49 protein-coding genes and 2 pseudogenes (1 of these 51 running past the window's edge) are annotated in these 56,981 nt (G+C 68.4%); 21 read left to right on the forward strand and 30 right to left on the reverse strand.

The genetic code is table 11. From position 1 onward, the window contains the following. Window positions 1–164: 164 nt before the first annotated feature. Window positions 165–411 (reverse strand): annotated as a pseudogene (locus tag HWX62_RS17405) (NIPSNAP family protein); the annotation flags it as partial. A 106-nt stretch (window positions 412–517) separates the two neighbouring features. Between HWX62_RS17405 and HWX62_RS17410 the strand changes: the two are divergent. Continuing rightward, a complete protein-coding gene (locus HWX62_RS17410; RefSeq protein WP_175932794.1) occupies window positions 518–1,306 on the forward strand; it encodes a GNAT family N-acetyltransferase in 789 nt (262 codons plus the stop codon). Window positions 1,307–1,473: 167 nt separating this feature from the next. Here the strand turns inward: HWX62_RS17410 and HWX62_RS17415 are convergent, their stop codons facing one another. Further along, the gene (locus HWX62_RS17415; RefSeq protein WP_175932795.1) at window positions 1,474–2,832 is read right to left on the reverse strand and encodes a DUF3999 domain-containing protein; all 1,359 of its coding nucleotides are present in this window, start codon (window positions 2,830–2,832) and stop codon (window positions 1,474–1,476) included. Further along, a complete protein-coding gene (locus tag HWX62_RS17420) occupies window positions 2,829–5,750 on the reverse strand; it encodes a DUF2339 domain-containing protein (protein ID WP_175985198.1) in 2,922 nt (973 codons plus the stop codon). The genes HWX62_RS17415 and HWX62_RS17420 overlap by 4 nt, the downstream gene beginning before the upstream one ends. A 616-nt stretch (window positions 5,751–6,366) precedes the next feature. On the opposite strand from HWX62_RS17420, the gene HWX62_RS17425 reads away from it, so the two are divergent. The 6 genes and pseudogenes from HWX62_RS17425 to HWX62_RS17450 all read left to right on the forward strand — a co-directional run bounded on the left by HWX62_RS17425 (window position 6,367) and on the right by HWX62_RS17450 (window position 12,380). Beyond that, window positions 6,367–6,804 (forward strand): DUF1795 domain-containing protein, encoded by a 438-nt coding sequence (locus tag HWX62_RS17425; protein ID WP_175931574.1) that lies wholly within the window; start codon window positions 6,367–6,369, stop codon window positions 6,802–6,804. 311 nt (window positions 6,805–7,115) lie between these two features. Then, window positions 7,116–8,416, forward strand: a pseudogene (locus HWX62_RS17430) (glycine betaine/L-proline ABC transporter ATP-binding protein); the annotation flags it as partial. Continuing rightward, a complete protein-coding gene (gene choW / locus HWX62_RS17435) occupies window positions 8,409–9,305 on the forward strand; it encodes a choline ABC transporter permease subunit (RefSeq protein ID WP_125331573.1) in 897 nt (298 codons plus the stop codon). The pseudogene HWX62_RS17430 and the gene choW, both read left to right, overlap by 8 nt. 107 nt (window positions 9,306–9,412) lie before the next feature. Continuing rightward, window positions 9,413–10,411, forward strand: coding sequence for a GlxA family transcriptional regulator (locus HWX62_RS17440; protein WP_175931573.1), 999 nt, complete (start codon window positions 9,413–9,415; stop codon window positions 10,409–10,411). 103 nt (window positions 10,412–10,514) lie between these two features. Continuing rightward, complete coding sequence (locus HWX62_RS17445; RefSeq protein WP_175931572.1) at window positions 10,515–11,462, forward strand: choline ABC transporter substrate-binding protein; 948 nt, start codon at window positions 10,515–10,517, stop codon at window positions 11,460–11,462. Between the two features lie 291 nt (window positions 11,463–11,753). Next, window positions 11,754–12,380, forward strand: coding sequence for a trimeric intracellular cation channel family protein (locus tag HWX62_RS17450; protein WP_175931571.1), 627 nt, complete (start codon window positions 11,754–11,756; stop codon window positions 12,378–12,380). Between the two features lie 9 nt (window positions 12,381–12,389). Here the strand turns inward: HWX62_RS17450 and HWX62_RS17455 are convergent, their stop codons facing one another. After that, window positions 12,390–12,815 carry a PACE efflux transporter gene (locus tag HWX62_RS17455; protein ID WP_175931570.1) on the reverse strand — a complete coding sequence of 142 codons (426 nt, stop codon included), beginning with the start codon at window positions 12,813–12,815 and terminating at the stop codon, window positions 12,390–12,392. 138 nt (window positions 12,816–12,953) lie between these two features. Between HWX62_RS17455 and HWX62_RS17460 the strand changes: the two genes are divergently transcribed. Then, window positions 12,954–13,898, forward strand: a complete 945-nt coding sequence (locus HWX62_RS17460) for a LysR substrate-binding domain-containing protein (protein WP_175931569.1) — start codon at window positions 12,954–12,956, stop codon at window positions 13,896–13,898. On the opposite strand, the gene HWX62_RS17465 is transcribed toward HWX62_RS17460, so the two are convergent. The 3 genes from HWX62_RS17465 to HWX62_RS17475 form a co-directional block, all read right to left on the reverse strand. Continuing rightward, the gene (locus HWX62_RS17465) at window positions 13,885–15,033 is read right to left on the reverse strand and encodes an exo-alpha-sialidase (RefSeq protein ID WP_175931568.1); all 1,149 of its coding nucleotides are present in this window, start codon (window positions 15,031–15,033) and stop codon (window positions 13,885–13,887) included. The genes HWX62_RS17460 and HWX62_RS17465 overlap by 14 nt on opposite strands. 73 nt (window positions 15,034–15,106) lie before the next feature. Continuing rightward, window positions 15,107–15,376 (reverse strand): MoaD/ThiS family protein, encoded by a 270-nt coding sequence (locus tag HWX62_RS17470; RefSeq protein WP_175931582.1) that lies wholly within the window; start codon window positions 15,374–15,376, stop codon window positions 15,107–15,109. A gap of 101 nt (window positions 15,377–15,477) precedes the next feature. Further along, window positions 15,478–16,167 carry an aspartyl/asparaginyl beta-hydroxylase domain-containing protein gene (locus tag HWX62_RS17475; RefSeq protein WP_175931567.1) on the reverse strand — a complete coding sequence of 230 codons (690 nt, stop codon included), beginning with the start codon at window positions 16,165–16,167 and terminating at the stop codon, window positions 15,478–15,480. 211 nt (window positions 16,168–16,378) lie between these two features. Between HWX62_RS17475 and HWX62_RS17480 the strand changes: the two genes are divergently transcribed. Beyond that, on the forward strand, window positions 16,379–16,723 hold the full coding sequence (locus HWX62_RS17480) for a DUF4148 domain-containing protein (RefSeq protein WP_175931566.1): 345 nt from the start codon (window positions 16,379–16,381) through the stop codon (window positions 16,721–16,723). Between the two features lie 71 nt (window positions 16,724–16,794). After that, a complete protein-coding gene (locus HWX62_RS17485; protein ID WP_175931565.1) occupies window positions 16,795–17,070 on the forward strand; it encodes a DUF4148 domain-containing protein in 276 nt (91 codons plus the stop codon). 252 nt (window positions 17,071–17,322) lie between these two features. On the opposite strand, the gene denD is transcribed toward HWX62_RS17485, so the two are convergent. The 8 genes from denD to HWX62_RS17525 form a co-directional block, all read right to left on the reverse strand. After that, a complete protein-coding gene (gene denD / locus HWX62_RS17490) occupies window positions 17,323–18,294 on the reverse strand; it encodes a D-erythronate dehydrogenase (RefSeq protein WP_175931564.1) in 972 nt (323 codons plus the stop codon). 28 nt (window positions 18,295–18,322) lie between these two features. Beyond that, window positions 18,323–19,099 carry a 2-oxo-tetronate isomerase gene (gene otnI / locus HWX62_RS17495; protein ID WP_175931563.1) on the reverse strand — a complete coding sequence of 259 codons (777 nt, stop codon included), beginning with the start codon at window positions 19,097–19,099 and terminating at the stop codon, window positions 18,323–18,325. Between the two features lie 67 nt (window positions 19,100–19,166). Beyond that, the gene (locus HWX62_RS17500; RefSeq protein WP_175931562.1) at window positions 19,167–20,492 is read right to left on the reverse strand and encodes an MFS transporter; all 1,326 of its coding nucleotides are present in this window, start codon (window positions 20,490–20,492) and stop codon (window positions 19,167–19,169) included. A gap of 129 nt (window positions 20,493–20,621) precedes the next feature. Continuing rightward, entirely contained in the window at window positions 20,622–21,260 is a 639-nt protein-coding gene (locus HWX62_RS17505; RefSeq protein WP_175931561.1) for an aldolase, read from the reverse strand. After that, a complete protein-coding gene (otnK, locus tag HWX62_RS17510; protein ID WP_175931560.1) occupies window positions 21,257–22,558 on the reverse strand; it encodes a 3-oxo-tetronate kinase in 1,302 nt (433 codons plus the stop codon). The genes HWX62_RS17505 and otnK overlap by 4 nt, the downstream gene beginning before the upstream one ends. Window positions 22,559–22,577: 19 nt before the next feature. Beyond that, complete coding sequence (ltnD, locus tag HWX62_RS17515; protein WP_006489132.1) at window positions 22,578–23,468, reverse strand: L-threonate dehydrogenase; 891 nt, start codon at window positions 23,466–23,468, stop codon at window positions 22,578–22,580. 67 nt (window positions 23,469–23,535) lie between these two features. After that, on the reverse strand, window positions 23,536–24,240 hold the full coding sequence (locus tag HWX62_RS17520; protein ID WP_175931559.1) for an FCD domain-containing protein: 705 nt from the start codon (window positions 24,238–24,240) through the stop codon (window positions 23,536–23,538). A gap of 190 nt (window positions 24,241–24,430) precedes the next feature. Next, entirely contained in the window at window positions 24,431–25,492 is a 1,062-nt protein-coding gene (locus HWX62_RS17525; protein WP_175931558.1) for a GlxA family transcriptional regulator, read from the reverse strand. Between the two features lie 286 nt (window positions 25,493–25,778). On the opposite strand from HWX62_RS17525, the gene HWX62_RS17530 reads away from it, so the two are divergent. Genes HWX62_RS17530 through HWX62_RS17555 form a run of 6 tightly spaced genes read left to right on the forward strand, consistent with a single transcriptional unit; the run spans window position 25,779 to window position 32,811 of the window. Next, window positions 25,779–27,164, forward strand: coding sequence for an L-serine ammonia-lyase (locus tag HWX62_RS17530; protein ID WP_175931581.1), 1,386 nt, complete (start codon window positions 25,779–25,781; stop codon window positions 27,162–27,164). Window positions 27,165–27,178: 14 nt separating this feature from the next. Beyond that, complete coding sequence (locus HWX62_RS17535) at window positions 27,179–28,423, forward strand: sarcosine oxidase subunit beta family protein (protein ID WP_175931557.1); 1,245 nt, start codon at window positions 27,179–27,181, stop codon at window positions 28,421–28,423. Between the two features lie 21 nt (window positions 28,424–28,444). Further along, window positions 28,445–28,744, forward strand: a complete 300-nt coding sequence (locus tag HWX62_RS17540; RefSeq protein WP_011547035.1) for a sarcosine oxidase subunit delta — start codon at window positions 28,445–28,447, stop codon at window positions 28,742–28,744. Further along, window positions 28,741–31,752, forward strand: coding sequence for a sarcosine oxidase subunit alpha family protein (locus HWX62_RS17545; RefSeq protein WP_175931556.1), 3,012 nt, complete (start codon window positions 28,741–28,743; stop codon window positions 31,750–31,752). Before HWX62_RS17540 ends, HWX62_RS17545 begins: the two co-directional genes overlap by 4 nt. Then, window positions 31,742–32,374: a sarcosine oxidase subunit gamma gene (locus HWX62_RS17550; RefSeq protein ID WP_175931555.1), complete on the forward strand. Its 633-nt coding sequence runs from the start codon at window positions 31,742–31,744 to the stop codon at window positions 32,372–32,374. The genes HWX62_RS17545 and HWX62_RS17550 overlap by 11 nt, the downstream gene beginning before the upstream one ends. Beyond that, entirely contained in the window at window positions 32,371–32,811 is a 441-nt protein-coding gene (locus tag HWX62_RS17555; RefSeq protein ID WP_175931554.1) for a dihydroneopterin aldolase, read from the forward strand. Before HWX62_RS17550 ends, HWX62_RS17555 begins: the two co-directional genes overlap by 4 nt. Window positions 32,812–33,108: 297 nt before the next feature. Here the strand turns inward: HWX62_RS17555 and HWX62_RS17560 are convergent, their stop codons facing one another. The 6 genes from HWX62_RS17560 to HWX62_RS17585 all read right to left on the reverse strand — a co-directional run bounded on the left by HWX62_RS17560 (window position 33,109) and on the right by HWX62_RS17585 (window position 38,211). Then, on the reverse strand, window positions 33,109–33,813 hold the full coding sequence (locus HWX62_RS17560; RefSeq protein WP_175931553.1) for a lytic transglycosylase domain-containing protein: 705 nt from the start codon (window positions 33,811–33,813) through the stop codon (window positions 33,109–33,111). Between the two features lie 157 nt (window positions 33,814–33,970). Further along, on the reverse strand, window positions 33,971–34,366 hold the full coding sequence (arr, locus tag HWX62_RS17565) for an NAD(+)--rifampin ADP-ribosyltransferase (protein WP_175931552.1): 396 nt from the start codon (window positions 34,364–34,366) through the stop codon (window positions 33,971–33,973). A gap of 32 nt (window positions 34,367–34,398) precedes the next feature. Continuing rightward, window positions 34,399–35,166 (reverse strand): ABC transporter permease, encoded by a 768-nt coding sequence (locus HWX62_RS17570; protein ID WP_175931551.1) that lies wholly within the window; start codon window positions 35,164–35,166, stop codon window positions 34,399–34,401. Next, window positions 35,163–36,116 carry an ABC transporter ATP-binding protein gene (locus tag HWX62_RS17575; protein ID WP_175931550.1) on the reverse strand — a complete coding sequence of 318 codons (954 nt, stop codon included), beginning with the start codon at window positions 36,114–36,116 and terminating at the stop codon, window positions 35,163–35,165. The genes HWX62_RS17570 and HWX62_RS17575 overlap by 4 nt, the downstream gene beginning before the upstream one ends. Beyond that, window positions 36,113–37,291, reverse strand: a complete 1,179-nt coding sequence (locus HWX62_RS17580) for an ABC transporter permease (protein WP_175931549.1) — start codon at window positions 37,289–37,291, stop codon at window positions 36,113–36,115. Before HWX62_RS17580 ends, HWX62_RS17575 begins: the two co-directional genes overlap by 4 nt. Further along, entirely contained in the window at window positions 37,288–38,211 is a 924-nt protein-coding gene (locus HWX62_RS17585) for an ABC transporter substrate-binding protein (RefSeq protein ID WP_175931548.1), read from the reverse strand. The genes HWX62_RS17580 and HWX62_RS17585 overlap by 4 nt, the downstream gene beginning before the upstream one ends. A 166-nt stretch (window positions 38,212–38,377) precedes the next feature. On the opposite strand from HWX62_RS17585, the gene HWX62_RS17590 reads away from it, so the two are divergent. Further along, window positions 38,378–39,307, forward strand: coding sequence for a 2-hydroxyacid dehydrogenase (locus HWX62_RS17590; RefSeq protein WP_175931547.1), 930 nt, complete (start codon window positions 38,378–38,380; stop codon window positions 39,305–39,307). Window positions 39,308–39,543: 236 nt separating this feature from the next. On the opposite strand, the gene HWX62_RS17595 is transcribed toward HWX62_RS17590, so the two are convergent. From HWX62_RS17595 to HWX62_RS17625, 8 genes are all read right to left on the reverse strand, one after another. Continuing rightward, window positions 39,544–41,514: a Xaa-Pro dipeptidyl-peptidase gene (locus tag HWX62_RS17595; protein WP_175931546.1), complete on the reverse strand. Its 1,971-nt coding sequence runs from the start codon at window positions 41,512–41,514 to the stop codon at window positions 39,544–39,546. A 684-nt stretch (window positions 41,515–42,198) separates the two neighbouring features. Beyond that, entirely contained in the window at window positions 42,199–43,467 is a 1,269-nt protein-coding gene (locus tag HWX62_RS17600) for a lipoprotein-releasing ABC transporter permease subunit (RefSeq protein ID WP_175931545.1), read from the reverse strand. A gap of 333 nt (window positions 43,468–43,800) precedes the next feature. Then, window positions 43,801–45,207: a methyl-accepting chemotaxis protein gene (locus HWX62_RS17605; protein ID WP_175931544.1), complete on the reverse strand. Its 1,407-nt coding sequence runs from the start codon at window positions 45,205–45,207 to the stop codon at window positions 43,801–43,803. Window positions 45,208–45,377: 170 nt separating this feature from the next. Beyond that, window positions 45,378–46,448: a porin gene (locus HWX62_RS17610; RefSeq protein WP_175931543.1), complete on the reverse strand. Its 1,071-nt coding sequence runs from the start codon at window positions 46,446–46,448 to the stop codon at window positions 45,378–45,380. A gap of 120 nt (window positions 46,449–46,568) precedes the next feature. Beyond that, window positions 46,569–46,694: a hypothetical protein gene (locus tag HWX62_RS33220; protein ID WP_279610466.1), complete on the reverse strand. Its 126-nt coding sequence runs from the start codon at window positions 46,692–46,694 to the stop codon at window positions 46,569–46,571. Then, complete coding sequence (locus HWX62_RS17615) at window positions 46,678–46,992, reverse strand: high-potential iron-sulfur protein (RefSeq protein ID WP_175931542.1); 315 nt, start codon at window positions 46,990–46,992, stop codon at window positions 46,678–46,680. The genes HWX62_RS33220 and HWX62_RS17615 overlap by 17 nt, the downstream gene beginning before the upstream one ends. A 98-nt stretch (window positions 46,993–47,090) precedes the next feature. Beyond that, window positions 47,091–48,296, reverse strand: coding sequence for a c-type cytochrome (locus HWX62_RS17620; protein WP_175931541.1), 1,206 nt, complete (start codon window positions 48,294–48,296; stop codon window positions 47,091–47,093). Window positions 48,297–48,376: 80 nt separating this feature from the next. Beyond that, a complete protein-coding gene (locus HWX62_RS17625; RefSeq protein ID WP_175931540.1) occupies window positions 48,377–50,098 on the reverse strand; it encodes a methanol/ethanol family PQQ-dependent dehydrogenase in 1,722 nt (573 codons plus the stop codon). A gap of 434 nt (window positions 50,099–50,532) precedes the next feature. On the opposite strand from HWX62_RS17625, the gene HWX62_RS17630 reads away from it, so the two are divergent. Then, complete coding sequence (locus tag HWX62_RS17630) at window positions 50,533–52,863, forward strand: TonB-dependent receptor (protein ID WP_175931539.1); 2,331 nt, start codon at window positions 50,533–50,535, stop codon at window positions 52,861–52,863. A 54-nt stretch (window positions 52,864–52,917) separates the two neighbouring features. Here HWX62_RS17630 and HWX62_RS17635 read toward each other — a convergent pair whose 3' ends face one another. Further along, complete coding sequence (locus tag HWX62_RS17635; protein ID WP_175931538.1) at window positions 52,918–53,934, reverse strand: alpha/beta fold hydrolase; 1,017 nt, start codon at window positions 53,932–53,934, stop codon at window positions 52,918–52,920. 304 nt (window positions 53,935–54,238) lie between these two features. On the opposite strand from HWX62_RS17635, the gene HWX62_RS17640 reads away from it, so the two are divergent. The 3 genes from HWX62_RS17640 to pqqB form a co-directional block, all read left to right on the forward strand. After that, entirely contained in the window at window positions 54,239–56,278 is a 2,040-nt protein-coding gene (locus HWX62_RS17640) for a sigma-54-dependent Fis family transcriptional regulator (protein WP_175931537.1), read from the forward strand. 322 nt (window positions 56,279–56,600) lie between these two features. Then, window positions 56,601–56,675: a pyrroloquinoline quinone precursor peptide PqqA gene (gene pqqA, locus HWX62_RS17645; RefSeq protein ID WP_006485436.1), complete on the forward strand. Its 75-nt coding sequence runs from the start codon at window positions 56,601–56,603 to the stop codon at window positions 56,673–56,675. 61 nt (window positions 56,676–56,736) lie between these two features. Further along, a protein-coding gene (pqqB, locus tag HWX62_RS17650) for a pyrroloquinoline quinone biosynthesis protein PqqB (RefSeq protein WP_175931536.1) crosses the window boundary here: on the forward strand, window positions 56,737–56,981 show its beginning. It continues 679 nt past the right edge of the window; the window shows 245 of its 924 coding nt (coding positions 1–245); the start codon lies at window positions 56,737–56,739; its stop codon lies off the right edge, out of view.

The following is a 56,981-nucleotide window of genomic DNA, read 5'->3' on the forward strand; positions in this document are numbered from 1 at the left end:
CAGTGCCTGAAGTGCCTTGCGATCGAGCAATTGCCTCTCCTGACGTCCTTAAAGTCAGGCGTCAGGTTACGCAATTGCTCTCAAACCCTCCACGGTTTCCTGCGATGAACCTTTTTTTCGTCTTCGGCAGGGAAATGGGGCGCGATGCGCGGCGGCGCTGCCCGTTATTCGAACACCGGCCGGAAGAGGCTGCGCTCGTAGCTGACGATGCACCGCGTTTCTTCCGCATAGCGGAACGCGGCCTGGCAGGCCGGATCGTCCTTCGCGCGTTCGCGGTAGCGAGCGCTCGTATTCGGCGAGGCCCGGGAACGAGAACATCGCGAGCGCGATGTTGCTCGCGCCTTCCGACGGCAGGACGTAGCCGCGATGCATGCCGCCGAACTGCTCGACGAGCGGAATCCACATCTCGCCGCAGGTCCCGCCCGCCGCGCTACCCCGGCATTTTTACGACATTTTTTCTTGCGACGGCGACCGGCGCGCTCCTAGACTCCGTGCATCTTCACCACGGAGCATGGCCATGTCGATACCCCGGAACGCGATCGCCGACCGCACCCCTGCCGCGCCGCCTTCGGCGTGCGCCGATCGGGTGATCGTCCGGCGTTTCGATCCGGCAATCGACAGCTATGCAGAACTCACGCCGCTGCTGCACCGCGCGTTCGCGCGGCTCGGTGCGATGGGGCTCAACTGCACGTGCGTGGATCAGGACGAAGCCGTCACGCGCCGCCGCGCGGAAGCGGGCGAGTGCTATGTCGCCGTGTGCGGCGGGCGTGTCGTCGGCACGGCCACGCTGTATGCGACCGATCCGTCGTCGGCCTGCCCGCTGTACCGGCGCGAAGGCGTCGCGAGCGTGCGCCAGGTAGCGGTGGACCCGGCTTGCCAGAGTCGCGGGATCGGCGCGTTGCTGCTGTCGTTCGCCGAGCAGTGGGCCGCGTTGCGCGGCTATGCGTTGCTCGCGCTGGATACCCCGCGGCCTGCCGCGCATCTGCTCGCATTCTATGGCGCGCAGGGTTTCGAGGTGGTCGACGTGATGCGCTTCGCCGGCAAGCGCTACGACAGCGCGATTCTGTGCAAACGGCCCGTTGCACGTCCCGCGCGCCGCGTATCGCCGGCGTCGCGGCTGGCGGCCCGCGTGGCGGCCGTACGGCGTGCCATGCATGCATGGGCGCCGCGCATCGTCGCGATGGCCCGGCACGACATGGGCGTGCGTCGTGCCGGCCGTTTCGCGGCGCGTCGCGCGGCCGGCGCAGCCAGTTGCCGGTCGTCGCCGTGGCGGCCGCGTCAGCACGGCCGCTTCGCGGCCCGATAGCGACGGGCGGGTGCCGGCTCTCGTGCCGCTCGCGCGTCGCGTGGCCTGCGCGGCAGGCCGGGGCACGGACCATTCGATGACGCCGTGCGGTCGCGCATGGCGATGATCCAAAGAACGGCCGCGCTCGATGAATGGCGCGTCAGGCGGCGTGCAAAGGCGTGTGGGCGTCACTCGTCGCGGTGGCGCGTCTCGCCGCCGCCCCTCGCGAGGCGCCATGCGATCGTGCCGAGCACGCCGACGGCCACCACCAGCGCACCCCACAGCACGTAGCGGCGCCCGGCGTCCGCATCGGTGGCGGCCATCGGCGCGACCGCCGACACCGGCAGCGCCGCGCCGACGCGTGCGGGCCGCACTTCGGGCGCCATGCCGACCAGCAGTGCGTCGCGGCTCACGGCCGACGGCACGAGCGATGCGTCGCCCACGCCGAGCGTAAACGGCGGCATGCCGCGCGCGACGAAGGTCAGCGCGGCCGGATGCCAGCCGATCGCGACGCCCGGCTGGCAGCCGCCGAGCCCGCCGTTGCGCATGTCGACGACGATTCGCCACGCATGGTCCGTATTCGCCGAGAACCCGAGCGGCGGATTGCGCTGCTCGCCGCCCTTGGCTTGCAGCCGGAATAACACGGCGCTCGCGACGTCGCGCCACGGCGCTTGCTCATCGGCGCGGCTTTGCAGCATCGCGCGCGCGACGGTGTTCGGCTGCGGCAGGTCGATGCGCACGCGGTCGACGGGGTATGCGCCGTCGGTGTCGAACAGATACTCGCCCGGTGCGCCACCGGCACGTACCCGCACGGCGTCGCGCCACTGGCGCGGCACGGACGCCGTATCGGTGCCGCGTGCGTCGCGCGGATGCGTCTCGACGTCGATCGACGCGATCGACGGCGCGCCGTCGAGCCAGTCCAGCCGCAGGTAGCGCGGCGCCGCGCCGTCGAGCGCGATGCGTTCCTGCACGAGCACGTCGTTGCCGCGGCCGACCTTCAGCAACTGCGTGCTGCCGAGCGGCCGCCAACTGCGCAGGTCGTCGCTGGCTTCGACGGACACGCGCCCCTGGTAGCTGTCGTCGTCCACGTGCACGAGCAGCGCATCGATGCTGCCGTCGGTATGCGACAGGTCGACGAGGTCCGCGCCGCGCCGGGTGCGCGAAGGCGTCGCGACGGCCGCGCGCAGCGCGCCGTCCGGGTCGACCGTCACGCCGAGCGGCGCGCTGCCGTTCTCGGCCCGGGCGGGCGGCAGCGGGAACCAGTGCACCGGCGTGCGGGACGGCGGCACGGCGGGCCCGGCCGCGGCGGGCGCGTCGAGCGAGTATGGCACCGGCTCGCCCGAGCCGTTGAAGATGCGCACGTCGCCGAGATCGTCGCGTCGGCTCGCCGCATACACCGGCTGCGGCACGGTGAGCTGGTAATACGCGGCGCTGCCGTCGAGGTCGAGCGCGAAGCGCTGCGTGACGCGTCCGGCGTTCGGTGCGCCGTCGGCTGCGGCGAACGACGTGAGCAGGCTCAGCCCGAGCAGGGCGGCGAGTCGTTTCATGGCCGCTCGTCCCGTTGCACGGCGGCCCTCGGCGGCAGCGGCGAGAAATAGCCGATCAACAACAGCAGCACGCCGATGCCGATGAACGACACGATGCGCTCGATGCCGGTGACGTGCGACAGGTCGAACAGGAACAGCTTGACGACCGTGAGCGCGAGCAGCGCGGCGCCGACGAACCACAGCGGTCGCAGCCCGCGGCGCGTGGCCCAGATCGTGATCGCGAGCGCGCAGACCGTCCAGTACACGGATACCGACGCCTGCACGAGCGTCGATTCGGCCATCGCGTCGAATTCGTACGGCACGCCGGTCCAGTGATGCAGCGTGCGCAGCATCAGCGCGTTGAACCACAGGAACACGGTACCGATCGCCATATAGCCGACGACGCGCGGGTGCCATGCGATGCCGAGCGCTCTCAAGCGGCGCCGCCACGCGGCGAAGGCGACGAAGACGAGGCCCTGCGCGATGTCGAGCGGATTGAGCAGCGGCAGCCAGAAGAGCGGAGATGCGTCGCCGTCGCTCACCGTGCTGGCGAGGGTCCACAGCCACAGCAACGCGGCGAGCGGCGCGGCGCCCCACACCTGGTACGCGCGCGGGAACGCCGCGACGGGCCAGCGCAGGCGCGAGCCGGGGCCCGACACGACGAGGAGCAGCGCCCCGAAGCCGTACGCCCATGCGCTCCAGCTCCACGCGCCTTCCGGGACGAATGCGCGCAGGCGCCAGAAACCTTCGAGCGACAGCAGCCCGCACAGGGTCCAGAACGCCAGCGTATGCAGCGGCGCGAGGATGGCTGTCGAAACGGAGGGCACGGTTCCGTTCGCCGCAGCGGCGCCGGTCGTGCCGCGCGACTGGCGCCACAGCAGCGCAAGCCCCGCGCCGACGGCCACCGGCCACGCGAACGCGCCCATGCCCGACAGCGGCGCTTCGTGTGCCTCGAACGCGCGCAATGCGAGCAGCGCCAGTACCGGCGTGAGCGCGAGCGCGGGCCATTCGGCGAGCGGCCACGCGAGCCGGCGGCGTGCGACGTGCGCGAGCCACGCGGTGCCGGCCGCGAACAGCGCGGTCGTATCGATAACGAAGCGATCGGCATGCAGGTCGACGTGGCGGCTCGCATGGACGAGGATCTCGTGCAGCCCGCCGCTGATCCACCACAGCAGCCCCCACGCGGCAGCCGCGACACCGATCTCGGGCATCCATGCGTGCCATGCGCGCGCTTCGCCGCGCCCGTGCAGCCACCAGCCGGTGAACAGGCCGGCGAGCGCGATCAGCAGCATCGCGATAGTCGGGCCGTTGAGCACCGGCAGCGCAGCGGTGTCGGCCGGCCCCAGCAGGCTCGTGAAGAACGCGCCGGCCGCGGCGACCTGCATCACCAACCCGAAGCCGAACGCGAGCAGGCGTTTCTGCCGCACGCCAAGCCACACGACGGCCGCGCCTTCGATGGCCCACGCGGCGCTGGTCGTCGGCCCCGAGAACGCGAACGGCACCGCGAGCGTCGCGAAGATGACCGCGAGCGCGAGCATCGATTCGAACAGCAGCCCGAGGCGGTCGCGGCGCCGCGCGAGCCACGCGGCGACCGCGACGTAGAACGCCGACAGCGCGACCGCGCTCCACGCGAGCCCGAACGGCATGCCTTTCACGAGCGACGCCTGCAGCGCGGTCGCGACGATCGGCGTGCCGAACACGAGCGTGCCGTCCACATAGTGCCGCAGCGCGAGTTCGCGTTTCACCGCATACAGCAGCGCGATGCCGACATACATCAGGAAGAACAGGATCAGGAACGGCTCGGTGCTCGCGAACAGCGCGGGGCGATAGGCCGCCACGCCCCACGCGGAGCCGATCGTGAACGTGAACACGAAGCCGAGCAGGTTCAGCGGGCGCCAGGCCTTGAACCACGCGATCGCGAAAATGCCCGCGTTCAGCAGTGCGTAGTAGCTGAACAGCGCGACGTGATTGCCCCGGCCGGTCGACAGCAGGATCGGTGCGAGGAAGCCGCCCGCGCTGCCCATGAACGCGAGCGGCAGCGCGTTCTGCCGCACCGCGAGGAACGCGCTCAGCGCGCAGACCGCGACCATCAGCGGGAACGCGGCGCCGACGGGCAGCAGCGCATAGAGCTTGGTCGCGGCGAAGATCGTCAGGTACAGGATGCCGACGCCGCCGCCTTGCAGCACGAGGCCGTAGGCGGCGCGGCGCGCCCGCACGCGCCAGCCGATCGCGAGCAGCGCGGCCGCGGCGAGCGCCGTGCCCGCGAGGCGGAATTCGATCGGCAGCATGTCGTTGTCGGCCGCGTACTTGAGCAGGAACGCGACGCCGAAGAACAGCACGATGATCCCGACACGCACGACCGTGTTGCCGCCGAGCAGCCAGTCGCGTGCGGCGCGGAACAGGCGATCGGTGATGCCGGGTTCGCGTGGCGCCGGGGCTTCGTGCGTGTTGCGCGTGCCGGTTGTCGCCGAGGCCGCGGCGGCGGGCGGTGCGATCGGTCCGGCAGGCGGCGCGGATGCCGCCGCTCGGGGCATGGATGCGGGGACGGCGCTCGTTGGGGGGATCGCGTACGCATCGCGCGTGGCGACGGGTTGTGCCGGCTGCTGCTGCGGCTCGGGCTGCGGCTGCGCCGGGAATGCGGGTGGCGGGTTGGTTGTCGATACGTTCGCGGACTGGCCCCGCAGTCGGGCGACTTCCTGCGTGAGTGTTTCGACCGCCGCTTCGAGTCGCGCGACACGCTCGGCCAGCGTGCCGGGCGGCTCGTCGCGAAGGGCTGCGGGCGCCTGTGTCCCGGCAGGGCGCTTGCCGCGGTGCAGCCTGCGGCCGATCAGGAACCCGAGCGTCCAGCCCAGCAACGCGCCATACACGGGGGAAAAGTCATGCATCAGGCCGGCGATGCCGCCTGCGATGAAGCCGATCGCGCTCAAGACCCACATCATGGAGTGCGTTCCCTCTTCTTATGGATTTTCGGATCCCACGCGATTAAAAAAGCAGAGGCGCAGTTCATTCACTATGGCCCGTTTTGTCAGGCACATGTCTCGAGAATATCGCCGGCGCAGAGTAGCCGGGAATCTCATCCGTGAATCTAGCATAGCCGGTCGATCGCGCCGTTCGCTTCCCGGGTTTCGTCATCCGACAGGCCGATCCGGTGCGCTTCGTCGCGTCGTCTCGATGCACGGAGGCCAAGGTCGGTCGGCCGACGGACAGATCCGGGATGGGACCACGGAAACGTGGAAACGGGATCGTGTAGCCAGGCCGGTAGTCGACGATTAATTTCGGTATGCTGATTTGAAGTGCGAGTCATCGCGACGAGGGGATGATCGAGTTTTAAATGGAATGAAAAGAAGTGTAAAAGACAGGGCGATTTTACAGTCGGGTATTTATTGAGATGAATTTGGCGGATACCATTTGACGTCATGGGGTCGATTTTCTCGAGAACGACGCGGTCCCGCCGGAAGGGTGTGCAGATCGCCGCAATGGCATACGACGCCTGGGTGATGAGGGGCGCGCATCGCCGTTTGCACCTGACTCCGATAAACCACATTGGGAAATCACATGGATTCACGCTACACCATCGAGGAAGGCAGCGTTGCGCTGCCCAATGGATTCGAAGATCGCTCGACGACCGTTTTCGTGCTGAGCGATGCCAATCTGCCGCCAATCAACTTCAATATCACCCGCGACACGCTGTTGTCGAACGAGACGCTGACGGCATATCTCGATCGTCAGCTCGTGTTGCTCCGGAAGAACCTGCCGGGCTATACGCTGACGCGGCGCGAGCCTGTCACGCTGGGCGGTGAGATCGCCGGTGAACAGTTCAGTGCGATGCAGAAGCACGGTGCCCAGACGATTCACCAGCGACAAGCCGCGTTCATTCATCGGCCCGGCCGCGTGCTGGTTTTTTCCTGCACCGGCGTTCGCCCGTTCGGCGAGACGCAAGATGCGATGTGGCACGACTGGCTCGCGAGTTTCCGCGCGTCGTCGGCACGCTGACGCGAAGGGGCGAGCATGCGGTCATGGCGCGGATGCGGCATGCCCGCATGCTCGTACCCCCGAAGGCGCGCCTCTACACTCGCCATCCTCGCTTCGCGCCGCGCGCGTGTATGAGAGATTTCCCGAACGGACGCTGATTTGTCCGAAAGCGACGCACCCTCCACGCATTCTTCTGCCTTTTGCCGTACCGATGCGGCCACCTCGCACCGCACAACGATCGGCTGCAACCCTCTCCGCTGTTGGCCGCACGCCTGATGCACCGCCGCAAGCCGCGCGCATGGTGCGCACAGTCCCGCCCGCCGGAGCCACCGGCCGCCATCCGCCCATGTCGTATTTGCGCAAGCGTTTGTCGTAATTCGTCGGCAGGCCGGGGTTTTTTCTGGCAACTATGTAGGCACGCTATGACAAGCGCGAGTCCCCGCTACACGAGGAGAAGGTTTCGATGGATGCCCCCAAGGTTGTGGTCGAAGGTCTGTGCAAGGTGTTTGGAAGCAATCCGCAGCAGGCGCTCGACATGCTCGCCGCCGGTGCGACGAAGGACGAAGTGCTCAAGCGCACCGGTCAGGTCGTCGGCGTGCACAACGTCTCCTTCGATGTGCAGGAAGGCGAAATTTTCGTGCTGATGGGCCTGTCGGGTTCCGGCAAGTCCACGCTGATCCGCCTCGTGAACCGGCTGGTCGATCCGAGCGCCGGCAAGGTGCTGATCGACGGGCTCGACGTCGCGTCCGCACGCCGCTCGGCGCTGACCGCGCTGCGCCGCAAGGACATGAGCATGGTGTTCCAGTCGTTCGCGCTCATGCCGCATCGCACCGTCGTGTCGAATGCCGCGTTCGGACTCGAAGTCGCGGGCATGGGCAAGAAGGAGCGCGAGCGCCGTGCGATGGAAGTGCTCGAGCAGGTTGGCCTCGCGCCGTTCTCGCACAAGCTGCCGTCCGAGCTGTCGGGCGGCATGCAGCAGCGCGTCGGCCTCGCCCGCGCGCTCGCCGTCAACCCGTCGCTGATGATCATGGACGAGGCGTTCTCCGCGCTCGATCCGCTCAAGCGCCGCGAAATGCAGGATGTGCTGCTGCAACTGCAGAAGGAGCAGCGCCGCACGATCATGTTCGTGTCGCACGATCTGGAGGAAGCGCTGCGCATCGGCAACCGCATCGCGATCATGGAGGGCGGGCGCCTCGTGCAGGTCGGCACGCCGCAGGACATCATCGCGAATCCGGCCGACGATTACGTGCGCGCATTCTTCGACGGTATCGACACCAGCCGCTACCTCACCGCCGGCGACCTGATGCAGACGGGCGCCGTGCCGCTCGTCTCGAAGTGCGATGCCGCGAACGTCGCGGCTTCGCTGAACGGCAGCGCCGAATACGCGTTCGTGCTCGATGCCCAGCGCAAGATCCGCGGCTTCGTCACGCGCGACGCGATCGGTCAGGACACGCCGTCCGTGCGGCCGATCGAAAGCATCCGGCGCGATGCGTCGCTCGAACATGTCGTCGCGCGCGTCGTCGCGAGCCCGAATGCACTGCCCGTCGTCGACGACGACGGCTGCTACTGCGGCTCGGTCGATCGTGCGCTCATCCTGAAGGCCATCACGCGTTCGCGAGGCTCCCATGTCTGAAATGATTCCGCTCGGCAGCTGGGTCGACCAGTCCGTTCACTACCTGCTCGACCACGACGCGAAGACGTTCGACGCGATCGGTCAAGCGATCGAAGGGCTCGCGGCATTCGTCGAGCACGGCCTGCAGGCGATCCCGATGTGGCTGATGATGGCGATCTTCATCGGCGTCGGGCTGTGGCGGGTGGGCTGGCGCTTCGCGCTGTTCACCGCCGCGTCGCTGCTGCTGATCTTCGCGACCGGCTTCTGGGATCAAACGGTCATCACGCTCGGCCTCACGCTGTCGTCGACGATCATCAGCCTCGTGCTCGGCATTCCGCTCGGCATCTGGGCCGCGAAGAGCAAGTGGGTCGCCGCGATCGTACGCCCGATCCTCGACCTGATGCAGACGATGCCGGCCTTCGTCTACCTGATTCCGGCCGCGATGCTGTTCGGTCTCGGCCGCGTGCCGGGGATCCTGTCGACGGTGATCTTCGCGATGCCGCCCGCGGTGCGCCTCACGAGCCTCGGCATCCGCCACGTGAACCGCGAGATCGTCGAAGCCGGCCAGGCATTCGGCTGCACGCCGTGGCAGTTGCTGTACAAGGTCCAGTTCCCGAACGCACTGCCGTCGATCATGCAGGGCGTGAACCAGACGATCATGATGGCGCTGTCGATGGTGATCATCGCGTCGATGGTCGGCGCGGGCGGTCTCGGCAACGACGTGCTCGCGAGTATCCAGCGCCTCGATATCGGCCTCGGTTTCGAAAGCGGTCTGTCGGTCGTGCTGCTCGCGATCATTCTCGACCGCATCACCGAAAGCTTCGGCCGCGCGCCCGGCACCGTGAAGGCGCCGCTGTTCTCGGGCCTCAAGCAGCTCTTTCGCGTGAAGGCCGCGCCCGCGCAGGCCTGATCTCCGGCGGCTGGCCATGCGCTGGCCGCTCACCCTGAATGGATAACGGCTCCTGCGGCTTCGGCCGCGGAGCTGACCTTCTGCAACCTCCTCGCCAGGAGACCGATGTGACGTCCGCCGTCGCTGTCGCGCCCGCCGCCTGCGTTTCACCGGTTTCGTCCCTCGCCCATTTCGGCTTCCTGACGCTGCCGAACTTCTCGATGATCGCGTTCTCGAGCGCGGTCGAAGTGCTTCGGATGGCGAACTACGTCGGACGGGCGGATCACTACCAGTGGTCGATCTACTCGCTCGACGGCGCGCCCGCGCATGCCAGCAACGGCATCGCGGTGCGGCCCACGCAGGCGCTCGACTACGACAACCTGCCCGACGTGATGATCGTGTGCGGCGGCATCCGCATCCGCGACGTGGTCGACGAGCGCGCGAGAGAGACGCTCGCGGCGCTCGCCGAACGCGGACTGCCGCTCGGCGGCATCTGCACGGGCGCCTATGCGCTGATGTCGAGCGGGCTGCTCGACGGCTATCGCTGCACCGTGCACTGGGAGAACCTGTCCGCGCTGCATTCCGAATTTCCGCAGGTGGGCTTCGCCGACGAGCTGTTCGTCGTCGATCGCGACCGGCTGACCTGCACCGGCGGCACCGCGCCGCTCGACCTGATGCTGAACCTCGTCGGCATGCGGTTCGGCCAGCAACTGGCCGCGCAGGTCTCCGAGCAGTTCATCCTGGAGCGCATCCGCAGTTCGACCGATACGCAGCCGATTCCGGTCGACGCGCGAGTCGGCTTCTCGCGCGCGGAGCTGATCGAGGTCGTGCGGCTGATGGAGGCGAACATCGAGGAGCCGCTGTCGCTCGAGGAACTCGCGCGGCTCGTGCGGCTGTCGCAGCGGCATCTGCAGCGCATGTTCAAGGTGTACCTGAACGTATCGCCGACCCACTACTACCTGACGCTGCGCCTGAAACGCGCGCGCGACCTGCTGCGCACGACCGACGCATCGATCGCGCGTGTCACGACGGTCTGCGGGTTTCATTCGCCGTGTCATTTCAGCAAGGCATACCGCGCGCAGTTCGGCCATGCGCCGAGCTACGAGCGCCGGCTGCCGGGGCGCTGACCGCGGCAATCATTCGGTCCGCGACGCCGCCGGGATCGCGGCGCGCGGCTTCAACAAGCGATCCCGCATTCAAGCAAACGACATCACTTTGAGGAGAAGCAAGATGAAGCGCCTATTGATCGCAGCGGTGTGCGGGATCGGGATGACCGCACCGATGTCGGCCGTGTATGCGGCCGACCCGCCCGTGTGCAAGAACGTGCGCTTCGCCGACGTCGGCTGGTCCGACATCGCCGCGACCACGGGCCTCGCGTCGACGATGCTGCAGGGCCTCGGCTACAACCCGACGAAGACGATCGCGTCGGTGCCGATCACGTTCGCGGGGATCAAGAGCAAGCAGATCGACGTGTTCCTCGGCTACTGGTCGCCGACGATGGACCCGATCATCCAGCCGTTCACGAAGGCCGGCACGATCAAGGTGCTCGCGACGCCGAACCTGACCGGCGCGAAATACACGCTCGCGGTGCCCGACTACGTGTACCAGGGCGGCCTGAAGTCGTTCGCGGACATCCAGAAATACGCGGACAAGCTCAACGGCAAGATCTACGGGATCGAGCCGGGCAACGACGGCAATGCGCTGATCAAGAAGATGATCGACGGCAACCAGTTCGGCCTCGGCAAGTTCAAGCTGGTCGAGTCGAGCGAGGCGGGGATGCTGGTCGAGGTGAATCGCGCGATCCGCGACAAGCAGTGGATCGTGTTCCTCGGCTGGGAACCGCATCCGATGAACGTGCAGATGAAGATCGACTACCTGACCGGCGGCGACGACGTGTTCGGCCCGAACTACGGCGAGGCGAAGGTGCTGACGGCGACGCCGCCCGACTATTCGCAGCGCTGCCCGAACGTCGCGAAGTTCGTGTCGAACCTGCAGTTCACGACGGCGATCGAGAACCACGTGATGGTGCCGATCATGAACAAGCAGGATCCGAACAAGGCCGCCGCCGAATGGCTGAAGGCGAACCCGCAAGCGCTCGACAAGTGGCTGGCCGGCGTGACGACGCTCGACGGCAAGCCGGGGCTGCCGGCGGTGAAGGCGTACCTCGGCGTGCATTGAGCGACGCGTCGGGCCGTGCGGCGGCGACCCGAAACCTGACGTGCATGACGAGCCGGCGCAAGCAGGGTGCCCTGCTGGCGCCGGCTTTTTGCTGCCCGCTTCGCGCTTGGCCCGACCGCCGGCCGGCGATGCGCTAGACTGCTCGATCCCGATCGAGGAGACGGCAATGACCCGCAGCACGCTCGATGCATCCGGATGGCAACCGGCAGCCGCCACGCGGCCGAATGGCGCGACCGTTTCGGCCGGCACCCGCTGCGACGGGGCGATGCCGCACCGCGGCCATCCACGCGCATGAAGCGCATCGACCAGGTCGTGCTCGCCGCCGATCTCGCGGGCACGGCGGTGTTCGCGATCGAGGGCGCCAATGCGGCGATCGGCGCCGGTCTCGACCTGTTCGGGGTGATGGTGCTGTCGCTCGTCGTCGCGCTCGGCGGCGGCGTGATTCGCGACCTGCTGATCGGCGCCCGCCCGCCGAGCGCCGTGAGCGACTGGCGTTATCCGGCGCTCGCGTTCGCGGCCGGGCTGTTCGCGTTCGTGTTCCATGCGCGGGTCGCCGCGTTCCCGCCGTCGCTGCTGACGGCGCTCGATGCGGCCGGCCTCGCGTTGTTCGCGGTCGCGGGGGCAGTGAAGGCGCTCGATTTTCGCGTCCACCCGTTCATTGCCACGCTGATGGGCGCCGTGACCGGCTGCGGGGGCGGCGTCGTGCGCGATGTGCTGCTCGCGCGGATACCGGTCGTGCTGGTCACGGACATCTATGCGAGTGCGGCGCTGCTCGGCGCGGTCGTCGTCGTGTCGTGCCGGCGTCTCGGGTGCCCGCCCGTCGTCGCGGCCGTGCTCGGCGGCGTCGCCTGTTTTGCGCTGCGGATGGCGGCGGTGCGCTTCGGGTGGCAGTTGCCGAAAATCGCCGTGGGGGCGTAAGGGCCCGACTCACGAGTGCTTCGTCGCCGCCGGCACGTCGAACACGCGATCGAATGCCCACTGGAACACGAACGCGTAGCAGAAGAAGAACACGAACAGCCCGATATCGACGACGAACGCGTCGAACCACGAGATGTCGAGCCACCACGACACGACCGGCACGAGGATGAAGATCAGGCCGCCCTCGAATCCGGTCGCATGCAGGATGCGCCGCCCGAGCGTACGCGTCGGCTGCCGGCGCGATGCTTCCCAACGCTCGAACAGCGCGTTGAAGATCATGTTCCACAGCATCGCGATCGCCGACATCGTCGCCGACAGCGCGCCCGAATAGACGAGGTCCTGCTTGAAGATCGCCGCGATTGCGGGCGAGATGCAGGAAATGGCGATCGCTTCGTAGAGCACCGCCTGCGTGATCCTGCGCGGTAGGCCTTGCACGGGGTTCCTCCGGTTCGACGGCGGCGTCATGCCGCGACGTCCCGCAAGGCTAGCCGCGTTGCGTAGCCGCTTCAATTCACCTAATCTCACCCGCATTGAATCGAATTCAACCCGGCCGCATCCGGCCTGCGAGGCTCCGTGTTCTCGAAAATTCCCCTGACCGCGTTGCGTGTATTCGAAGCGTCGGCGCGGCTTGGCACGTTCAAGGCCGCCGCGGACGAGCTGTCCGTGACGCCGGCCGCCGTGTCGCACCAGATCAAGTCGCTCGAAAGCCGCGTCGGCGTGCTGCTGTTCGAGCGCAGCGCGGGCGGCGCGAAGCTGACGGCCGAAGGCGAGCAACTGTTTCGCGCGAGTCACGATGCATTGCTGGCACTGAGCCGCGGGCTCGACGCGGTGCGTCCCGATGCGGCCGGCGAGCGCACGCTCGTGCTGACCACCACGCCCGCGTTTGCGGCGATGTGGCTGATTCCGCGTCTCGGTGCGTTTCGCCGGGTCGATCCGCATCTGCACATCAAGGTCGAAACGGGGAACGCGCTCGTCGATCTCGAACGCGATGCACGGATCGATCTCGCGATTCGCGCGACGGCGCGCAAGTTTCCCGCGTTGCACGAGATCGCGCTGATCGACGAGTATTTCGGTGCGTATGCGGCGGCCGGGTTCGACGCGCATCGCACCGACGCGCCGCTCGACCTGATCGAGACCGTGTGGGATACGCCGCTGCCCGTGTCGGTCGACTGGGCGTCGTGGTGTCGTGCGGCGGGCCGGCAAGCGTGGCTCGAACGCGCGGTGTTTCGCCATTACGACGACGAGCATTACGCATTGCAGGCCGTGCTGCACGGGCAGGGTATCGCGCTGCTCAGCTCCGTGCTGGCCGCCGAGCATGTCGAGCGCGGTGCATTGCTGCCGGTCGACCCCGCGGTGCGGCTCGACGGCGCGCGCTTCGTCGCGCTGTGCCGGCCGGGGCGCGAGCGCGAGCCGCAGGTCAGGCGGTTTCTCGACTGGCTCGAAGCGGAAATCGCGCACACGCGCGACGCGGTGGCGCGGATGGCGGCCGATGACCGCCGCGCCGCTACCCGAAGCTGACGCAATACACCGGCGGCAAGTGTGCCGATATCTGTTGCCAGTGCTCGCCGCCATCGGCGGACGTCCATAACCCGCCGGTCGTCGACGCCATCGCGAGGCGCGTGCCGGAATCGTCCACCGCGAGCCCGTGCCGGTACACGAGGTCGTACGCGGGCGCGGCCGGCAATCCGTTCGACAGGCTTTCGAAACTGCGGCCGCCGTCGCGTGTGCGTGTGACGACGAATCGGCCATTTACCGGGATCCGGCACGCATCCTTCACGGCCGGCACGAACCACGCGGTATCCGGTTCGTGCGGATGCACGGCCACCGCGAAGCCGAAGCTCGACGGTTGCGCTTCGATCCGCCGCCAGTGTTCGCCGCCGTCGGTCGAGCGGAAGATCGCGCAGTGATGCTGCGTCCACAGTACGTCGGGGTTGGCCGCGCACTGCACGACGCGGTGCGGATCCTGCATGTTCGGTTCGCCGCGCCGTTCGGGCGGCATATAGTCGGCTTCCATGCCTTCGGCGGTCACGCGCCATGTCGCGCCGCCGTCCGCGGTCTGCCAGACGCCGCCGCACGAGATGCCGACGGTGACGTGCCGGCTGTCGCGCGGATCGACCATCACCGAATGGATGCCCGGCGCGTCGTACCCGCCGCCGCCCCATTCGGCGCGTTCCGGGCGATCCCACAGCGGGCGGTTAAGGACCCACGAATCGCCGTGGTCGTCCGAGCGGAACAGGCCGCCGGGAATCGTGCCGGCCCACAGCACGCCCGGTTCGTCCGTGCCGCCGGCTTCGAGCGACCAGATTTGCTGAAGGGACCATGGCGGTTGCGGCGATCCGGCCGGCTCGTGGTCGGTGTCGCTGCCGCCTGCGCGCGTGTCGGCACGGACAGGCGACACATCGGCCGGCTGCGGCGGATAGACCGGAACGGCACATTCTTCCCAGTCGGTGGCGCCGGCGCGCAGACGATGCAGCTTCACGCCGAAATGGCCGAGGTTGAGCGCCGCATACAGCGTGCCGTCGCGCGGATCGGCGAGCGCCATGCTGACGGGCTCGCCGACGAAATGCGGTTCGCCGAGCGTCCAGCCGCCGTTACCGTCGGGTGACAGGACGAACAGGCCCTTGCGGGTGGCGACGAGCAGTCGATCGTTCATTTGCGATGTCTCCGGATGGTCCGCCTCGGTACGACGGCACTGGGTATGGGGATGCGCCCGTGCATCGGTCCCTTTATCCGCCGGTGAGCGCCTGCACGACATACACGCGGCTGGTGTCGCCAAGCGCGTCGGACAGGTGTTGCCGGTCGCGGATCGGCTGGCCGTCGATGAACACCGACAGGTGCTTTCGCAGTGCGCCCTGGTCGTCGACGATGTAGCCGCGCAGCCGCGGCTGTTCGCTGAAAATGGTGTCGAATGCTTCGCCGACCGTGTGCGCGTCGATGTCGCGCTCGGGTGTTTCGACATGCCGCTGGATCGACGCGGCGAAGAAGAGGTGCGCCATGGCGGTAGCTGGCAGGAGCCGCACGAAGGGACGGCTTGTAGTGTAGGCGATCCGGTGCATGCCGATAGGTGCATTGAAGGCGCCGTGCAGGGTGGCGGCGGCTACACCGGAATCGACCGCCCCCTGATCCGGATCCCGAGCCGCACGACGCCGATCACCGCATTGGACAGCCACATGAGCCAGCGCGGCATCCCGCGCCGGCGAATGTCGAGCAGCAGCACGATCCGCACTTCGTCGCTGTCGTTCCATACCTCGTGCGTGAACGTGTCGTCCCACAGCAGGAAGCGGCCTTCGTCGAGCCGGTATTCGTGGCCGTCGACCTTCAGCACGGCGGCCGGCGTGCCGTCCGCGCGCTTCGGCATCGACAGCACGAGATAGCCGCGCAGGATGCCGCGAAACGGCCCGCGATGCGGCGGGATGTGCTTGCCGGGCGCGAGGAACGACAGCGATGCGGACAGCACGTCCGGCGACGCCGCGACGAGCGACGCGACGGTCGGGCAGCGCGACAGGTTGCGCGCAAACGGCTGGCCGTACGCCTGCATGATGAACATGCGCCAGTCGCGGGCGTCGTTGGCCGAGATGTCGTACTGCTCGCGCATGATTTCGTGAAAGCGCGGGATGCGCGGCATGTCGCGTGCGACGTCGAGCGCCTCCGCGCGGATCGCGGGCCACGCACGCACGAAACGCTCGGCATCCGGGAATGCGGTCGCGTCGAGCACCGCGCCGCTGTCGATATGGCGGTCGTACAGCGTGCGCAGCAGGGCGGCTGCATGGTCGTAGGCGGCGGACATGGGCGATCGATGGGCGGTCCGGATGAAGTGCTGGTCAGTCTGCCCGAAGCGCGACGGGCATTGCGTTACGTCAGGTTACGCCGGCTGACGAATGAATGACAGTTCGATGAAGGTCCGGCAGGCGCGAATGGACAAGCCGGGAATAAACACAGCCCCTCCGTCGTCATACGGGTGTAGCACGTCGTCTCGTTGACTGATGAAGGAGTGGAACATGAAAACCCAATGGCTGGTAGCCGCCACGGTGGCGGTGGTGTCTCTCGCAGGTGTCGCGACGCAAGCGTCGGCACAGGCGCTCACGCGCGAGCAGGTCCGGCAGGAACTGATCGATGCGGAAAACAACGGGCTGCGCTTCGTGACCGATACGTCGTATCCGGACGTGAGTCCGCTGTTCCAGCAGCAGGCCGGGCGGATGCCGCAGCGGCAGGCCAGCACGGCGGTCGGCAGCGATCCGGCCATGTCGTCCGAAGCCGGCAAGCCGGCGACGATGTCGCCGCATCCGGGTACCGCCGCCTGCGTCGGCCCCGCCAGCTTCTGCACGATCTATTTCGGCAGCTGATCCACCCGCCTGCATGTGCAGGTCATGCTTGTCCCGTGGTTGATCGGTACATCACATTGAAGGAGTTCATGATGAAAACATATATCGCACTACTGACGATGATCGGTACGCTCGTCGGTCAGTCGGCATTCGCCCAATCGACCGCGCCGCTCACGCGTGCGCAGGTTCGCGACGAACTGATGCGCCTCGAAGCGGCCGGGTACGACCCGGCGAAGGGCGACGACGGCGAGTATCCGGCCGACATCCAGGCCGCGGAAGCGAAGCTCGCCGAGCAGGATCGGGCGCGCATGGCGGCGTCGGCCGCGCCGGCGGACGCGCCCGGCATGCCGGCGCCGGTCGGCAACTAGGGGCCGACATGTACCCGTGTTGCGAGAGGCCGTCGGCATCGCGACAGAGCGAGGCACGCGCGCTGCGGGTCGCGCGGATACGAATCGTGTGGAGCGGCGGCGCGGTGTCGTCCCGGCGCCGATGCGCGCTTCATGCCGGCGCGCGCGCTCGACGTGAAGCGTCCGGGTAGGCAGGCGGGCGGGACGCGACGCGCGCCGTGGCGCGTCGGAACAGCGATCGGGCCGCGGCGAGGCGGCCCGACCCGGCCCAAATCAGCGCCGTTCGTCCGCGATATGGCTGCGGATCACGTCCGCGAACGACGTGTCGCCTTTCAGCCCGAGCGCTTGCGCGCGCGACGTATCCCAGCGGCCCGGCCAGCTGCCGACGATCTTCTCGACGCGTTCGTCGGGTATATGGCGGATCAGCTTGACGACCTCGTCGCCCGCGACTTCACGCAGCGCCGCGATCATCTCGTCGACCGATACCGACAGCCCCGGCAGGTTGATCACGCGCCGGTCGCCGAGCTTCGCGCCGTCGATCTCGCACCCGGCGACGAGCGCGTCGATCGCGCCGCGCGGCGACAGCAGCCACAGCCGCGTCGAGCCCGGAACCGGGCACACGCTTTCCTCGCCGTTCAGCGGCTCGCGGATGATGCCGCTCGCGAACGACGACGCGGCTGCGTTCGGGCGGCCGGGCCGTACGCTGATGGTCGGCAGCCGCAGCACGCGGCCGTCGACGAAGCCGCGCCGCGCGTAGTCGCACAGCAGCAGCTCGGCGATCGCCTTCTCCGCGCCGTACGACGATTGCGGATTCAGCGCGGTGTCGTCCTGCACGACGTCGGGCAGCGCGCCGCCGTACACCGCGACGGAGCTCGTGAACACGACGCGCGGCCGGTGGCCGCGCGCGCGGCACACTTCGAGCAGCGTGCGCGACGCGTCGAGGTTGATCCGCATGCCGAGATCGAAATCGGCTTCGGCCTGCCCGCTGACGATCGCCGCGAGGTGGAAGATCGCGCCCGTCTGCGTGTCGATCGCGCTGTCGAGCACCACGCGATCGGCGATGTCGCCGACGATCGACGTCACGCGCGCATCGCCGAAATCGCTGCTCTCGACGACGTCGAGCAGCACCAGCTCGTCGATCTTTTCGCTGCGACCGTCGGGGCCGGTCAGTTCGCCGCGCTCGAGAAGCTTGCGCGCGAGACGCTGGCCGAGAAAGCCGGCGCCGCCGGTGATCAGTACTTTCATGTTCGTTGCCCTGGGTGGAATACGGAAATTACAGGTAAGGCCTGAGCCAGCCGAGGCCTTCCGACGTGCCGGCCTTCGGCCGATATTCGCAGCCGATCCAGCCGTCGTAGCCGAGCGCGTCGATCAGCGCGAACAGGTACGGGTAGTTGAGTTCGCCCACGTCCGGCTCGTGGCGTTCCGGCACGCCCGCGATCTGGATATGGCCGATGCCCGCGAAATCGCGCTTGAGCTTCATCGCGAGATCGCCTTCGACGATCTGGCAGTGGTAGCAGTCGAACTGCACCTTCAGGTTCGGCGCGCCGATTTCCGCGCGGATCGCTTGCGCGTCGTCCTGGCGGCTCAGGAAATAGCCCGGCATGTCGCGTTGGTTGATCGGCTCGATCAGGATCGTGACGCCGTGCGCGGCGGCAGCCTGCGCCGCATGGCGCAGGTTCGCCAGGTAGGTGTCGCGATGGCGTGCGCGGTCGGCGCCCGGCGCGACCATGCCGGCCATCACGTGCAGCTTCCTGTTGCCGATCACGCGCGCATAGTCGAGCGCTTGGTCGATGCCGCGGCGGAATTCGTCCTCGCGGCCCGGCAGCGATGCAATGCCGCGTTCGCCCGCGGCCCAGTCGCCCGGCGGCGCGTTGAACAGCGCCTGTTCGAGGCCGTGCGCGTCGAGGCGCGCGCGGATGTCCTCGGCGGCGAAGTCGTACGGGAACAGGTACTCGACGGCCTTGAAGCCGTCGTGGGCGGCAGCGGCGAAGCGTTCGAGGAACGCATGCTCGGTGTACATCATCGAGAGGTTGGCGGCGAAGCGTGGCATGGCAGCGGGTCCTGTGAATGTATGGGGCGGGGCGCCGCGCGCCCCGCGTCGAATGACGGCGGCCGGATCAGCGGTTCACGAGTTTGGCGGGCGTGAGCCACACGGCGATCGCGCCGATCACGAGCATGCCGGCCAGCACGTACATGCCGGACGACGTGCTGTGCGTGACGTCCTTCAGGTAGCCGATCACGTACGGGCTCGCGAAGCCGGCGAGGTTGCCGACCGAGTTGATGATCGCGATCCCGGCCGCGGCCGCGGAGCCCGCGAGGAACGCGGTCGGCAGCGACCAGAACAGCGGGGCGCAGGTCAGCACGCCGCCTGCCGCGAGCGACAGGAACACGATCGACACCGCCGTATTGTGCGAGTACGACGCGGCGACCGCAAACCCGATCGCGCCCATCAGCGCCGGCACGATCAGGTGCCAGCGGCGTTCGCGGCGCTTGTCCGCGCTGTGGCCGAACAGGTTCATCACGACGATCGCGACGACGAACGGAATCGCCGACAGCAGGCCGATCTGCAGCGTGTCGGTGATGCCGGTCGATTTCACGAGCGTCGGCATCCAGAACGTGAGCCCGTACTGGCCGGTGACGAACGCGAAGTAGATCAGCGACATCCACCACATGCGCGGGTCCGCGAACACGGCCTTCAACGAATGGCCGTGCTGCTGCTGTTCCTGCGGTTGCGCGGCGATTTCGTCCTCGAGCAGCTGCTTCTCGCGCTCGTCGAGCCACTTCGCGCCGCGGATGCTGTTGTCGAGATACAGGATCGTCGCGATGCCGACGAGCACGGCCGGCACGGCCTCGATCATGAACATCCACTGCCAGCCGTGGAAACCCGAGCCGCCGTGAAAGCGCTCCATGATCCAGCCCGACAGCGGGTTGCCGAAGATGCCCGACACCGGAATCGCGGACATGAACACCGCGATGATCTTCGCGCGGCGATGCGACGGGAACCAGTACGTGAGGTACAGGATCACGCCCGGATAGAAGCCGGCTTCCGCGAGGCCGAGCAGGAAGCGCAGCACGTAGAACTGCGTCGGCGTTTTCACGAATGCGAACAGCGCGGACAGCAGCCCCCACGTGATCATGATCCGCGCGATCCAGATGCGCGCGCCGATGCGGTGCATCAGCAGGTTGCTCGGCAGCTCGAACAGGAAGTAGCCGAGGAAGAAGATGCCGGCGCCGAGCCCGAACACGGTTTCGCTGAACGCGAGATCCTGAGACATCTGCAGCTTGGCGAAGCCGACGTTCACGCGGTCGAGATACGCGACCACGTAGCAGAGCATCAGGAACGGCACGATGCGCCAGAACACTTTCTTGTAGGTGCGGTCGAGTTCGCCCGAGTGGGCAGCCGCGGCGGGCGAGCGGCTTGCGGCCGCGTCGAGAGCAGTCATCGTCGTCTCCTGGACTATCGTGTGCCGGCGGCGCGTACGCCGCCGGATCGTATGTGTGTGCTGACGGAAGGGCCCGCGCACACGGCGGGCATGGAAGTCGGTACTACTGTGCGATCGGGATGAGGCGCGTTACCACCGCGCGCCGAAGGTCTGGCGCAGCTCGTCGAGCGCCGCGTCGGACAACGGCTCGGGCTTCGGCTGCGTCATCAGCCACAGCCGCGCCGTTTCCTCGAGCTCCTCCAGCGCATACGACGCGTGCGATACCGACGGCCCCCACATCACCGGGCCGAGTCGGTCGAGCAGCACGCCGCGCACCCGGTCGGCCAGCGCCGCGACTTCGGCCGCGACGGCCGGGTCGCCGGGGCGGCGGTAGCGGATCAGCGGAACGTGGCCGACCTTCATCACGTAGTACGGCGTGATCGGCGGCAGCACGTCGGTGTCGCGCCACACGCCCGTGAGCGTCAAGGCGACGAGGTGCGTCGAGTGCGTGTGGACGACGCCGTTCGCTTCGGCGTTGCGCGCATAGATGCCGCGATGCAGCGCGAGCGTCTTCGACGGCTTGCCGCCCGATACGGGCTGGCCGTCCGCGCCGACCTTCGCGATGTCGTTCGGGTCGAGCCGGCCGAGGCACGCATCGGTCGGCGTGATCAGCCATCCGTCATTCAGACGTGCGCTGATGTTGCCGGCGCTGCCGACCGCATGACCGCGCGCATACAGGCTCGCGCCGATCACGCAGATCTCTTCGCGCAGTTTCGCTTCGTCGCTCATCGTGCGGCTCCGTCCAGCGCGCGCAGCGCCTTGTCGAAAAAGTCCACCGTGCCGAAGTTGCCGGATTTCAGCGCGAGGCCGAGCGGCTGCGCGTCGATGGTGGCCGTGGCCGGCACGCCCGGATCGATCTGCGCGCCGATCTGCAGCGCCTTCACGTCGAGCGCCTGCACGACCGCGCCGGACGTCTCGCCGCCCGCGACGACGAACTTGCGCACGCCGAGTTCTCGGAGCCCGCGCGCGATCGCCGCGAGCGTGCTTTCGACGAGATGGCCGGCCGCGTCGACGCCGAGCGCCTGCTGCACGGCCTTCACTTCGTCGGGCGTGGCCGTCGCGTAGATCAGCACGGGCTGCGGCAGGTGCGAGCGCGCAAACGCGAGCGCCTGCTCGGCGACGGGCTCGCCGCGCGAGGCCGCGAGCGGATCGAGACGGAAGCTCGGCCGCGTCGCGCGCCACGCGCCGACCTGCGCGTTGGTGGCCTTCGATGCGCTGCCGGCGAGCACCGCCGACAGTCCGTCGATGCGCGGCAGCGACGCCGCATTGTCGCGCTCGGGCAGTTGCGCCGCGCGGCGGAAATTCGCCGGCAGGCCGAGCGCGATGCCCGAGCCGCCGGTCACGAGCGGCAGGCCCGCGCACGCTTCGCCGAGGACGTAGAGATCGCGGTCCGACAGTGCGTCGGCGATCGCGAAGCGCGCGCCTTCGGCGCGCAGCTGGTCGATCCGCGCACGCACGGCGGCCGCACCGAGTGCGATCGTGTCGTAGCGGATCAGGCCGACCGGCGACTTCGTCTGCCGTTGCAGCACGCGCACGAGGTTCGCGTCCTGCATCGGCGTGAGCGGATGGTTCTCCATCCCCGATTCGTTCAGCAGCACGTCGCCGACGAACAGGTGGCCGCGATAGATCGTGCGGCCGTTCTCGGGAAACGCCGGGCACGCGATCGTGAAGTCGCCGCCGGCCGCATCGAGCAGCGCGTCGGCCACCGGTCCGATGTTGCCCGCGTCGGTCGAATCGAACGTCGAGCAGTACTTGAAGAAGAACTGCCGGCATCCTTGCGCGCGCAACCATTCGTACGCGGCGAGCGATTGCGCGACGGCGTCTGCGGCGGGGATCGTGCGCGACTTCAGCGCGACGACGATCGCGTCGGCGTCGACGATCGTGTCGGCAGCCGCGCCGTCGGCGGGCACGCCGATCGTCTGCACCGTGCGCATGCCGCTCTTGACGAGCATGTTCGCGAGATCGGTCGCGCCGGTGAAATCGTCGGCGATGCAGCCGAGCAGGGGACGGGAAGCGGAAGCGGTCATGGCGGGAACGTCGTTCGAATCAGCGGGCGGGCGGCAGCGTGATGCCGGGGAAGGTCTTGATCACGGCGGAATCGTCCTCGCCGCCGTGGCCGGCGCTCGACGCGCTCATGAACATCTGGTGCGCGGTGGCCGACAGCGGCAGCGGGAACTTGCTGCGGCGCGCGGTATCGAGCACGAGGCCGAGATCCTTCACGAAGATGTCGACGGCCGACAGCGGCGTGTAGTCGCCGTTCAGGATGTGCGGCACGCGGTTCTCGAACATCCACGAATTGCCCGCGCTGTGCGTGATCACGTCGTACAGCGCGTCGGCATCGACGCCTTCGCGCAGGCCGAGCGCCATCGCTTCGGCCGCCGCCGCGATATGCACGCCGGCCAGCAGCTGGTTGATGATCTTCACTTTCGAGCCGATGCCGTGCGCGTCGCCGAGGCGATAGACCTTGCCGGCGATCGCGGCGAGCACGTCCTCGCAGCCGGCATACGCGGCGGCCGGCCCCGACGTCATCATCGTCATCTCGCCGGAGGCCGCGCGCGCGGCGCCGCCCGACACGGGCGCGTCGAGCATCTGCAGCCCGGCCGCTTCGATGCGCGCGCCGAGCGCGACCGCGAATTCGGGCGCGACGGTCGCGCTCGCGATCACGACGCCGCCCGGCTTCATTGCCGCGACCGCGCCGTGTTCGCCGAACAGCACCGTTTCCGTTTGCGCGGCATTGACGACGAGCGTGACGACGACGTCGCACTGCGCGCCGAGTTCGGCCGGCGTCGCGCAGGCGATGCCGCCTTCGGCGGCGAACGCCTGCAGCACGGTGTCGCGCACGTCGCATGCGTGGACGCGCAGGCCGGCGCGCAGCAGCGAGCGTGCGACGCCGAGGCCCATCGCGCCGAGGCCGATGACTCCAACATTTCGTGACATGGTCAACCTTGATCGATTCGGGAGAGGTTCGTGGCGGCGCGGCCGGGAACGGCCGCGGCCACCGGCTTCAGCAGATGCCGGCTTCCGCGAGACGGCGGGCGGCGTTGTACATGTGCGTGCGCGCCGCGTTGCGGGCGGCCATCGGGTCGCGTGCGCGGATCGCATCGGCGATCGCCGCGTGTTCGTCGCGCACCTGGCGCGAGAAATCCTCGCGCGTCGCCTCGTTGCGCCGCGTGACCTTCACGCCGGCTTCGAGGTACTGGTTCAGGAACTGCAGCGTCTTCAGGAAATACGGATTGCCGGTGACGGCGGCGATCGTGCGGTGGAACGCGACGTCTTCCGCGACGCCGTCGCGCCCTTCGGCCACCGCTTCGTCGATCTTGCGCAGCGCGTCGTCGATGTCGGCCATGTCGTCGTCGGTGTGGTGCAGCGCGGCTTCGGCCGCGACTTCAGCCTCGATCGCGCGGCGCACCGCGAGCAGGTGCGGCAGCGAGCTGGCCTCGACGGCCTCCGCATAGTCGATCCGCAGCGGCCGGATCGCGCCGTGCTGGTTCACGAACACGCCGCTGCCCTGGCGCGGCTCGACCACGCCTTCGTTCTTCAGCCGCGAGATCGCCTCGCGGATCACGGTGCGGCTCACGCCGAATTCCTGCGCGAGCACGGCCTCGGTCGGCAGCTTGCCGGTGGCCGAGAAGCTGCCCACTTCGATCTGCTTGAGCAGCTGCTGCGCGACGTGGTCGCTCATCGCGCGGGCGGGAATTTTCTCGAACATGATGCTCAGGTTTGTAAGGTGATGTGGTCATCATACAAATTTGAGCGTGCATCGGCATCCGGAATAACCCTCGTTTATCTCCGCCAACGTCGGTCAACTTGACTGGAACCGGTTCCAAAAAGAGCCTAAACCGATGCGAACGTGTGCCGTGCCTGCAATTGGCCAGCGAAGGCGCAAGCGCCCGGGGCCGTCAGTCTGCGATGTCCTCGACCGCGTCGGGCGTCGCGTCGATTTCGGCCACGTCGCCGCCGCGCTCGCGATAGGTCGCCGGCGGCACGCCGAACTGCTTGCGGAATTCGCGCCCGAGGTGCGACGCGTCGGCGAATCCGCAGCTCGACGCGATATCGGCGACCGTGCGGTCGGAACTCGTCAGCAGCCAGGCGGCCGTGCGCAGCCGCACCTGTTTCGCGAATGCCTGCGGGCTCTTGCCGGTCTCGGCCTTGAACAGCCGTTCGAGCTGCCGCGTCGACAGGTCGAGCTTGCACGCCAGTTCCTCGAGCGGCAGCGCCCGCCCGACGTGCTGTTCCATCAGAAGAATCGCGCGCTTGACCTTCGGGTGCGTCGCGGGCTCGAGGCCCGGCGGATGCGGCTGCGGCGCATTGCCTTTCTGCATTTCGCCGACAAGCAGGATGCGCAGCGCCTTCTGCACGGTGGCGTGATCGAAGTGGCGCAGCAGGATCGCGGCGGCGACGTCGATCGACGCGCGGCCGCCCGAACACGTGATCCGGCGCCGGTCGATCACGAACAGGCGGTCGGCGATCAGCAGGTCGGGATCGGCGGCCGGAAAGCGCTCGATGAAATCCCAGTAATGGAACCAGCTCACACAGGTGCGGTAGCCGTCGAGCACGCCGGCGCGCATCAGCGCGAACACGCCGGTGCAGATGCCGACGACGGTCGCGCCGCCCGTCGCCGCGCGGCGGATGAAATCGAGCGTTTCAGGGCCGGCCTGCGGCCCCGAATGCAGCAGCCCGCCGACCACTACCACGTAGTCGAACGGCTCGGCCGCGTCGAACGTCTCCCACGGCGTGATCTGGATCCCGCAGCTCGCGCGCACCGGCGCGAGCGTCTCGCCGATCACGCTCCATGCGCAGCGCACGGGCTTGCTGTAGTCGCCGTCGTCGGCCGACAGCCGCAGCATGTCGACGAAGCCGGAAAAGGCCGTCAGCGTGAAGTTCGGCAGCAGCACGATGCCGAAGCGGATGCGCCGCGGCGCGGGTTCTGCGAGGGGGGAGGCGGGTACGTCGGGGGTCATCGCGGCCAATCTTGTCACGCCGGGCAGGCGGTCTCACTCGTTTCACTCTGTTTGCGGGTTGCGGCTGCCGGAGGCGGCGCGGATGCAGCCAGCGTCGCCGATCGGCCGCGGCCGGACTTGTGGTTTTCCGTCGCGAACCATCGCCAAAACGCACTTTCCGGGCGGCCGGCGCGGCGCTTGGCGGCGCTATCCCACGCCGATGCCGTTTTTGTTCTATCGGCCGATTTTACGCTTTGATGTACTGGGGCCCAACGACATTTCACGCATGCAACCCAGAGGAAGCCAGATGAACGTCAGCGCGTTCGACCTGTTCAAGATCGGCATCGGTCCGTCCAGTTCGCATACGGTCGGCCCGATGATCGCCGCGTGCCGCTTCGCGTCGCACGTCGAGGACGCGAACCTGCTCGGCTTCGTGCGCCGCGTGCGGGTCGAGCTGTACGGCTCGCTCGGCGCGACCGGCAAGGGGCACGGCACCGACAAGGCCGTGCTGCTCGGCCTCGAGGGCCACCTGCCCGACACGATCGATCCGGACCTGATCGAGCCGCGGCTCGCCGCGATCCGTGCGGAGAAGTCGTTGTCGCTGCTCGGCAAGCAGACGGTGCGCTTCGACGAGAAGGAACACATCGGCTTCTATCGCAAGCTGATGAGCGGCACGAGCATCGTGCATCCGAACGGGATGCGCTTCCAGGCATTCGACGAACACGGCCAGTTGCTGGTCGAGAAAGAGTATTACTCGGTCGGCGGCGGCTTCGTCGTGAACCGCGACGGCGATCGCGTGAACGGCGTGCGTGCGGCGGTCGAGGTGCCGTATCCGTTTCGCACCGGCGACGACCTGATGCGCCAGTGCCGCGAGCACGGGCTGTCGATCGCCGAGCTGATGCTGCGCAACGAATGCGCGCTGCGCCCCGCCGACGAAGTGCGCGCCGGGCTGCTCGCGATCTGGCGCACGATGGCCGCGTGCGTCGAGCGCGGCTGCAAGGTCGAGGGCGACCTGCCGGGCCCGATGCGCGTGAAGCGCCGCGCGGCGGAGCTGAACGGCCGCCTGCGCGCGCGTTCGGAAGAGTCGCTGCGCGACCCGCTGTCGATGCTCGACTGGGTCAACCTGTATGCGATGGCCGTGAACGAAGAGAACGCGGCCGGCGGCCGCGTGGTCACCGCGCCCACCAACGGCGCGGCCGGCGTGATCCCCGCGGTGCTGCACTACTACGTGAAGTTCGTGCCGGGTTCGAACGAAGCCGGCATCGTCGAATTCCTGCTGACGGCCGCGGCGATCGGGATCATCTACAAGGAAACCGCGTCGATTTCCGGCGCGGAAGTCGGCTGCCAGGGCGAAGTGGGCGTCGCGTGCTCGATGGCCGCCGCCGCGCTCGCCGCGGTGATGGGCGGCACGCCGGACCAGGTCGAGAACGCGGCCGAGATCGGCATGGAGCACAACCTCGGGATGACCTGCGACCCGGTCGGCGGGCTCGTGCAGATCCCGTGCATCGAGCGCAACGCGATGGGCGCGATCAAGGCGCTGAACGCGTCGCGCATGGCGCTCAAGGGCAACGGCCAGCACTACGTATCGCTCGATTCCGTGATCAAGACGATGCGCGAGACGGGCGCCGACATGAAGACGAAATACAAGGAAACGTCGCGCGGCGGTCTCGCCGTGAACGTCATCGAATGCTAACGAAGGATCCAAACATGAGCCGCTACTCGATATTCAGCCTGTTCCGCAACGGCCTCTCGTATCACGAGAACTGGGAGAAGCAGTGGAAGAGCCCGGAGCCGAAGAAGGAATACGACGTCGTGATCGTCGGCGGCGGCGGCCACGGCCTCGCGACCGCGTACTACCTCGCGAAGGAGCACGGGATCACGAACGTCGCGATCCTCGAGAAGGGCTGGATCGGCGGCGGCAACACTGCCCGCAACACCACGATCGTGCGCTCGAACTACCTGTGGGACGAATCGGCCGCGCTGTACGAGAAGGCGATGAAGCTGTGGGAAGGGCTGTCGCAGGACCTGAACTACAACGTGATGTTCAGCCAGCGCGGCGTGATGAACCTGGCCCACACGCTGCAGGACGTGCGCGACACCGAGCGCCGCGTGAACGCGAACCGGCTGAACGGCGTCGACGCCGAATTCCTGACGCCCGCGCAGGTGAAGGAAATCGAGCCGACGATCAACCTGAACAGCCGCTATCCGGTGCTCGGCGCATCGATCCAGCGCCGTGCGGGTGTCGCACGCCATGACGCGGTGGCCTGGGGCTTCGCGCGCGGCGCGGACCGCGCCGGCGTCGACATCATCCAGAACTGCCAGGTGACGGGCATTCGCCGCGACGGCGGCGCGGTGGTCGGCGTCGATACGGTGAAGGGTTTCATCAAGGCGAAGAAAGTCGCGGTGGTCGCGGCCGGCAACACGACGACGCTCGCCGACATGGCCGGCGTGCGCCTGCCGATCGAAAGCCACCCGCTGCAGGCGCTGGTGTCCGAGCCGATCAAGCCGGTCGTCAACTCGGTGATCATGTCGAACGCGGTGCATGCGTACATCAGCCAGTCCGACAAGGGCGACCTCGTGATCGGCGCCGGTATCGACCAGTACACGGGCTTCGGCCAGCGCGGCAGCTTCCACATCATCGAAGGCACGCTGCAGGCGATCGTCGAGATGTTCCCGGTGTTCTCGCGCGTGCGGATGAACCGCCAGTGGGGCGGCATCGTCGACGTGTCGCCGGACGCGTGCCCGATCATCAGCAAGACCGACGTGAAGGGCCTCTATTTCAACTGCGGCTGGGGCACCGGCGGCTTCAAGGCGACGCCGGGCTCGGGCTGGGTGTTCGCGCACACGATCGCCCGCGACGAACCGCATCCGCTGAACGCGCCGTTCGCGCTCGACCGCTTCTACACGGGCCACCTGATCGACGAGCACGGCGCTGCCGCCGTCGCGCACTAACCGCACTGAGGAGAAAGAAACATGTTGCTGATCGAATGTCCGTGGTGCGGGCCGCGCGCCGAATCCGAGTTCACGTGCGGCGGTGAAGCCGACATCGTGCGCCCGGTGGCGAACGAGACGATGACCGACCGTGAATGGGGCGAATACGTGTTCATGCGCGAGAACAAGCGCGGGCTGCACAAGGAGCAATGGCTGCACACGCAGGGTTGCCGCCGCTGGTTCAAGGTGACGCGCGATACGGTCACCTACGATATCAAGGGCTACGAAAAGTTCGGCGGAGCATCCGCCGGCAACGCACACGAAGAGGGCACGAGCAAATGAGCCAGAAAGACCGCCTCGGCACCGGTGGCCGGATCAATCGCGCGATTCCGTTGACGTTCACGTTCAACGGCCGTACGTACCAGGGCTTCCAGGGCGACACGCTCGCGTCCGCGCTGCTCGCGAACGGCGTGCATTTCGTCGCGCGCAGTTTCAAGTACCACCGTCCGCGCGGGATCGTGACGGCCGACGTCGCGGAACCGAATGCCGTCGTGCAGCTCGAGACCGGCCCGTACACGGTGCCGAACGCGCGCGCGACCGAGATCGAGCTGTACCAGGGTCTCGTCGCGACGAGCGTGAACGCGGAGCCGTCGCTCGAGAACGACAAGTACGCGATCAACCAGAAGCTGTCGCGTTTCATGCCGGCCGGCTTCTACTACAAGACGTTCATGTGGCCGCGCAACATGTGGCCGAAGTACGAGGAGAAGATCCGCGAAGCGGCCGGCCTCGGCAAGGCACCCGAGGTGCTCGACGCCGACCGCTACGACAAGTGCTACGCGCACTGCGACGTGCTCGTGGTCGGCGGTGGCCCGTCGGGCCTCGCCGCCGCGTATGCGGCCGCCACGGCCGGCGCGCGCGTGATCCTCGTCGACGACCAGCGCGAACTCGGCGGCAGCCTGCTGTCGTGCCGCGCGGAGATCGACGCGAAGCCCGCGCTGCAATGGGTCGAGAAGATCGAGGCCGAGCTGCGCAAGCTGCCCGACGTGACGATCCTGTCGCGCAGCACCGCGTTCGGCTACCAGGACCACAACCTCGTGACGGTCACGCAGCGCCTGACCGACCACCTGCCGGTGTCGATGCGCAAGGGCACGCGCGAGCTGCTGTGGAAGATCCGCGCGAAGCGCGTGATCCTCGCGACCGGTGCGCACGAGCGGCCGATCGTATTCGGCAACAACGACCTGCCGGGCGTGATGCTGGCGGGTGCGGTGTCCACCTACGTGCATCGCTTCGGCGTGCTGCCGGGCCGCAACGCGGTCGTGTTCACGAACAACGACCGCGCCTACCAGACCGCGCTCGACCTGAAGGCGTGCGGCGCGAAGGTGACGGTCGTGGATTCGCGCGCGTCGTCGAACGGCGCGCTGCCGGCCGCGGCCAAGCGGCAGGGCGTGACGGTGATGAGCGGCGCGGTCGTCACGGCGGCTTCGGGCAAGTGGCGCGTATCGTCGGTCGACGTCGCGTCCTACTCGAACGGCCAGACGGGCGGCAAGCTGCAGACGCTGCCGTGCGACCTCGTCGCGATGTCGGGCGGCTTCAGTCCGGTGCTGCACCTGTTCGCGCAATCGGGCGGCAAGGCATGCTGGAACGACGAGAAGGCGTGCTTTCTGCCGGGCAAGCCCGTGCAGGCGGAAGCGAGCGTCGGCGCGGCGGCCGGCGAATTCGGGCTTGCCCGTGCGCTGCGGCTCGCGGTCGACGCAGGCGTGGAAGCGGCGAAGGCCGCCGGCTTCACGGCGGCGCAGCGCCCGGTCGTACCGCAGGTCGCCGAAACCGTCGAAGGCGCGCTGCAGCCGTTGTGGCTCGTCGGCAGCCGCGAGGCGGCCGCGCGCGGGCCGAAGCAGTTCGTCGATTTCCAGAACGACGTGGCGGCCGCCGACATCCTGCTCGCCGCGCGCGAGGGCTTCGAATCGGTCGAGCACGTGAAGCGCTATACCGCGATGGGCTTCGGCACCGATCAAGGCAAGCTCGGCAACATCAACGGGATGGCGATCCTCGCGCAGGCGCTGGGCAAGACGATTCCGGAAACGGGCACGACGACGTTCCGCCCGAACTACACGCCCGTGTCGTTCGGCACGTTCGCCGGCCGCGAGACGGGCGATTTCCTCGACCCGATCCGCAAGACCTGCGTGCACGAATGGCACGTCGAGCACGGCGCGATGTTCGAGGACGTCGGCAACTGGAAGCGGCCGTGGTATTTCCCGAAGAAGGGCGAGGATCTCCATGCGGCCGTGAAGCGCGAATGCCTCGCGGTGCGCAACGGCGTCGGCATCCTCGACGCGTCGACGCTCGGCAAGATCGACATCCAGGGGCCGGACGCGGTGAAGCTGCTGAACTGGATGTACACGAACCCGTGGAACAAGCTCGAGATCGGCAAGTGCCGCTACGGGCTGATGCTCGACGAGAACGGGATGGTGTTCGACGACGGCGTGACCGTGCGCCTCGCCGACCAGCATTTCATGATGACGACCACCACCGGCGGCGCGGCACGCGTGCTGACGTGGCTCGAGCGCTGGCTGCAGACCGAATGGCCCGACATGAAGGTGCGCCTCGCGTCCGTCACCGATCACTGGGCGACATTCGCGGTGGTCGGCCCGAAGAGCCGCAAGGTCGTGCAGAAGGTGTGCCAGGACATCGACTTCGGCAACGAAGCGTTTCCGTTCATGAGCTACCGCAACGGCACCGTCGCCGGCGCGAAGGCGCGCGTGATGCGGATCAGCTTCTCGGGCGAGCTGGCCTACGAAGTAAACGTGCCGGCGAACGCGGGCCGCGCGGTGTGGGAAGCGCTGATGGCGGCCGGTGCCGAATTCGACATCACGCCGTACGGCACCGAGACGATGCACGTGCTGCGTGCGGAGAAGGGCTACATCATCGTCGGGCAGGACACCGACGGCTCGATCACGCCGTACGACCTCGGGATGGGCGGGCTCGTCGCGAAGTCGAAGGACTTCCTCGGCAAGCGCTCGCTGTCGCGCTCGGATACCGCGAAGGAGGGCCGCAAGCAGTTCGTCGGCCTGCTGACCGAAGACGAACAGTTCGTGCTGCCCGAAGGCGCGCAGATCATCGCGAAGGACACGCAGGTGTCGGCGGTCGATCCGACGCCGATGATCGGCCACGTGACGTCGAGCTACTACAGCCCGATCCTGCAGCGCTCGATCGCGCTCGCGGTGGTGAAGGGCGGCCTGAACAAGATGGGCGAGAGCGTCGTGATTCAGCTGGCTAACGGCAAGCGCATCACCGCGAAGATTTCGAGCCCGGTTTTCTACGATACCGAAGGGGTGCGTCAGCATGTGGAATGAAACGAGAAACCAGACGCCGGTGGCGGGTGCGGGCGGCGTGACGCTTGAATCGCCGTTCGTCGGCGCGGCCGACGTGCTGAAGGCGCACCAGGCGCGGGCATCGAAGAAGTTCACGCTGCGCGAGCGGCCGTTCCTCGATCTCGTCAACGTGCGCGGCGAGTCGAGCGATCCGGCATTCGTCGCCGCGTTCGAGCGCGTGGTCGGGTGCCGGCCGCCCGCGACGCCGAACACGGTGGCGCGCGGCGCCGAGTACGACGTGCTGTGGCTCGGCCCCGACGAATGGCTCGTGCGGTCGAACGGGCCGGTTCAGGCCGGCGTGCTCGAAGCGAAGCTGGCGGAGGCCGTGCAGGGCCTGTACGCGGCGGCCGTCGACGTCGGCAGCGGCTACACCGTGGTCGAAATCAGCGGCGAACGCGTGCGCGACGTGATCGCGCGTGGCTGCCCGCTCGATCTGCATCCGCGCGTGTTCAAGCCGGGCCAGTGCGCGCAGTCGCACTACTTCAAGTCGCCGATCACGCTGATCCCGACCGGCGACGACACGTTCGAGATCGTCCTGCGTCGCAGCTTCGCCGACTATTTCGTGCGGATCATGCTCGACGCCGCGGCGCCGCTCGCATCATGAAGCCGTTCGACGAACCGTTCGTGGCGATCGACGCGCCGTGCCTGCGCGGGCGCGGCTGGAGCGTGTTCGTCGACGAACTGAAGGTGCCCGCGCGGATCGGCATTCACGCGCACGAGCACGAGGCGCCGCAGCCGATCGTGATCGATGCGCGGCTCGGGTATCGCTGCGAGCCGAGCGAACAGGGCGAGTGGATCGATTACGACGGGTACTGCGCACGCGTTGCGTCGTTTCTGGCGCACAAGCCGCATACGCGGCTGCTGGAGACGCTCGTCGCCGATCTCGCGGTGCTGTCGTTCCGCGAATGGCCGGCGCTGGAGTCGCTGACGCTGTCGATGTACAAGCCGAAGATCCGGCCGGGGACGAAGCGCGTCGGCGTGTCGCTCGACTGGACGCGCGGGGATTACCTGCGGTGGACGGGGGCGGCGGGGCAGCTTTGACCGGAAGGGGCCGGATCGAGGCACGAGGGAGGTGATCCGGCGATTCCATGGGGCGGCGGCGCGAAGGCGCAGCCGTACTCGTTTATAGTTCCTGAAATGTCAGAATAATGGGCCGCCGCCAGCTACTGGACGGCTTCGGCCTCAATCCGCTCGTCGTACCGAAACGCGAAGTACCGGTCGCGCGCAACGCATTGCGCGATCACGCCACGGCGCGCACCTCTGCTCCGGAGCCGCATCAGGGCGCGTGAGCGTACCCGAGATCAGCGTTGAACTTTGCCGGTATCGGCCTGCATGCACTTATTTCGCGGTGCGGTTCGCGGCGGGCGCCGGGCCGGACGGATCGCTGACCGGCACCATGTGCGCCTTCCCGTTGTTCGCATCGTTCGCGGTATTCGGGGTATTCGCGCTTTTCGCATCGTCCTCGGGTTCGAGCACGAACCGGAACGCGTCGACGCGCTGCATCACCTTCGCCGCATACGCGCTGGATCCGCCGCTGTAGCTCTTCAGCCCGGCCTGCACGTTGCCGCCGGCTGCTTTGACATAGCCCGACAGGATCCGGGAGCCGGCCTCGACGTTCGCATTCGGCTCGGTGAGATCCTTCACGTTGCGCAGCATGCCGCGGTGCGCGGACGGCACGACCTGCATCAGCCCGGTCGCGCCATGCTGGCCGCGCGCCTTTTCCTGGAAGCGCGATTCGATCGAAATGATCGCGTAAACGAGTGCCGGCGGCAGTGAATATTTCGTCGCAGTGACGCTCACGATGTCGGCGAGCTTCGCGGCCTTTTCTCTTGCGACGCCGAATTTCTTCGTGAGGTAGGTGGTGATGCGGCGGTTTGCTTCGTTCGGCTGATCGTTGGCGTTCGCGAGCGGCGCGGAGGCGACCGTCGGCGCCGATGCCAGTGCGTCGGGCGCGGATGCGGGCGCCGCGGGCGTTTGCTGTGCCGCGGCCTGTTGCGCAATGCCGAGCGAGAGCACGATCAGCCAGAAAAACCGTCGTCGCATGGTCGAGTGCGGGGAAATGGGAGGCGCATAGTATATCGGCCAATCGCGGTGGACGGTCGAGCGCCCGCTCGAATGAAAGCCACGTGTAGGTTTGTGACGTTCGCGATGCCCGGCGAGCCGATCGTTGCACGGACACGCATCGGAGTCCGGATGAACGCTAGTTGATGATCTCGCCCATGCCGGTTTCGATGCGGCTTCTGAGCTGCGCGATGAACGCCGGATCGTAGGGTTCCCAGCTCTCGAGTTCGCCGACGATCTTCAAAGGCGACGTGCTTCGATACGAGCGCGTCGGATTGCCGGGGAATTTCTTGTCCGTGACGTTCGGGTCGTTTTCGAATTCGCCGGTGGGCTCGACGATGTAGACGCGCGGCCGGCCGTCGCCCTTGGCCATTTCCGCGGCCAGGCCGGCACCTTTGGGCAGGGCCGTGAAGTAAACGTGATTCATCACGACGTCATCGCGATAATTCGATCTGAAGCCTGCCGTCAGCAAGTCGCCGATCCGCAAATCCGCTTTCGTGCCATGAAAAAACGGGCCGGCGTCGAGGACGGACATGGTTGCTCCTTCGAAAAATTGCGTGACGGCTTCTACGCGCGCCGCGCGCTCGCCACGCGCGCTATCGTGCCGATCGCATCGCTGACGAGCACCGCCAGCAAGCCGACGATCACGCCGCCCTGCAGCACGAACGCGGTGTTCGACGTTTGCAGGCCGGCGATGATCACGTCGCCGAGCCCGCGCGCGGCGACCGTCGAGCCGATCGTCGCGGTGCCGAGATTGATCACGACCGCGAGGCGGATGCCGTTGACGATCACCGGGAACGCGAGCGGCAACTCGACGGATATCAGTTGCTGCCAGCCGCTCATGCCCATCCCGCGCGCGGCGTCGACGACGTCGCGCGGCACGTCCTCGAGCCCCGCGATCGTGCTTTCGAAAATCGGCAGGAGCCCGTACAGCACGAGCGCGATCAGCACGGGCTTCAAGCCGAAGCCGACGGCCGGCACGGCCAGCGCGAGCACCGCGACCGGCGGGAAGGTCTGGCCGATATCGACGACGCTGCGCGCGACCGGCAGGAAATCCGCGCCGAACGGCCGCGTGACCGCGATGCCGGCCGCGACCGCGACGATCGTGCCGATCAGGCTCGACAACGCGACCGTGCCGAGATGCGCGAGCGTGAGATCGAGCAGGCTCGCGCGATCGTAGATCACCGGCGCGCCGTTGTCCGCGAACGGCGCGAACAGGCCCTGCAGCCAGGCCGGGCGCAACAGCAGCACGAGCAGCAGCGCGAGGGCGACTGCACGGGCGACGTACGCGGGAAGCGAGGACTGCGTGGGCCGCATGCGGCTGCGCGTCGTCATGCGGGCTTCCTCGCGTGCGAGCGGATCGCGTCGAGCGTGATGCGGCGGGGGGCGTGCGTGTCGCGGTTGCCGTCGGCCGTGTCGTCCACGGGCAGCGCATCGACACCGCGCCACAACAATTCGGACACCGCATCGCGCAGCGTGCGCGTCGCGGCGATCGGTTCGCCGTCGGCATGGCCGGCTTCGGCCACGGCGTCGATCGGCGTGAGCGCGAGCAGGCGCAGCGGCCGGTCGACGCCCGCGACGAGCTGTTCGACGACACCCGGTGCCGGCTCGCCGAGAATCTCGGCCGGCGACGCGACCTGCAGCAGCCGTCCGCCGTCCATCACCGCGATCGTGTCGCCGAGCTTCAGCGCTTCCTCGATATCGTGCGTGACGATCACGACCGTGATGCCGAGGCGGCGTTGCAGCGCGAACAGGTCGTCCTGCGCCTTGTTGCGGATGATCGGATCGAGCGCGCCGAACGGCTCGTCCATCAGCAGCATCGCGGGCTCGGCGGCGAGCGCGCGTGCGACGCCGACACGCTGCTGCTGGCCGCCCGACAGTTCGTGCGGCAGCTTGCCCGCGAACTCGGCCGGCGCGAGATGGAACAGGTCGAGCAGTTCGTTCACGCGCGCGTCGATGCGCTCGGCCGGCCAGCCGAGCAGGCGCGGCACGGTCGCGATGTTGCGCGCGACGCTCCAGTGCGGAAACAGTCCGTGCCCCTGGATCGCATAGCCGATGCCGCGCCGCAGCTGCTCCGGCGCGACGGTCGCGGTATCGACGCCGTCGATGCAGATCGTGCCGCTGGTCGGCGCGATCAGCCGGTTGATCATGCGCAGGAGCGTCGACTTGCCGCTGCCCGATGCGCCGACGAGCGCCGTGATCGTGCCGCGTTGTATCGTCAGCGAGACGTCGTCGACGGCGACCACGTCGCCGAAGCGTTTGCCGACCCGTTCGATCTCGATCATCCTGCACGCCCCTTCGCGAGCGACGTCGCGGCTTCGAACACGACGGCGGCCGCCAGTGCGAGCGCGATCGTCGGGATCGCGCCGAGCAGCACGAGATCGGCGGCCGATTGCCCGATCCCCTGGAAGATGAAGGTGCCGAATCCGCCGCCGCCGATCAGCGCGGCCACGGCGGTCAGGCCGATGTTCTGCACGAGCACGATGCGCACGCCGCTCAGGATCACCGGCAGCGCGAGCACGAGATCGACGCGCAGCAGCCGCTGCGCGCGTGTCATGCCCATCGCGCGGGCCGCTTCGGTCACGTGCGGCGGCACCTGTTCGAGCCCGACCACGACGCTCGATGCGATCGGCAGCAGCGAGTAAAGGAACAACGCGAGCACGGCCGGCGCGACGCCGATGCCGCGGATGCCGAGCGCGGCCGCGAGCGGCACGTGCGCGGCGAGCAGGCCGAGCGGCGCCATCATCAGCCCGTACATCGCGATGCTGGGGATCGTCTGCACGATATTGAGCACGGGCATCGCGACGGTGCGCACCGCCGCGACGCGCGCGCAGACGATGCCGAGCGGCACGCCCGCGACGAGCGCGGCGGCGACCGAGCCACCCGCGAGCGACACGTGGCGGGCCGCTTCGCGCCAGAAATCGTCGCTGCGCACCGCGTATTCGCGCATCACGGAGAGGCCGTCCCACCAGCCGCTCGCAAGCGGCACCGAAACCGCTGCGATCGCGACGGCGAGCGCGGCGAGGCGTCGCCACGGGCCGAACGCGAGGCGGGCGAGCGCGTCGGCGATGAGCACCGCCCACGCGAACAGCAGCAACCAGACGCCCGCGTCGGGCGATACGCGGGCCAGCATGTCGTCGGGCGCGACGACATGCCGCGCGGCCGCGCCGACCGCATACGCGAGGGTCGCGAGCCCCGCGCAGCCGGCCGCGAGCCGCCACGCGGGACGGCGCACCGTCATTGCCCACAGCGCGCCGGCGGTCCACAGCGCGGCGAGCGCGGCGCCTTGCATCGGCGGCAGCGCGGCGAACACCGTCAGCCCGGTGCCGGCCGCGATCCGGTTCGGCCGCAGCACCGCGAACGACAGGCCGAACACCGCGACGATCGTCAGTACACCGATCAGGATGCCGACCTTGTCGAGCGTGACGCGCCGCGCGGACGCCGCCGCGCGATCCGTCATTTCACGAAACCCTTCGCTTTCAGGTAGCTTTTCGCGACGCCGGCCGCCGGCTCGCCGTTGAGCTGGATGCGCGCGTTCAGCGATTGCAGCGTCTTCAGGTCGAGGCTCGCGAACACGGGCTTCAGCAAGTCGGCGATCTGCGGATGCGCTTTCAGCACCGCTTCGCGGATCACCGGCGCCGGTGCGTAGACGGGCTGCACGTGCTTGTCGTCGTCGAGCACCGCGAGGCCGCTCGATGCGATGCCGCCGTCGGTGCCGTAGACCATCGCGGCGTTCACGCCGTCGGTCTGGTTCGCGGCGGCCTTGATCGTCGCGGCCGTGTCGCCGCCGGACAGCACGACGAGCTGCTCGGGCTTCAGCTTGAAGCCGTACGCTTTCTCGAACGACGGCAGCGCGGACGCGCTGTTCACGAATTCGGCCGAGGCCGCGAGCTTGACCTTGCCGCCGCCGGTCACCCACTTGCCGAAATCGGAGAAGGTCTTCAGGTGCTGCGATTGCGCGACGGGCGCGAGCAGCGCGACGCCCCACGTGTTGTTCGCGGGCGCCGGTGCGAGCCACACGAGATGGTTCGCCGCGTAGTCGAGCTGCCTGGCGGTGTCGTAGCCTTGGCTCGCGTTCTTCCAGACCGGGTCGTCGGCCTTGTTGAAGAAGAACGCGGCGTTGCCCGTGTATTCGGGGTAGACGTCGATCTCGCCGCTCGTGAGCGCCTTGCGCACGATCGGCGTCGTGCCGAGCGCGATCTTTTCGGTGACGGGAATGCCGTGAGCCTTCAGCACCTGTGCAATGAGGTTGCCGAGCAGGTTGCCTTCGGTGTCGATCTTCGACGACACCACGACGGGTGCGTCGGCATGCGCGCCGGGCGCGACGATGGCGGCGGCGAACGCGAGGCCCAGGATCCGGGCGGGCAGGGCGAGCTTCATCGGGGCCAATCTCCAGGACGGGGGCGTACGCCGAAAGTTACTTGACTGAGCCGGCTTTGGCAAACCGCGTGCGGCGGCGCGCCCACAACCGGTGTGGGGATAACCCGCATCCGTCGCGCGGGCTTGTTACACTCGGATTCATTCCCGCCTGCGGACATTTGCTGACATGAAGCCCGAGCTGCTGGTCCTCATCGCGCTGCGCGGCGACGCGCATCGCGAGATCGCCGCGTCGTTCGACGTGCGTTATGCCCCCACTCCGGATGCGCGCGAACGCGCGATCGCCGAACACGGCAGCACGATTCGCGCGGTGCTGACCAACGGCAGCACGGGCCTGACCGGCGCCGAGATCGACCGGTTGCCGCAACTCTCGTTCGTCAGCGCGCTCGGTGCGGGCTACGAGCACATCGACGTCGCGCATGCGAAGGCGCGCGGCATCACCGTGGTCACGGGCGCCGGCACCAACGACGATTGCGTCGCCGACCACGCGTTCGCGCTGCTGCTCGCGGCGGTGCGCAACGTCGTGCAGCTCGATGCGAAAACCCGCGCGGGCGTGTGGCGCGACGGGCTGTCGATGCCGCCGAACGTGTCGGGCAAGAAGCTCGGCATCGTCGGGCTCGGCAAGATCGGCGAGAAGTGCGCGCGCCGCGCGGCCGGCTTCGACATCGAGATCGGGTATCACAACCGCTCGGAGAAGCCGGTGCCGTACCGCTATTTCGACCGGGTCGACGCGCTCGCGCAGTGGGCCGATTTCCTGATCGTCGCGACGCCGGGCGGCGCGGGCACGCGGCACCTGATCGATCGCACCGTGCTCGACGCGCTCGGCCCCGGCGGTTTTCTCGTCAACGTGTCGCGCGGCAGCGTTGTCGATACCGCTGCTTTGGCAGACGCGCTGCGCGAGCGGCGCATCGCGGGCGCGGGGCTCGACGTGTACGAAGGCGAACCGGAGCCGCCTCGCGTGCTGACGGAGCTCGACAGTGTCGTGCTCACGCCGCACATGGGCGGCTGGTCGCCCGAGGCGCTCGATCGTTCGGTGCGGCAGTTTCTCGACAACGCGGCGCGGCATTTCGCGGGGCAGCCGGTGTTGACGCCGGTGTGATCGACCGGAGGCGGCGTCGAATCAGTCCGCCTGTCTGCGGAATGCCCGGTAGAAATCCGGCAGGTTCGCCGGCTTGACGGCATCGAGACCGATCCAGGCGAACTGGTTGCGCTCGTGGCTCCGCACGATTTCACGGCGATCGACCGCGCACTCCCTTCATGCAGAGATCCCCCGCCCGCATCGACGGACATGCAGGCGGGGGAGGCGGTGCCGTTACACCGGCAGCCGGTGCACGATTACACGCCCGCCGACGGCGAAACCAGCGGTACCGTCACCGACGTGCCGGCCGGATCGAGCGTCAGGCCCGTGCCCGGCGTCGGCCGCAGCGTCGCCTCGTAGTCGCTGGAGAGGACGACGAGCCCCAGCCGGTGGCCGGCTTCCAGCTTGTAGTCGCGCGGCATGAACGTCAGCTTCAGGTCGTACGGCATGCCGGGCAGCACGGGTTGCTGCACCCACTCGGACAACCGGTTGCGCGGGTCGGTCCACGCGCGCGTGACGATCGTCGCCGTGCCGTCCGGCGCGCGGTCGACCAGCAGCGCCGTCACGTTCGCGACACCCGTGAAGGTCAGCCTGACGCGTGCGGTCGCCGCGCCGGAGAGGCGCGTCGCGGCGGTCAGCGGGGCCGTCTCGAAGCGGCTGCGGTTTTCGCCGGTCGGCGTGTTCGCCAGCGTGAGCGCGGGAATGCGCGCATCGTCGGTGAAGCGCGCGAGCGGGCCGCCGCTCGGCAGCCGCAGCAGCGTGCCGGTGGTCGCGCCGTCGCCGCCCGCGAAGTACGTGACCGGCGTGGCGCGACGCGCGGCCCAGTCGGCTTCCTTCAGCAGCGTGCCGTCCGCCTGCGCGATCACCGCGCGCGGATCGCGCTCGACGCCGTTGTCATAGCCGATCAGGTAGCGCGTGAACCACCGGTTCACCTCCGCCGTCCATGCGTCGGCCATCGCGGGCACGCGGGTCGGATCGGTGTGCTTCAGGCGGTGCAGCCACAGCTGGGTCGGCACACCCTGGCGTCGCATCGCCAGATACCACGACGTCGACTGGTCGACACGCACGTTGTCGTCGGTGAGCCCCTGCGCGACGAGCGCCGGTGCGACCGCGAGCGCGGTCGGAATGTCGCGGGCGGCCCAGAACGGCGAATAGTCGCCGGTCTTGCGATCTTCCTGTTGCAGCGCTTCGTCGATCAGGTGCGTGCAGCGCTCCGGATGCGCATTCGTCAGCAGCGCCTTGATGTACACGTCGACATCCTCGCCCTGATAGCCTTCCGGCGCGCGCACGAGGCCGCCCGAGCGGTAGTAGCCGTACATGTTCGACAGCCCGGCGATCGGCACGATCGCGTCGAGCCCGCGCGTGCGCAGGCTCGCGACCATCTTCGGCAGCGTGCCGTCGTACGACACGCCGTACATGCCGACGTGGCCGGTCGACCAGTTCGCGACGACCGGCTTGCCGTTCGCGTCCTTCGCGGTCGCGTCGCGGCCGAGCCAGTGGATCACCGACGCCATCGCGACCGATTCGTCGCGCGTCAGGATCGTCGGGCAGCCGTCCGAGCCGGCGGTGCCGAGCGAATCCGCGTAGACGATCGTGAAGCCGCGCGGCACGAAGTAGCCTTCGATCCACGAGCGGCCGGCGGCGGCCGCCTCGACCTGCTGCAGCATCCGCGACTGAGGCGCGGCGGCCAGGATGCGCGTGGACGCCGAAGCCGCGGCGCTGGCGGCCGCGGCCGGATGCGGTGTGCCGTCGAGTTCGACGTCGACGTCGTGGTTGGGGCTGTCGGCGAGCCCCGCGTAATACGGGCTCGCGAGCACGATGACGGGCGTGCGTGCGCCGTTCGCCGTTTCGGACGGCCGCACGATGCGCACGTGGATGCGGTCGCGCGTGCCGTCGCCGTCGGAATCGACCGGCGTGTCGACCCACGCGTGCTCTTCGATCGTGCCGCCCGACAGCGACGGCTGCACCTGGCCGTTGCTGATCACCGGCTGGTAGCGTCCGCCGCTCGCCGGATTCGCGTACGGCACGCCGGACGGCGAAAAGCGCGCCGCGAGCGATCGCGTATCGGATGTGTCGGCCGCGGCGGCGGCTCCCTCCTGTTGGCCTTGCGCGAGCGCTGACGCGCCCGCCACGCTGCCGCCGTCGTCGCCGCCGCACGCGGCGAGCGTCGCGGCCGCCACGAGCGCGGGCAGCCATGCGCGCCGCACTCCGGTTCGATGAATGTTCATGGAATCGACCTCGTCTCTTGTGATTGTGTGGAACCGGCCGGCTCGCGATACGCCCCCTGCGGCCTGGCCGGGTACTGCGTCGGGTGAAGCGGAACTGCACCATCAGAAACGGCGGGCGAGACGCCGGCGAGTCTCGCCCGGTGCCGGCGCGCGTCAGGCGACGCGCCTCCGGCCGGCGTCGAGGCGAGTGCATCGCCCCGCGCGGAACGCGTCAGTGCGGCGGCTTGCCACGAATGCAGGAGTGCGAATCAAATCTGGGCATGCCCGGGCTTCCTTCAGGTTTCGGATGAAACGGAACGGCACGATGCGGTGAGGCGGGAATGTTGCGAACGGCGGTGCTGCAACGGCAGGAAAGCGCGACGCGAGTCGGCACGCTGGCCGGATTGCTTTCCGGAAGCTTGCGCAGAAGTTATCTCAGTGAAATGCCCGTGTCAAACTTTTTTAGTTTGTATCAAACAAAGTTTCTGTGTGCCTGCGGCAGGCGGCCTTTTCGCTCGCGCGACTGAACGTTGCGCGCCCGCTATCGTCGGGCGGGGCGATTGTCGTCGACCCGTCCGGCAAGACGTCCCGCGGCATGCGTCCGGAACGCGTCGGCGTCGGCTTCGACGGGTTCGCCGACTACGCGCCGGGCGGCAGCAACAGCGCCGGTTTTCACGAGACCGCGTCACGCCGCGCCGATCGCGTCTACTCGTCGCGCAGCGCCTCGGCCGGCCGCACCCGTGCGGCGCGCCAGCTCGGGTACAGCGTCGCGACGCACGACATCAGGAACGCGGCCGACGCGATCCCGATCACGTCGACGGCCGAGAGCTTCGACGGTAGTGCGCTGAGGAAATACACGGACGGCGTCAGGAAGCGGATGCCGAGCAACTGCTCGACCGCCGGCAGCACCACCGGGATGCTGACCGCGATCGCGCAGCCGAGCGCGACGCCCGCCAGCGTGCCGGCAAGACCGATCGTCATCCCTTGCACCGCGAAGATCTTCATGATCGAGCGGGGCGGCGCGCCGAGCGTGCGCAGGATCGCGATGTCGCCCTGCTTCTGCGTGACCGTCATCACGAGCGACGACACGAGGTTGAACGCGGCAACGGCGACGATCAGCATCAGGATCAGCGACAGCATCCGTTTCTGCAGCCGCTCGGCTTCGAACCACGTGCGGTTCTGTTGCGTCCAGTCGCGGAGATACAGGTTGCCCGACAGCGTGCGCGACAGCGCCAGCGCGATCTCCGGCGCGCGCTGCAGATCGTCGACGCGCAGCCGGATGCCGGTCGGCGCGGGCACGTTGAACAATTGCTGCGCGTCGCGGATGTGGATGTACGCGAGCGCGCTGTCGTACTGGTAGTGGCCCGACTCGAACGTGCCGACCACGTTGAACTGGCGGAACCGCGGCAGCGCGTCGCCGACGCGCGCGGTGTTGCCGGGCGCGAAGAACGTGATGCGGTCGCCGATCTTCACGTGCAGCGCATCGGCAAGCGCCGCGCCGAGCACGATGCCCATTTCGCCCGGTACGAGCGCGTCGAGGCGCCCGGTCTTCAGCTTGCGGGCGATGTCGGACACGCGCGGCTCGAGCACGGGATCGATGCCGCGCAGCGCGACGCCCGTCACGTTGCCCGCGTTCGTCAGCAGCGCCTGGGCGTCGACATAGGGTGCGACGGCGCGCACCGCGGGATGCTGCAACGATTCGTGCGCGGTCAGCCGCCAGTCGGGCATCGAGCCGGACGGCGCGAAGATTTCGACGTGCGCGAGCACCGACAGCATCCGGTCGCGCACCTCGGTGCGAAACCCGTTCATCACCGACAGCACGACGATCAGCGCGGCCACGCCGAGCGCGATGCCGGCCATCGCGGCGCCGGCGATGAACGACACGAAGCCGTCGCCGGCCGAGCGCCGGCCGCCGCGCGCGTAGCGCAGCCCGATCTGCCATTCGAACGGGAGTTTCAAGCGGTTTCCTTTCATGTCGATTCGACCCATGCCGAGCCGCGCATTCTAGCGAACGCGGCGCGACCGCGTGCGGAGGTCGTCGACGCGATGAACGTCGAGCACAGGCTGCGCGAGCCGTCGCGTGCGCTGTCGCCGCGGCTGAAGCGCGTGAGATATGCGTGGCAAGCGGCGATCTGCGGAACGAATGGTTTCCCAGCGGCGCTGGACGGGGGCATTCCGCGCACGTCGCCGCTGCTCGGGCAGCCGCGCCCGGCCGGCAGCCATACGAGGCGGGTGGTCGACGCCCACGGGCGCGGCGGCCGGTGGGCGTGTGGGGGGGCGCAGCAGGCGCGTCCCGCGTGCGCCGATTCAGACGCTGTAGCCGATCCGCAGGACGCCCCACGGCCGTCCGCCGACGACGATCGGCGCGGACACGTCCTTCATCAGCGCGAACTGGCCGTTGCCCATGTCGCGGCGATAGGTCTGCAACAGGAACGGCTTGTCGTGCGATACCGACATGCGCGCCGTCCGGTCCGTATAGATCCGCCGGTTCCGCGCGTTCGCCGCGTTCCAGGCGGCGTCCGCGCGCTGGGGCAGCGAGAATTTCCGGTTGTGGGTCGGCAGGTAGCACTGCCGGTCGAAGCTCGCGCAGTAGACGATGCGTTCGTCGAGATCGAGCACCGGCTCCTGGATGGCCGGCAGCACGCGATCGGTGAAAGCCGTGAAGCGCGTCATGAACTGCTGCGGGTCGGTGCCCGGAATCGGTTCGTAGTGCGTGTCGAAGAGCGCGTCGAGCGCGATATCGCCGCGGCCGACTGCGTCCTCGAACAATTTGCTGATCGCGGCGGCCGTGCTCCGTGCGGTATCGATCAGGCGCGTGTCGGGCGATTCGATGCCGGTCGCGGCCGTGAGCTCGATGAGCGTCTCGGAGACGGACAGCAGGTTGCCGAGCCGGTCCTTGGCTTGCGCGAAATTGTCGGCCGAGTTCTCGACGCCGGACGCCATCTCGCCCACCTGCTCGTCGAGGCGGTGGCACTGCGCCTCGATCTCGTCCGTCAGCGACGCGATTTGCTCGGCCTCGCCGGCCAGCTCGGTGATCGCGTGGCCGGTCGCGTGCACGACCTCGCCGATCGTGCGCGTGCCCTCGCGCACGCGATGCGCGCGGGCGGCGTTGTCGGTGCCTTCCGCGAGCAGGTGCTCGGTCTGCTCGGCGAGCCGCGCGAGGGTCGTCTCGATCTGGGCCGTCGCCTGCCCGGTCTTCGCGGACAGGTTCTTGACCTCGGCCGCGACGACCGCGAAGCTGCGCCCGGACTCGCCGGCGCGCGCGGCCTCGATCGCGGCGTTCAGCGCGAGCAGGTGGGTCTGGCGCGCGATGACGGAGATTTCCTCCGACACGGCCCGCACGTGATCGAGCGCGTCGCGCAGCGCGCCCATCTGGTCGCTGATCGTGGTGACGCCCTCGACGAGGCCGTGAATGTCCGCGAGCGACGCCTCGATCGTCTGCTGCGACTGCCGGACCGCATTCGACGCGTTGGCGCTCACGTCGCGCACCTGCTGCGCGGCTTCGGCGATCCGGTGGTTGCCGCGCAGCGTGAGGGCAGCCGATTCGCGCAACGTATGGCAGACCTCCGCCTGCCGGGCGACGCGGGCCGCGACTTCCTCGACGTGGCCCGACACGTCGCAGATCTCGATGCCGAGCCGGCCGGCCTGCTCGGCGATGTCACCGACGAGCGCGCGCGATGCGCGGCGGCCGCGGCCGATTCCGAAGAAGTTCACGTTGGCGGGTCTCCTTGATGGCTCGCGCGCCGGCTTCCCGGTGGAGGTCGGGCGTGCGTTCCTGACTTGACGGCCGCCCGGCCGCGGACTTGAGGTCGGGTAAACCATCGAGGTCGGCCTGCCGGACGGGCGGCGCGTGTCGGCCGCCCGTCCGTCGGCATGACGCCGCGTCAGAACACGTGGTGGATGCCGGCGTTCACGCCGACCGTCGTGCCCGGCAACCCGTACAACGCACCGCCCGTGATGCCGAGGCCGGTATTCATCGCGCCATGGTTGTTGACGACGCCGACCTGCGCATACAGGCCGGTTCGCTTCGACAGGCTGTAGTCGGCACCGATCGCGGCCAGCAGCGAATGATTGTGCGAATCGTTGCGGTCGGTCGTGTACCACGCGCCGGTGTTCAGGTCGAGCGCCGGCGTGACGCGATAGTCGAGGCCGGCGCTATACACGTTGTTGCTGAACGAGCCGGCGACCTTGTAGCTCGTGAACGACGCCTTGCCGGTCAGCGGCCCGAACGTATAGGCGGCGCCGATCGTGCGGCCGACGAACGCGACCGTGCTCGGCACCGGCGTCGGGGACGTGCCGCCGTTGCCGTCATAGAGCGCCGCGTTGAGCATGAAGCCGCCGTTCGTATAGGTGAGGCTGCCGGAATACTGGCGTCCCGCCTGGAAGTCGCCGGCCTTTCCGCCGAAGCCGAACATCGCGCTGGCCGTCAGCCCGGCGATCGTCGGGCTCGTGTACGAAATCGCGTTCGGGTTGAAGAGGCCCGTGACGAGCACGTTGTCGACGTACGGAACCAGCGCGGCGCCGAAGTGCGAGACGTTGCGCGGATCCGATCCGAGTATCGCGAGCACGAACGGCGAGAACTGCAGGCCGACCTTCGTTTCGCCGAAGCCGCCGTCGATCCCGACCCACGCCTGGCGGCCGAAGAAGTTGCCGTTCGAATGGCCGAACGCGCCGTCCGTGATGTTGAAGCCGCTTTCCAGCTTGAATCTCGCATGCAGCCCGCCGCCGAGATCCTCGGTGCCGGTGATGCCGAAATTGGTCGGCGTCATGCCCGTGTCGGTCAGCGCGAACTGGCGTCCGGCGTTGCCGCCGGTCGCCGAGTCCAGCGATCGGCTCGTATAGAGCAACGCGGCATCGAGATCGCCGTACAGCGTGACGCTGCTCTGCGCGAAACTGCTCGTGCTTGCCGTCGCGCCGACTAACGCCGCGCAAATCGTCCATGTCCTGCTCTTCATCGTCTGTCTCCGTCTTGTGAGTGTTGTAATACGTACGACTAATTGAAACGTCGGCGGCGCAAGAGAGCGAGCCGCCTGCATGCCGTGCCGTCGGCAACGCATCGGCGATTTCGCCGTGCGTCACGTATCGCGATCGATGCCCAGCGCGATCAGCACATGCAGATGCGCGGCGCGATCGGCATCCGCGCCGCGACGCGGCGTGCCGTCGCGCTCGCGAGCCGGCCCGGCGTCAGGCGAGCTTGGCATAGACGTTGCACCAGCCTTCGGCGGCCACCGTCTTGCCCGCGAACATCGGGCACGACCCGACCGATTCGCCCGCGGCAGCCTTGTAGAAGCGGCAGTTCGAACACGTCTGGCCGGCCTGGTATTTCGGGAACTTGCCTGCGTCGACGGTCGTGGCCCTGGCGCGATAGCCGAGCGTCTTCGCCGCGGCATCGTTTTCGTCGACGGGCGGTGCCGCGGCGAAGGCGCGCGTGCCGGCCGCGAGCGCGGCGCACAGGCCGGCGGCCTGCACGAAGAAGGTTCTGCGATGGCGGGAGATCATGGTGTCGTCCTGAATGAAGTGACAAGAAAAAGTCCGGCCCGCGCGCCGGGCTGGCTGCCCGGCGCGGCGGCGGATCGAAACGAAAGCGGGGGGAAGCGTTACTTGCGCGGTCCGGCGACGAGCGGCGCCTTCGATGCGTTGGCGATATCGGCGGTCAGCTTGCTTTTCGACGCGTCGTAGCCGTTCGAATAAAGCAGGAACGCCATCAGGTCCTCGTACTCTTCCGCGGTCATCTTGCCGGGGCGATCGGCCGGCATGTTGCTCGACATGTACAGGAAGATGCCGCCGACCGTGATGTGCGACTTGCCTTCGGGCGCGAACGATTCACCGCTCAGTGCGGGTGCGGTATTGCCCTCGAGCTGGTCGCCGTGGCATTTCGCGCACGCATCGCCGTAGAGCTTCTTGCCGTGCTGCACCTGTGCCTGGTCGAACGACGGGACGCCGCTGCCTTCGCTCGTCGACACCTTGATGAAGCCGCTTCTTGCCGGCCGCTGCGCGGACGCGACCGCACCGTCGAGAAACCGGCCGGGCGCGCGTGGGGCCGCGGCTTGCGCGATGTCGTCGGGAAGCGTCCAGCCGCGCGTGAGCGATGCGAGCCGGCCGTTGCCGCTCATCCGCGACAGCGTGGCGTCGATGCGCTTTTGCAGCGCGTCCTTGCCCGGTCCGAATGCGAACGACAGTTGCCAGTCGGAGTACGGCGACGACGTCGCCGCCACCCGGAACCGTTGTTTCGGATGGGCACGCGCGTAGGCGACGACGCTCGGATACCAGACGATCGCGCGCTGCGCGCGGCCCGCGGCGAGCGCGCCGATCGTTTTCTCGCTCGTGTTCTCGAGGTCGAAGCGGGCGTTCGCCTGCTGCGCGGCGATCAATTGCGACGGGCTGCCGTACGTGGCCGCGATCGTTTCCTTCGCGCCGGACGGCGCGGGCGCGTCGCGCAGCGACACGCTGACGTAGCCCGAGCGCAGATAGCCCTGCGAGAACGTCAGTTTCGATCCCGACGCATCGGCGACAGCCGAGCGCGGGAAGCCGGCGATCACGTCGCAGTCGCGTTCGAGCGATTTCGTCAGCTCGCTGGCGGAGATGCCGTCGTCGTCGCCGTTGTCGTCGACGCCGCGTGCGTTGAAGGTCGCGGCGATGCCCGCGGCGCGGAACACTTCGCGCGCAACGGAGCGGTCGAGCGCGGTGGTCGGGCTGCCGGGCAGCGTGCAGACGCGCACGCCGGCCGACGCGGCTGCCGGTGTCAGCGCCACGCCCACGGCGAGCAGACTGGCGACGGTAACGGAAGTGAGGCGAGTATTCATGGTCGTGTGTCCGGTGAAAGCGGGTGGGGCGTCGCGCCCGCATCGGGCGCATGCGGGCGCGACTCGGGCATGGCGCGTGTTCAGTTCAGCGCGAACACGTAGAGCGTGCCGCCGCGCGGAACGTCCTTCGCGATGTCGGCCATCGGGCCGCCCCAGATCGGGTTCGCGCCGCCATAGCCGGCGAGCACCGCGACATACTCCTTGCCGTCGACTTCATAGACCGACGGTTGCGAGATGATGCCGCTCGCCAGTTGCGGGCTTTCCCACAGCACCTTGCCGGTCTTCGTGTCGAACGCGTACAGGTGGCCGTCGAGCGAGCCGCTGAACGCGAGGCCGCTCGCGGTGGTCGCGACGCCGCCGTTCCACGGCTTCTTCGACCAGTGGCTCCACAGCTTCTTGCCGGTGTTCACGTCGATGGCCGTCAGCTCCCCATAGCCTTCGCTGCCCGGTTCGGGTTTGATCTCGAAGCCTTCGCCGAGATACGGCAGGCCTTCCATGTAGCTGACCGACTTGCCGGTCAGGCTCATGCACGCATGCAGCGCCGGCACGACCGCGATGTTGCGTTCCTGGTCGTACGAGATCGACCACCAGTTCTTGCCGCCGAGGAAGCTCGGGCACGTTTCGATCGTCGTGCCGGCCTTCGGGAACTTCGATGCGTCCTGGATCGGCTTGCCGTCGGCCGTGTAGCCGGTGACCGACAACGCCTTCACGAACGGCGTCGCGTAGATCAGCTTGCCGGTCGTGCGGTCGATCGCGTGGAAGAAGCCGTTGCGGTCGGCGTGGATGATCGCGTCGTAGTCCTTGCCCTGGTACTTGATGTCCGCGAGGACGGCCGCGTTCACGCCGTCGTAGTCCCACGTGTCGTTGTTCGTGTACTGGTAGTGCCACTTCAGGTTGCCGTTCTTCGCGTCGAGCGCGAGCAGCGAGTCGGAATACAGGTTGTCGCCGGGGCGCAGCGCCGCGAGCCACGGGCCGGGGTTGCCGACGCCCCAGTACAGCGTGCGGGACGCGGCGTCGTACGTGCCGGTGAGCCACGCGGCGCCGCCGCCATGGCTCTGCATGCCGTCGGGCCAGGTTTCCGCGCCCTTTTCGCCGGCGGCCGGGATCGTGTAGCGTTTCCAGACCTGCGAGCCGTCCTCCGGGTTCAGCGCGGCGATGTAGCCGCGAATGCCGTATTCGCCGCCTGACGTGCCGACGACGATCGCGCCGTCGATCGCGAGCGGCGCGAGCGAGAACGCGTAGCCGAGGCCCGGCTCGAACATCTGTTTCTTCCACACGAGATTGCCGGTCTGCGCGTCGAGCGCGGCGACTTCGCCGTTCAGCATCGCGATGTAGACGTTCTTGCCGTACAGCGCGACGCCGCGGTTCACGACGTCGCAGCACGCGGTCTTGAACGAGGCCGCGCCGAGCTTCGGCTCGTATTTCCACAGCTGCTTGCCGGTCTTCGCATCGAACGCGTAGACGTTGTCCTTCGGCGTCGTCACGAACAGGTAGTTGCCGTTGACGATCGGCGTGGCCTCGAAACCCTGCTTCAGGTCGGCCGGGAACTTGTACGCCCACACCTGCTTGAGATCCTTCGCGTTCGACGGGTCGATCTGCTTGAGCGGCGAATGCGAGCGGCCGTCGTAGGTGCGGTAGTAGGTCAGCCAGCCCGGGTCGCCGTGTGCATCGGTCAGGCGCTGGTAGGTCACGGCCGGGTAGTCCGCGGCCGCTTCGACGAAGCCGGGGTTCAGCGCGACGGCGGCCGCCACCGCGATTCCGATCGTCGCCAGCCGGCTCGCTGAAGCCGAGAGTTTCTTCATGGTTGTCTCCTGGGTCATTGTGGTCGCACCGCCGCGAACGTTGCGTCGCGCCGGCACGGTTTGGGGTTTCCGGGCCGAGTGCACTGCCCGTCACGCAAGTCGCATGCCATCGCGGCGGGAAGCCGGTGCGGCGCGGCAGACCGGCGTATCGCCAGTGATGCGTCGATCCACGGCGCGCGTGACGACGTCGGCGCAGGTGTTGCATTCAGGTACACCGCCGTGCGCGAAGTGTTGCCAAACATGACAGGCGGGGCAGTCCGCGGGACTACGGCGAGTCGGTCGCACGCATGCCGTCCCGAAGCGATGTGCGGCGCAGCGTGCGCCGCGCGTGCTCGCGGCACTGGCACGGTTTTCGCACACCGGCTTCGCGACAATCGATCGCCGCGCGGTGCGTCGCGCAGGCCGGCGCAATACATGTTCGGAGACGAAGGGAAATGATCAGGAGACCAAAGGCAGCCGGGCGCGACGGTGCGATGCGGCGCGGCCGGCGTGCGCGATGCGTCGGCGCGGCCGTCGGCACGCTGGCGTTGTTCGGATTGGCGCCGGGTAGCGTGCGCGCGCAGCAACAGGCGGACGGCGCCGCGATCGATCCGCCCGAGTCGTCCGTCATGCTGCCTGCGGTAGTGGTGGTCGGCACGACGCCGCTGCTCGGGATCGGCACGCCGCTGTCGAACGTGCCGGCGAACGTGCAGACGGTGCGCGCGGCGGAACTCGACGCGCAGCACCGCGCGACGCTCGCCGATTTCTTCGCCGCGAACCTGCAGAGCGTGACGATCTCGGACGCGCAGGGCAACCCGTACCAGACGGACGTCAACTATCGCGGCTTCACCGCGTCGCCGCTGCTCGGCACGCCGCAGGGGTTGTCGGTGTTCGTCGACGGCGTGCGCGTGAACGAGCCGTTCGGCGACGTCGTGAACTGGGACATCCTGCCCACGCAGGCGATCGATCGCGTGCAGCTGATTCCGGGCTCCAACCCGGTATACGGACGCAACACGCTCGGCGGTGCGCTCGCGATCACGACGAAGAACGGCAGGTCGAACCCGGGCGGCGAAGCGGAGATATCGGGCGGCGCATGGGGCCGCAAGGCCGCCGGCATCGAGCAGGGCGGCACGATCGGCCCGCACCTCGACTATTACGCGACCGCGCACGTCGCGAACGACGGCGGTTGGGCCGACCATAACGCGAGCCGCGTGCGGCAGGCGTTCGGCAAGCTGCGCTACACCGATGCGGACACGACGCTGTCGCTCGCCGCGGGCGGCGCGGACAACACGCTGTCCGGCACCCAGACGATCCCGCGCTCGTTCCTCGACAACCGGAAGCAGGCGTATACGTATCCGGACCGCAACCGTAACAGTGCCGGCTACCTGACGCTGTCGGGCGACCGTTTTTTCGGCGAGCACGTCGAGCTGAGCGGCAATGCGTACTACCGGCACCTGCGCAACACGAACACGAGCAGCAACAACAATACGGACTACGGATCGGTGGACGAGGACGGCACGGTCGACACGGTGCAGGGCAGCAATGCGCGATCGACGATCGTCACCGACAGCTACGGCGGCAGCCTGCAGCTCACGCTGCTCGGCACGCTCGGCGGCATGGCGAACCAGCTGGTCGCGGGCGTCTCGGCCGATGTCGCGAATTCCACCTACGTCGCGTCGTCGCAGGACGCGTCTTTCACCGATGCGCGCGCGGCGATCGGCATCGGCGATTTCGTGCAGCAGACCCGTGCGAAGACCCGCAACGCGAACGTCGGCGTGTACTTGAGCGATGCGCTGTCGCTGACGCCGCACTGGACCTTGACGCTGTCGGGCCGCTACGACTGGTCGAAAGCGCAGATCGGCGACGAGAGCGGCGGGCAGCCGCTGCTCGACGGCAACCATGCGTTCTCGCGCTTCAACCCGGCGGTCGGGCTCAACTGGAATCCGGTCGCGGGGTTCACCGCGTATGCGACGTACAACGAAGGCATGCGTTCGCCGACCGCGATCGAACTCGCGTGCGCGGACCCGGCCGCGCCGTGTTCGCTGCCGAACGACTTCATCGCCGACCCGGCGCTCGAGCCCGTGATCTCGAAGACATTCGAAGCCGGCGTGCGCGGCCGCATCGGCGCGGCGACGACCTGGAGCGCCGCGGCCTACCGCACGACGCTGACCGACGACATCCAGTTCATCAGCAGCCCGGCCAGCACGCAGGGTTACTTCCGCAACGTGGGCGATACGCGGCGGCAGGGTATCGAGCTCGCCGGCCGCGCGCGGCTCGGCCCGCTCGGTGTCGGGCTGTCGTACAGCCATGTCGATGCGACGTACCGGTCGTCGTGGACCGAACACAGCCCGGCGAATTCGGCGGCCGACGCGCACGGCAACGTGACGGTCAAGCCGGGCGACCGCATGCCCGGCATTCCCGCGCATACGGTGAAGCTGCGGCTCGACTACGCGGCGACGCCTGCGTGGGACCTCGGCGCGAACGTTACGTGGCGCAGCGGCGTGTATGCGCGCGGCGACGAGAACAACGGGGACGTGAACGGCCGGATCGCGAGCTACGTGCTGGTCGATCTCGACATGCGTTACCGGATCACGAAGCGGTTCGAGGTGTTCGCGAGCGTGACGAACCTGTTCGACAAGCGCTACGCGAGCTTCGGCGCACTGGGCCGGAATTTCTTCAATGGTCCGAACCACACGTTCGACGGCGGCCATCCGGTGGACGAGCAGTTCGTCGGGCCCGGCGCGCCGCGCGGCGCGTGGGTCGGCGCGCGCTATGCGTGGGATTGAGCGGCGCGCGGTCGTGTGTGGCATCGCGTCATGGCACGAACGAGCGCCGGGCCGTCACGCGAACGGCACCGTCTCGAACATCGCCTTCACGGCGCGTGCGACGCTGCGCGCCAAGGCCGGGTCGCTTGCCAGATGCCCGGCCGTCACGCGCTCGACTTCCGCTTCCGGGGCGGCTCGCGCGAGGCGCTCGACGTTGCCGACCGGGCAAACCGGATCGCGCGTTCCGTGCGCGGCGAACAGCGGTACGTGGGCCTGTGCGGCTCGACGTGCAAGCGCGAGCACACGGCGCTCGCCGAGCCAGCAATCGCGTTGCAGGTAGTGCGCCTGGATCCGGTATTTGTCGATCAGCCGGCCGACGGTCCGGTTCGACCGGATCGTGCGCACCGGAGCGCGGCGCGTGCGTGCCGATGCGAGGATCGCGCTTTCGTACGCGTGCCATGCGAGCGCCACCGCGCGCTGCCGGGCTACGCTCGCGCCGTGGCGCAGCCGCTGCGCGCAGCGCGACAGCAGGCGATCCGGCCGGCCGCCGCCGGCCGCCGCATGCAGGCGCCGCCATTCGCGCGGCGCACGCGTGCGGGAAGTCGTGAAGAGCCCGCGGACTTCGCGTCGCGACGTCAGGAACAGGCCGCGCAGCACGACGCCGGTCACCCGCTCCGGATGCGTGCCCGCATAGGCGAGCGCGAGCGCGGCGCCCCACGATCCGCCGACGACGCCCCAGCGTGCGATGCCGAGCTGCTCGCGCACGGCCTCCAGATCCGCGATCAAGCGTGCTGTGTCGTTGTGGCGCGTGCCGCCGCGCGGCGTCGACGCGCCCGCGCCGCGCTGGTCGACGAGCACGACGCGTACGCGGCTGAGGTCGAACAGCCGCAGGATGCCGGCCTGGCTGCCGCTGCCGGGCCCGCCGTGCAGCACGACGACCGGATGGCCGTGCGCGGCGCCGGCCACGGCGAATGCGATCGATTGTGCGTCGCGGTGCAGGCGCCGGCGCACGGGCGTGGCAGGTGACGCCGGTACATCGGGCAACGCGCGCAGTGCGGGCGACGGCGTGGATCGAATCGGGCGACGCATCATGTCGATAGGGTTCGGGCGGAAGCGGGACAGTCATCGTTGTCCGCGGCGGGGCGGTCGCCGGCGTGCCCTGCGACCAAGCGAGAAGCGCGCCAGCCGCGACGATCCGGATTCGCACGGGTAGTCACGCGTCGGGAAATCGCGGTATCACGCACGCAGGCCGTCGCCCGGCGCGACCCGCCGTGTGAGGACGATTCATTACATTGTCCTTTCGATTGTGTTGCGCGGCGCCGGCGTGGCCCGATGCTTGCTTGCAATGACGGCAAAGAGTCCGGCAGTTGACCGGCAGGATCCCCCGGAGGAGACAATGCGCGACGACGTAGAGCAGGCGGCCGGGTCACGGGCCGCGCATCCCGCTGGCTGGCCCGCGCCGTCGATCCAGAAGGCCCACGAGCGCTCGGAGACGTTCGGCCTGCAGGTATCGGCGCGACCCGACTACGACGTGCTGTCGAACGCGGCGCTGGTGCTCAAGCGCGAGCAGAACCGGGTGCTGTGCGCGCACGCGATGCCGGTGATGGAGACGCTGCACGAGCAGATCGTCAACACGCAGAGCATGATCGTGCTGACCGACGCGGAAGGGCTGATCCTGCATTCGATCGGCGACGACGATTTCCTGCGCCGCGCGGAGAAGGTCGCGTTGCGCCCGGGCGCGAACTGGGCGGAGAACCGCCAAGGCACCAACGCGATCGGCACGGCGCTCGCCGAGCTGTGCCCGATGGTCGTTCACGGCGACCAGCACTTCCTGGCCGCGAACCGCTTCCTGACCTGTTCGAGCGTGCCGATTCTCGATCCGTACGGCGACGCGATCGGCGTGCTCGACGTGACGGGCGACCACCGCAGCTATCACCAGCACACGATGGCGCTCGCGAAGATGTCGGTGCAGATGATCGAGAACCACCTGTTTACGACGACCTTTCAGGAAACGCTGCAGGTGTCGTTCCACGGCCGCCCCGAGTTCCTCGGCACGCTGATGGAGGGGATCGTCGCGTTTACCGCCGACGGCCGCTTCCTGTCGGCCAATCGCAGCGCGCAGTTCCAGCTCGGCATGCCGCTCGCCGCGCTGCGCGCGCACACGCTGTCGTCGCTGTTCGACGTCACCAGCGCCCAGCTGATCGACCGCATGCGCGCGAGCACCGACCGGCACCTGACGCTGAACCTCGGCAACGGCGCGGTGGTCTGCGCGCGCGTGCATTTCCGCCGCGCGACGCTCGCCGAGGGCAGCCGGCCGACGGACGTCCACGACGCGGCGGCGCCGGCCGCGCGCGCGAACGCGGTGCCCGCGCCGGCGGCGGGCACGTCGGCCGGCCTGTCGCGGCTCCACTACCTCGACACCGGCGACGCGCAGGTCGCCAGCGTGATCGCGAAGGTGCGCAAGGTGATCGGCAAGGACATCCCGATCCTGATCACCGGCGAGACCGGCACCGGCAAGGAACTGCTCGCGCAGGCGATCCACAACGACTCGCCGCGCCGCGACGCGCCATTCGTCGCGGTCAACTGCGCGTCGATTCCGGAGACGCTGATCGAGTCCGAGCTGTTCGGCTACGAGGAGGGCGCGTTTACCGGCGCGCGCCGCAAGGGGGCGATCGGCAAGCTGCTGCAGGCGAACGGCGGCACGCTGTTCCTCGACGAGATCGGCGACATGCCGTATCCGCTGCAGGTGCGGTTGCTGCGCGTGCTGCAGGAGCGCCTCGTCAACCCGCTCGGCTCGACGAAGACGATCGCCGTGGACATCGCGATCATCTGCGCGACGCACCGCGATTTGCGCGACATGATCGCGCAGAACCGTTTCCGCGAGGATCTCTACTACCGGCTGAACGGCCTCGTGGTGCGCCTGCCGCCGTTGCGCGACCGCACGGATCTCGCGGTCGTCGTGCACAAGATGCTGCAGCGGGAAGCGTTCGCGGGCCCGGGCAGGCCGCCATTGTCGGTCGCGCCGGACGTGATGGAGCTGTTCGTGCGCTGCACGTGGCCGGGCAATTTCCGTCAGCTCGGCAACCTGCTGCGCACCGCGGCCGCGATGGTCGACGACGACGGCGAAATCCGGCGCGAGCACCTGCCGGACGACTTCTTCGACGACCTGCGGCGCGGCGAGGCGCGGGCCGCCCAGGCCGCGCCCGAGGGGGCCGCCGCGTCCGTCGCGGCGGGCGCCGCATCCTGCGTCGCGGACGCGCTGCCGCCTGGCGACGCGCGCCTGCAGGACGTCGCCGCATCGGCGATCGCCGCCGCGCTCGCGCGTCACGGCGGCAACGTGTCCGCCGCGGCGCGCGCGCTCGGCGTCTCGCGCAACACGATCTACCGGAAGATGCCGGCCGCGGACGCGGCGCGCCATCCGTCCGACGAGCGCTGACGCGCAGTCGTCGCGCGGGGCGCGACTGTCACAGCCGGTGTGTCAAGTTGCAACACCGGTGTTCAACGATTCAACACCTGTCACCACTCGCGGACATCGTGCCGCCGGGGTGGCGGACCGCATTCGCGCGAATCGTGTCGGCCATTCGTAAGGATTGCGCCGCGATGCCCTGATGATGGCCGTCTATCGCCGCCGCGTCGCCGAACGACGAGTTCGGCACGCTCCTTGCTGAAGTTGAGTCGACCGCTCGATTGCCGCGGTCGTTCGATTCACCAAGCAACGCATCGACTCATCAACGCATCGATTCAACAGGAGACACACCATGCAGTGGACGACACCGTCTTACACCGACCTGCGCTTCGGCTTCGAAATCACGATGTACATCGCCAACCGCTGATCGCCGTGCCTGCCGCCCGTTTCGCCGTGATCGGCGCGGGCGGCCTCGGGAGCTGACGCCCATGAAGATCAAGATACTCGGCTCGGGAGCCGGCGGCGGGCTGCCGCAATGGAACTGCAATTGCGCGAACTGCCGCCGCGCGCGCAGCGGAAGCGGCCACGTGCTGCCGCGCACGCAGTCGTCGATCGCGGTCAGCGACGACGGCATCGACTGGGTACTCGTCAATGCGTCGCCCGACATTCTTTCCCAGTTGCGCGCGGATCCGGACCTGCAACCGGCGCGTGCGATCCGAGACAGCGGCATCGC

It is taken from the genome of Burkholderia sp. BCC0506 (assembly GCF_902833145.1).
Taxonomy (GTDB): domain Bacteria; phylum Pseudomonadota; class Gammaproteobacteria; order Burkholderiales; family Burkholderiaceae; genus Burkholderia.

Excerpts from the sequence above, each read along its gene's own strand:
- HWX62_RS17410 (WP_175932794.1), top strand. The coding sequence starts at position 518 with ATGTCGATACCCCGGAACGCGATCGCCGACCGCACCCCTGCCGCGCCG.
- HWX62_RS17415 (WP_175932795.1), bottom strand. The coding sequence starts at position 2,832 with ATGAAACGACTCGCCGCCCTGCTCGGGCTGAGCCTGCTCACGTCGTTC.
- HWX62_RS17420 (WP_175985198.1), bottom strand. The coding sequence starts at position 5,750 with ATGATGTGGGTCTTGAGCGCGATCGGCTTCATCGCAGGCGGCATCGCC.
- HWX62_RS17425 (WP_175931574.1), top strand. The coding sequence starts at position 6,367 with ATGGATTCACGCTACACCATCGAGGAAGGCAGCGTTGCGCTGCCCAAT.
- choW (WP_125331573.1), top strand. The coding sequence starts at position 8,409 with ATGTCTGAAATGATTCCGCTCGGCAGCTGGGTCGACCAGTCCGTTCAC.
- HWX62_RS17445 (WP_175931572.1), top strand. The coding sequence starts at position 10,515 with ATGAAGCGCCTATTGATCGCAGCGGTGTGCGGGATCGGGATGACCGCA.
- HWX62_RS17450 (WP_175931571.1), top strand. The coding sequence starts at position 11,754 with ATGAAGCGCATCGACCAGGTCGTGCTCGCCGCCGATCTCGCGGGCACG.
- HWX62_RS17465 (WP_175931568.1), bottom strand. The coding sequence starts at position 15,033 with ATGAACGATCGACTGCTCGTCGCCACCCGCAAGGGCCTGTTCGTCCTG.
- HWX62_RS17470 (WP_175931582.1), bottom strand. The coding sequence starts at position 15,376 with ATGGCGCACCTCTTCTTCGCCGCGTCGATCCAGCGGCATGTCGAAACA.
- HWX62_RS17475 (WP_175931567.1), bottom strand. The coding sequence starts at position 16,167 with ATGTCCGCCGCCTACGACCATGCAGCCGCCCTGCTGCGCACGCTGTAC.
- HWX62_RS17480 (WP_175931566.1), top strand. The coding sequence starts at position 16,379 with ATGAAAACCCAATGGCTGGTAGCCGCCACGGTGGCGGTGGTGTCTCTC.
- HWX62_RS17485 (WP_175931565.1), top strand. The coding sequence starts at position 16,795 with ATGAAAACATATATCGCACTACTGACGATGATCGGTACGCTCGTCGGT.
- denD (WP_175931564.1), bottom strand. The coding sequence starts at position 18,294 with ATGAAAGTACTGATCACCGGCGGCGCCGGCTTTCTCGGCCAGCGTCTC.
- otnI (WP_175931563.1), bottom strand. The coding sequence starts at position 19,099 with ATGCCACGCTTCGCCGCCAACCTCTCGATGATGTACACCGAGCATGCG.
- HWX62_RS17500 (WP_175931562.1), bottom strand. The coding sequence starts at position 20,492 with ATGACTGCTCTCGACGCGGCCGCAAGCCGCTCGCCCGCCGCGGCTGCC.
- HWX62_RS17505 (WP_175931561.1), bottom strand. The coding sequence starts at position 21,260 with ATGAGCGACGAAGCGAAACTGCGCGAAGAGATCTGCGTGATCGGCGCG.
- otnK (WP_175931560.1), bottom strand. The coding sequence starts at position 22,558 with ATGACCGCTTCCGCTTCCCGTCCCCTGCTCGGCTGCATCGCCGACGAT.
- ltnD (WP_006489132.1), bottom strand. The coding sequence starts at position 23,468 with ATGTCACGAAATGTTGGAGTCATCGGCCTCGGCGCGATGGGCCTCGGC.
- HWX62_RS17520 (WP_175931559.1), bottom strand. The coding sequence starts at position 24,240 with ATGTTCGAGAAAATTCCCGCCCGCGCGATGAGCGACCACGTCGCGCAG.
- HWX62_RS17525 (WP_175931558.1), bottom strand. The coding sequence starts at position 25,492 with ATGACCCCCGACGTACCCGCCTCCCCCCTCGCAGAACCCGCGCCGCGG.
- HWX62_RS17530 (WP_175931581.1), top strand. The coding sequence starts at position 25,779 with ATGAACGTCAGCGCGTTCGACCTGTTCAAGATCGGCATCGGTCCGTCC.
- HWX62_RS17535 (WP_175931557.1), top strand. The coding sequence starts at position 27,179 with ATGAGCCGCTACTCGATATTCAGCCTGTTCCGCAACGGCCTCTCGTAT.
- HWX62_RS17540 (WP_011547035.1), top strand. The coding sequence starts at position 28,445 with ATGTTGCTGATCGAATGTCCGTGGTGCGGGCCGCGCGCCGAATCCGAG.
- HWX62_RS17545 (WP_175931556.1), top strand. The coding sequence starts at position 28,741 with ATGAGCCAGAAAGACCGCCTCGGCACCGGTGGCCGGATCAATCGCGCG.
- HWX62_RS17550 (WP_175931555.1), top strand. The coding sequence starts at position 31,742 with ATGTGGAATGAAACGAGAAACCAGACGCCGGTGGCGGGTGCGGGCGGC.
- HWX62_RS17555 (WP_175931554.1), top strand. The coding sequence starts at position 32,371 with ATGAAGCCGTTCGACGAACCGTTCGTGGCGATCGACGCGCCGTGCCTG.
- HWX62_RS17560 (WP_175931553.1), bottom strand. The coding sequence starts at position 33,813 with ATGCGACGACGGTTTTTCTGGCTGATCGTGCTCTCGCTCGGCATTGCG.
- arr (WP_175931552.1), bottom strand. The coding sequence starts at position 34,366 with ATGTCCGTCCTCGACGCCGGCCCGTTTTTTCATGGCACGAAAGCGGAT.
- HWX62_RS17570 (WP_175931551.1), bottom strand. The coding sequence starts at position 35,166 with ATGACGACGCGCAGCCGCATGCGGCCCACGCAGTCCTCGCTTCCCGCG.
- HWX62_RS17575 (WP_175931550.1), bottom strand. The coding sequence starts at position 36,116 with ATGATCGAGATCGAACGGGTCGGCAAACGCTTCGGCGACGTGGTCGCC.
- HWX62_RS17580 (WP_175931549.1), bottom strand. The coding sequence starts at position 37,291 with ATGACGGATCGCGCGGCGGCGTCCGCGCGGCGCGTCACGCTCGACAAG.
- HWX62_RS17585 (WP_175931548.1), bottom strand. The coding sequence starts at position 38,211 with ATGAAGCTCGCCCTGCCCGCCCGGATCCTGGGCCTCGCGTTCGCCGCC.
- HWX62_RS17590 (WP_175931547.1), top strand. The coding sequence starts at position 38,378 with ATGAAGCCCGAGCTGCTGGTCCTCATCGCGCTGCGCGGCGACGCGCAT.
- HWX62_RS17595 (WP_175931546.1), bottom strand. The coding sequence starts at position 41,514 with ATGAACATTCATCGAACCGGAGTGCGGCGCGCATGGCTGCCCGCGCTC.
- HWX62_RS17600 (WP_175931545.1), bottom strand. The coding sequence starts at position 43,467 with ATGAAAGGAAACCGCTTGAAACTCCCGTTCGAATGGCAGATCGGGCTG.
- HWX62_RS17610 (WP_175931543.1), bottom strand. The coding sequence starts at position 46,448 with ATGAAGAGCAGGACATGGACGATTTGCGCGGCGTTAGTCGGCGCGACG.
- HWX62_RS33220 (WP_279610466.1), bottom strand. The coding sequence starts at position 46,694 with ATGCCAAGCTCGCCTGACGCCGGGCCGGCTCGCGAGCGCGACGGCACG.
- HWX62_RS17615 (WP_175931542.1), bottom strand. The coding sequence starts at position 46,992 with ATGATCTCCCGCCATCGCAGAACCTTCTTCGTGCAGGCCGCCGGCCTG.
- HWX62_RS17620 (WP_175931541.1), bottom strand. The coding sequence starts at position 48,296 with ATGAATACTCGCCTCACTTCCGTTACCGTCGCCAGTCTGCTCGCCGTG.
- HWX62_RS17625 (WP_175931540.1), bottom strand. The coding sequence starts at position 50,098 with ATGAAGAAACTCTCGGCTTCAGCGAGCCGGCTGGCGACGATCGGAATC.
- HWX62_RS17630 (WP_175931539.1), top strand. The coding sequence starts at position 50,533 with ATGATCAGGAGACCAAAGGCAGCCGGGCGCGACGGTGCGATGCGGCGC.
- HWX62_RS17635 (WP_175931538.1), bottom strand. The coding sequence starts at position 53,934 with ATGATGCGTCGCCCGATTCGATCCACGCCGTCGCCCGCACTGCGCGCG.
- HWX62_RS17640 (WP_175931537.1), top strand. The coding sequence starts at position 54,239 with ATGCGCGACGACGTAGAGCAGGCGGCCGGGTCACGGGCCGCGCATCCC.